Source organism: Providencia sp. PROV268 (assembly GCF_028477805.1).
Classification (GTDB): Bacteria; Pseudomonadota; Gammaproteobacteria; order Enterobacterales; family Enterobacteriaceae; genus Providencia; species Providencia stuartii.
In genome coordinates this window covers 1-57,671 of sequence record NZ_JAMPLW010000014.1, presented here as the reverse complement: position 1 = coordinate 57,671, position 57,671 = coordinate 1, and the positions used below count along the sequence as shown (strand labels likewise).

Annotated in this window: 46 protein-coding genes, 1 tRNA gene and 1 pseudogene (1 of these 48 running past the window's edge); 32 read left to right on the top strand and 16 right to left on the bottom strand. The window is 42.2% G+C overall.

Annotated elements, in window-relative coordinates; all coding sequences use genetic code 11:
- The 6 genes from PR699_RS11865 to kdsB form a co-directional block, all read left to right on the top strand.
- Nucleotides 1–2,140: the 3' portion of a DNA internalization-related competence protein ComEC/Rec2 gene (locus tag PR699_RS11865; protein ID WP_014657929.1), read on the top strand. The gene continues 194 nt to the left of window position 1, outside the view; 2,140 of the gene's 2,334 nt are visible here — the last part of the coding sequence; its start codon lies off the left edge, out of view; its stop codon occupies nucleotides 2,138–2,140.
- A 35-nt stretch (nucleotides 2,141–2,175) separates the two neighbouring features.
- Nucleotides 2,176–3,921, top strand: coding sequence for a lipid A ABC transporter ATP-binding protein/permease MsbA (msbA, locus tag PR699_RS11860; RefSeq protein ID WP_004918144.1), 1,746 nt, complete (start codon nucleotides 2,176–2,178; stop codon nucleotides 3,919–3,921).
- Nucleotides 3,918–4,916, top strand: coding sequence for a tetraacyldisaccharide 4'-kinase (lpxK, locus tag PR699_RS11855; RefSeq protein WP_014657930.1), 999 nt, complete (start codon nucleotides 3,918–3,920; stop codon nucleotides 4,914–4,916). Before msbA ends, lpxK begins: the two co-directional genes overlap by 4 nt.
- Before the next feature lie 390 nt (nucleotides 4,917–5,306).
- Nucleotides 5,307–5,522 carry a cold-shock protein gene (locus tag PR699_RS11850; protein ID WP_004918147.1) on the top strand — a complete coding sequence of 72 codons (216 nt, stop codon included), beginning with the start codon at nucleotides 5,307–5,309 and terminating at the stop codon, nucleotides 5,520–5,522.
- A 145-nt stretch (nucleotides 5,523–5,667) separates the two neighbouring features.
- A complete protein-coding gene (locus tag PR699_RS11845; protein WP_004918148.1) occupies nucleotides 5,668–5,847 on the top strand; it encodes a Trm112 family protein in 180 nt (59 codons plus the stop codon).
- A 5-nt stretch (nucleotides 5,848–5,852) separates the two neighbouring features.
- Nucleotides 5,853–6,596 (top strand): 3-deoxy-manno-octulosonate cytidylyltransferase, encoded by a 744-nt coding sequence (gene kdsB / locus PR699_RS11840; protein WP_014657931.1) that lies wholly within the window; start codon nucleotides 5,853–5,855, stop codon nucleotides 6,594–6,596.
- Between the two features lie 71 nt (nucleotides 6,597–6,667).
- Here kdsB and elyC read toward each other — a convergent pair whose 3' ends face one another.
- Nucleotides 6,668–7,495, bottom strand: coding sequence for an envelope biogenesis factor ElyC (elyC, locus tag PR699_RS11835; protein WP_014657932.1), 828 nt, complete (start codon nucleotides 7,493–7,495; stop codon nucleotides 6,668–6,670).
- A 404-nt stretch (nucleotides 7,496–7,899) separates the two neighbouring features.
- Between elyC and cmoM the strand changes: the two genes are divergently transcribed.
- The 8 genes from cmoM to PR699_RS11795 all read left to right on the top strand — a co-directional run bounded on the left by cmoM (nucleotide 7,900) and on the right by PR699_RS11795 (nucleotide 19,954).
- The gene (gene cmoM, locus PR699_RS11830) at nucleotides 7,900–8,688 is read left to right on the top strand and encodes a tRNA uridine 5-oxyacetic acid(34) methyltransferase CmoM (protein WP_004918152.1); all 789 of its coding nucleotides are present in this window, start codon (nucleotides 7,900–7,902) and stop codon (nucleotides 8,686–8,688) included.
- Nucleotides 8,685–10,010, top strand: coding sequence for a chromosome partition protein MukF (gene mukF / locus PR699_RS11825; protein ID WP_014657933.1), 1,326 nt, complete (start codon nucleotides 8,685–8,687; stop codon nucleotides 10,008–10,010). The genes cmoM and mukF overlap by 4 nt, the downstream gene beginning before the upstream one ends.
- The gene (mukE, locus tag PR699_RS11820; protein WP_004918154.1) at nucleotides 9,991–10,719 is read left to right on the top strand and encodes a chromosome partition protein MukE; all 729 of its coding nucleotides are present in this window, start codon (nucleotides 9,991–9,993) and stop codon (nucleotides 10,717–10,719) included. The genes mukF and mukE overlap by 20 nt, the downstream gene beginning before the upstream one ends.
- On the top strand, nucleotides 10,716–15,161 hold the full coding sequence (mukB, locus tag PR699_RS11815) for a chromosome partition protein MukB (RefSeq protein ID WP_004918156.1): 4,446 nt from the start codon (nucleotides 10,716–10,718) through the stop codon (nucleotides 15,159–15,161). The genes mukE and mukB overlap by 4 nt, the downstream gene beginning before the upstream one ends.
- 261 nt (nucleotides 15,162–15,422) lie before the next feature.
- Nucleotides 15,423–16,136, top strand: coding sequence for an acid phosphatase AphA (aphA, locus tag PR699_RS11810; protein ID WP_014657934.1), 714 nt, complete (start codon nucleotides 15,423–15,425; stop codon nucleotides 16,134–16,136).
- Between the two features lie 394 nt (nucleotides 16,137–16,530).
- Nucleotides 16,531–18,258 (top strand): L,D-transpeptidase, encoded by a 1,728-nt coding sequence (gene ldtD / locus PR699_RS11805; RefSeq protein ID WP_014657935.1) that lies wholly within the window; start codon nucleotides 16,531–16,533, stop codon nucleotides 18,256–18,258.
- A gap of 383 nt (nucleotides 18,259–18,641) precedes the next feature.
- A complete protein-coding gene (locus PR699_RS11800; protein ID WP_014657936.1) occupies nucleotides 18,642–19,190 on the top strand; it encodes a YcbK family protein in 549 nt (182 codons plus the stop codon).
- Between the two features lie 116 nt (nucleotides 19,191–19,306).
- A complete protein-coding gene (locus PR699_RS11795) occupies nucleotides 19,307–19,954 on the top strand; it encodes an MBL fold metallo-hydrolase (protein WP_004918165.1) in 648 nt (215 codons plus the stop codon).
- Between the two features lie 181 nt (nucleotides 19,955–20,135).
- On the opposite strand, the gene PR699_RS11790 is transcribed toward PR699_RS11795, so the two are convergent.
- The 4 genes from PR699_RS11790 to pncB form a co-directional block, all read right to left on the bottom strand.
- Nucleotides 20,136–21,326 (bottom strand): amino acid aminotransferase, encoded by a 1,191-nt coding sequence (locus PR699_RS11790; RefSeq protein WP_004918170.1) that lies wholly within the window; start codon nucleotides 21,324–21,326, stop codon nucleotides 20,136–20,138.
- A gap of 350 nt (nucleotides 21,327–21,676) precedes the next feature.
- Nucleotides 21,677–22,771: a porin gene (locus PR699_RS11785; RefSeq protein ID WP_148271244.1), complete on the bottom strand. Its 1,095-nt coding sequence runs from the start codon at nucleotides 22,769–22,771 to the stop codon at nucleotides 21,677–21,679.
- A 531-nt stretch (nucleotides 22,772–23,302) separates the two neighbouring features.
- Entirely contained in the window at nucleotides 23,303–24,703 is a 1,401-nt protein-coding gene (gene asnS, locus PR699_RS11780) for an asparagine--tRNA ligase (protein ID WP_004918174.1), read from the bottom strand.
- A 339-nt stretch (nucleotides 24,704–25,042) separates the two neighbouring features.
- On the bottom strand, nucleotides 25,043–26,257 hold the full coding sequence (pncB, locus tag PR699_RS11775; protein ID WP_014657938.1) for a nicotinate phosphoribosyltransferase: 1,215 nt from the start codon (nucleotides 26,255–26,257) through the stop codon (nucleotides 25,043–25,045).
- 510 nt (nucleotides 26,258–26,767) lie between these two features.
- On the opposite strand from pncB, the gene pepN reads away from it, so the two are divergent.
- From pepN to PR699_RS11760, 3 genes are all read left to right on the top strand, one after another.
- Nucleotides 26,768–29,386 carry an aminopeptidase N gene (gene pepN, locus PR699_RS11770; RefSeq protein ID WP_014657939.1) on the top strand — a complete coding sequence of 873 codons (2,619 nt, stop codon included), beginning with the start codon at nucleotides 26,768–26,770 and terminating at the stop codon, nucleotides 29,384–29,386.
- A 405-nt stretch (nucleotides 29,387–29,791) separates the two neighbouring features.
- The gene (gene pyrD / locus PR699_RS11765) at nucleotides 29,792–30,802 is read left to right on the top strand and encodes a quinone-dependent dihydroorotate dehydrogenase (RefSeq protein WP_014657940.1); all 1,011 of its coding nucleotides are present in this window, start codon (nucleotides 29,792–29,794) and stop codon (nucleotides 30,800–30,802) included.
- A gap of 297 nt (nucleotides 30,803–31,099) precedes the next feature.
- Nucleotides 31,100–31,645, top strand: coding sequence for a cell division protein ZapC (locus tag PR699_RS11760; RefSeq protein WP_004918182.1), 546 nt, complete (start codon nucleotides 31,100–31,102; stop codon nucleotides 31,643–31,645).
- Between the two features lie 99 nt (nucleotides 31,646–31,744).
- Here PR699_RS11760 and PR699_RS11755 read toward each other — a convergent pair whose 3' ends face one another.
- Nucleotides 31,745–32,860 (bottom strand): YcbX family protein, encoded by a 1,116-nt coding sequence (locus tag PR699_RS11755; RefSeq protein WP_014657942.1) that lies wholly within the window; start codon nucleotides 32,858–32,860, stop codon nucleotides 31,745–31,747.
- Nucleotides 32,861–32,959: 99 nt separating this feature from the next.
- Here PR699_RS11755 and rlmKL point away from each other — a divergent pair, with 99 nt between their 5' ends.
- From rlmKL to rmf, 6 genes are all read left to right on the top strand, one after another.
- Nucleotides 32,960–35,068, top strand: coding sequence for a bifunctional 23S rRNA (guanine(2069)-N(7))-methyltransferase RlmK/23S rRNA (guanine(2445)-N(2))-methyltransferase RlmL (gene rlmKL / locus PR699_RS11750; RefSeq protein ID WP_004918187.1), 2,109 nt, complete (start codon nucleotides 32,960–32,962; stop codon nucleotides 35,066–35,068).
- 12 nt (nucleotides 35,069–35,080) lie between these two features.
- On the top strand, nucleotides 35,081–36,988 hold the full coding sequence (locus PR699_RS11745) for an ABC transporter ATP-binding protein (protein WP_004918188.1): 1,908 nt from the start codon (nucleotides 35,081–35,083) through the stop codon (nucleotides 36,986–36,988).
- Between the two features lie 35 nt (nucleotides 36,989–37,023).
- Nucleotides 37,024–38,298 (top strand): membrane integrity-associated transporter subunit PqiA, encoded by a 1,275-nt coding sequence (pqiA, locus tag PR699_RS11740; protein WP_071599643.1) that lies wholly within the window; start codon nucleotides 37,024–37,026, stop codon nucleotides 38,296–38,298.
- Nucleotides 38,295–39,944 (top strand): intermembrane transport protein PqiB, encoded by a 1,650-nt coding sequence (gene pqiB / locus PR699_RS11735; protein ID WP_004918196.1) that lies wholly within the window; start codon nucleotides 38,295–38,297, stop codon nucleotides 39,942–39,944. Before pqiA ends, pqiB begins: the two co-directional genes overlap by 4 nt.
- Nucleotides 39,944–40,501: a membrane integrity-associated transporter subunit PqiC gene (pqiC, locus tag PR699_RS11730; RefSeq protein ID WP_004918199.1), complete on the top strand. Its 558-nt coding sequence runs from the start codon at nucleotides 39,944–39,946 to the stop codon at nucleotides 40,499–40,501. The genes pqiB and pqiC overlap by 1 nt, the downstream gene beginning before the upstream one ends.
- 433 nt (nucleotides 40,502–40,934) lie before the next feature.
- Nucleotides 40,935–41,105: a ribosome modulation factor gene (gene rmf / locus PR699_RS11725; RefSeq protein WP_014657943.1), complete on the top strand. Its 171-nt coding sequence runs from the start codon at nucleotides 40,935–40,937 to the stop codon at nucleotides 41,103–41,105.
- A gap of 125 nt (nucleotides 41,106–41,230) precedes the next feature.
- Here the strand turns inward: rmf and fabA are convergent, their stop codons facing one another.
- The 3 genes from fabA to PR699_RS11710 form a co-directional block, all read right to left on the bottom strand.
- Nucleotides 41,231–41,749, bottom strand: a complete 519-nt coding sequence (gene fabA / locus PR699_RS11720; RefSeq protein WP_004918201.1) for a bifunctional 3-hydroxydecanoyl-ACP dehydratase/trans-2-decenoyl-ACP isomerase — start codon at nucleotides 41,747–41,749, stop codon at nucleotides 41,231–41,233.
- 86 nt (nucleotides 41,750–41,835) lie between these two features.
- A complete protein-coding gene (locus tag PR699_RS11715) occupies nucleotides 41,836–43,572 on the bottom strand; it encodes a Lon protease family protein (RefSeq protein ID WP_014657944.1) in 1,737 nt (578 codons plus the stop codon).
- A gap of 306 nt (nucleotides 43,573–43,878) precedes the next feature.
- On the bottom strand, nucleotides 43,879–44,055 hold the full coding sequence (locus tag PR699_RS11710; protein WP_014657945.1) for a GhoT/OrtT family toxin: 177 nt from the start codon (nucleotides 44,053–44,055) through the stop codon (nucleotides 43,879–43,881).
- A 162-nt stretch (nucleotides 44,056–44,217) separates the two neighbouring features.
- Between PR699_RS11710 and matP the strand changes: the two genes are divergently transcribed.
- A complete protein-coding gene (gene matP / locus PR699_RS11705; protein WP_004918208.1) occupies nucleotides 44,218–44,682 on the top strand; it encodes a macrodomain Ter protein MatP in 465 nt (154 codons plus the stop codon).
- A 216-nt stretch (nucleotides 44,683–44,898) separates the two neighbouring features.
- Here the strand turns inward: matP and ompA are convergent, their stop codons facing one another.
- Nucleotides 44,899–45,972, bottom strand: a complete 1,074-nt coding sequence (gene ompA / locus PR699_RS11700; RefSeq protein ID WP_014657946.1) for a porin OmpA — start codon at nucleotides 45,970–45,972, stop codon at nucleotides 44,899–44,901.
- 355 nt (nucleotides 45,973–46,327) lie between these two features.
- Nucleotides 46,328–46,849, bottom strand: a complete 522-nt coding sequence (gene sulA, locus PR699_RS11695; protein ID WP_014657947.1) for an SOS-induced cell division inhibitor SulA — start codon at nucleotides 46,847–46,849, stop codon at nucleotides 46,328–46,330.
- Between the two features lie 232 nt (nucleotides 46,850–47,081).
- Between sulA and PR699_RS11690 the strand changes: the two genes are divergently transcribed.
- Nucleotides 47,082–47,684 carry a TfoX/Sxy family DNA transformation protein gene (locus tag PR699_RS11690; RefSeq protein ID WP_225829639.1) on the top strand — a complete coding sequence of 201 codons (603 nt, stop codon included), beginning with the start codon at nucleotides 47,082–47,084 and terminating at the stop codon, nucleotides 47,682–47,684.
- 83 nt (nucleotides 47,685–47,767) lie between these two features.
- On the opposite strand, the gene yccS is transcribed toward PR699_RS11690, so the two are convergent.
- Nucleotides 47,768–49,954 carry a YccS family putative transporter gene (gene yccS / locus PR699_RS11685; protein WP_014657948.1) on the bottom strand — a complete coding sequence of 729 codons (2,187 nt, stop codon included), beginning with the start codon at nucleotides 49,952–49,954 and terminating at the stop codon, nucleotides 47,768–47,770.
- 258 nt (nucleotides 49,955–50,212) lie between these two features.
- Between yccS and helD the strand changes: the two genes are divergently transcribed.
- Nucleotides 50,213–52,267 (top strand): DNA helicase IV, encoded by a 2,055-nt coding sequence (helD, locus tag PR699_RS11680; protein ID WP_014657949.1) that lies wholly within the window; start codon nucleotides 50,213–50,215, stop codon nucleotides 52,265–52,267.
- Nucleotides 52,268–52,306: 39 nt separating this feature from the next.
- On the opposite strand, the gene PR699_RS11675 is transcribed toward helD, so the two are convergent.
- Nucleotides 52,307–52,765, bottom strand: a complete 459-nt coding sequence (locus PR699_RS11675; protein WP_014657950.1) for a methylglyoxal synthase — start codon at nucleotides 52,763–52,765, stop codon at nucleotides 52,307–52,309.
- Nucleotides 52,766–53,026: 261 nt separating this feature from the next.
- On the opposite strand from PR699_RS11675, the gene PR699_RS11670 reads away from it, so the two are divergent.
- The gene (locus tag PR699_RS11670) at nucleotides 53,027–53,440 is read left to right on the top strand and encodes a CoA-binding protein (RefSeq protein ID WP_014657951.1); all 414 of its coding nucleotides are present in this window, start codon (nucleotides 53,027–53,029) and stop codon (nucleotides 53,438–53,440) included.
- 70 nt (nucleotides 53,441–53,510) lie between these two features.
- Here the strand turns inward: PR699_RS11670 and hspQ are convergent, their stop codons facing one another.
- Entirely contained in the window at nucleotides 53,511–53,831 is a 321-nt protein-coding gene (gene hspQ / locus PR699_RS11665) for a heat shock protein HspQ (protein WP_004918224.1), read from the bottom strand.
- A 219-nt stretch (nucleotides 53,832–54,050) separates the two neighbouring features.
- Here hspQ and PR699_RS11660 point away from each other — a divergent pair, with 219 nt between their 5' ends.
- A complete protein-coding gene (locus PR699_RS11660; protein WP_223854711.1) occupies nucleotides 54,051–54,332 on the top strand; it encodes an acylphosphatase in 282 nt (93 codons plus the stop codon).
- A 12-nt stretch (nucleotides 54,333–54,344) separates the two neighbouring features.
- Here PR699_RS11660 and PR699_RS11655 read toward each other — a convergent pair whose 3' ends face one another.
- The gene (locus tag PR699_RS11655) at nucleotides 54,345–54,674 is read right to left on the bottom strand and encodes a TusE/DsrC/DsvC family sulfur relay protein (RefSeq protein WP_004918228.1); all 330 of its coding nucleotides are present in this window, start codon (nucleotides 54,672–54,674) and stop codon (nucleotides 54,345–54,347) included.
- Nucleotides 54,675–54,856: 182 nt separating this feature from the next.
- On the opposite strand from PR699_RS11655, the gene PR699_RS11650 reads away from it, so the two are divergent.
- Together PR699_RS11650 and PR699_RS11645 are read left to right on the top strand one after the other, a co-directional pair.
- Nucleotides 54,857–54,941, top strand: a tRNA-Ser gene (locus PR699_RS11650).
- 197 nt (nucleotides 54,942–55,138) lie between these two features.
- Nucleotides 55,139–55,541: pseudogene (locus tag PR699_RS11645) on the top strand (tyrosine-type recombinase/integrase); the annotation flags it as partial.
- On the opposite strand, the gene PR699_RS11640 reads toward PR699_RS11645, so the two are convergent.
- Nucleotides 55,467–55,871 carry a hypothetical protein gene (locus tag PR699_RS11640; protein ID WP_014657971.1) on the bottom strand — a complete coding sequence of 135 codons (405 nt, stop codon included), beginning with the start codon at nucleotides 55,869–55,871 and terminating at the stop codon, nucleotides 55,467–55,469. The pseudogene PR699_RS11645 and the gene PR699_RS11640 sit on opposite strands and share 75 nt — an antisense overlap.
- A gap of 359 nt (nucleotides 55,872–56,230) precedes the next feature.
- Between PR699_RS11640 and PR699_RS11635 the strand changes: the two genes are divergently transcribed.
- The gene (locus tag PR699_RS11635; protein WP_154640039.1) at nucleotides 56,231–56,392 is read left to right on the top strand and encodes a hypothetical protein; all 162 of its coding nucleotides are present in this window, start codon (nucleotides 56,231–56,233) and stop codon (nucleotides 56,390–56,392) included.
- A gap of 714 nt (nucleotides 56,393–57,106) precedes the next feature.
- Nucleotides 57,107–57,655, top strand: coding sequence for a tyrosine-type DNA invertase (locus PR699_RS11630; protein WP_014657972.1), 549 nt, complete (start codon nucleotides 57,107–57,109; stop codon nucleotides 57,653–57,655).
- Nucleotides 57,656–57,671: the final 16 nt, after the last annotated feature.

The window sequence follows — 57,671 nt, the reverse complement described above, 5'->3', positions numbered from 1 at the left end:
TCTATTAATAGCTATCGCATTTTTGTGGGCATGTTGGCACGCTAATGATGTTATTGAGAAAATAAACCTACTGTCAAAAAAGTACCAATTATTAGACGTTACTATTATCAGCGTACCACTATTTAATAAAGAAAAAGAAAACATTAAAGTCAGAATTAATAAAGTTGCTGGGGTCACCGTGTTTCCGCCATTATATGCGGTATGGCAAGTGAAACATCGGTCAGGTGTTACTATTTGTGCGGGGCAAACTTGGCAACTTAATAGCCTATTAAAACCGTTACATGCATCCTTAAATGAAGGGGGCTTTGACCAACAACGTTATAGCCTATCACAACGTATTATTGGTAAATTAAAAAACACCCAAACAACAATGATCGACTCTCGCTGCTCTGTGCGGCAGAGGGTAATAGATTTTTATAAGGAAGAAATTCTTTCATTAAAAAATGCTGCGATTACTTATGCTTTAATGTTTGGTGAGCGCACATTATTAACGCCTGAGTTATCTGCACTATTACAAAGTACAGGTGTGAGCCACCTTATCGCCATATCCGGTTTGCATATCGGGCTATCTTATTTACTAGGCTATTGGCTTGCTCGGTGCTTACTGTATTTGCTTCCCAGCTACGTTATTAGCCCCAAAATACCTATTATATTTGGAGGCATTTTTGCTTTTCTGTATGGATGGGTCTCTGGTTTCGCTATTCCAGCAACACGTGCTTTAATTGCATTGGGGTTGTGGATCTATATCAAACAGCAAAAGAGCCTCTATTTTTCATGGCAATGGGCGGTATGGAGCATTGGTTTGATTGTGCTTGCAGACCCTTTAGCTATGCTATCTGACAGCTTTTGGTTATCCAGTTTTGCGGTATTGGCGATACTGTATTGGTTCAAGTTATTTTCTGTATCATCTTCTACACAGCATACAAAAATCCTTGGTTGGTTAATTCCTTTCGTGCATTTACAAACGGGTTTATTGATCTTATTAGCACCAATACAAATGGGATTATTTCAAGGGATCAATTTTATGAGCTTTTGGGCAAACCTCTGGTTGGTTCCTATTGTTTCTTGGTTGGTTGTACCGCTTATCTTACTCTCATTTCTGCTATATCTGTTTCCAAGTGCTGCAATCCATCATTTTATTTTGCAATTAATTGATAGCATTATTTCAATAGGAATAAAGCCATTAGCGTATCTCAGTGATTTTTGGATGGAGCTACAGTCCGTTTCATTGTGGGTTTCTTTATTCTGCTGGTTGATTGGTGTATTTATTTCATTTGGCTGGCATCGAACCTATATTGGGTTATTAGGCTGTTTTAGTGCATTGTGCATCGGCACTGAAAGTGCGGTTGATAAATCAGTAGAGCAAGGATGGAGCTTAACCACTCTGGATGTTGGTCATGGTTTAGCCGTTGTAATACAGCAAAAAGGCGTCTCCTATTTATATGATACAGGTAATCGTTGGCAAGGAGGAAGTAACGCCCAAAAACAGATCATTCCATACTTAAAACGAAAAGGGATTATCCCGATAGGCCTTATTCTAAGCCATAAGCACCTTGACCATATAGGCGGAGTGCCATTTCTAAAAAAACAATACCCTTGGTTAAATGTGCGAAGCAGTTTTGGAGGGGGGCAACATCTTCCTTGCTCTAAAGGTCAACGTTGGCAATGGGGAGAGCTGCACTTTGAAGTGCTTTGGCCTGAAAAGCTTGCTGAAAAGTCTCATAATGATGATTCTTGTGTGATCATGTTAACCGATGGCTACCATAAAATCTTACTAACAGGTGATATCGAAAAGCAGGGTGAGCAAGCAATTACCGCACTATATAAACATCGATTAAATGCGGACATTGTTTTTGCGCCACATCATGGCAGCAATACGTCATCAACGTCACTATTCATTAGAACAATTTCACCAACAACGGTATTAGTCTCTTCAGCAAGATACAGTCCTTGGAAAATACCGTCAGATAAAGTGTACTTACGGTACAAAAATAATAATATTAAATGGATTAATACAGCGGAGTCAGGTCAGGTAACCATCTGGTTTAAAAGAGAAAAGTTAAACATTTTGCGCTATCGAATCGAAATGTACCCTAGATGGTATCATCTCTGGTTTGGTGATCCGCCATTTCCCGAGTAGAATAGTGCGCTTACATTAAGTTTGGTAATAAAAACATGATTGATAAAGACCTTTCGACACGACAAACGTTTCGCCGGTTATGGCCTACTATTTCGCCGTTTAAAGCAGGCTTATTTGTTGCAGCTATCGCTCTAGTCATCAACGCAGCAGGGGATGCGTTTATGATTTCTTTATTAAAGCCTTTACTCGATGAAGGGTTTGAGAAAGCGGATAATGACGTTTTAAAATGGCTTCCTCTCGCTATGTTAGGTCTAATTATTGTTCGTGGTGCATCTAGCTTTGTTTCAACCTACTGTGTTTCGTGGGTTTCTGGGCAAGTTGTAATGAGTATGCGCCGTAAGCTATTTGGCCATATGATGGGAATGCCTGTCAGCTTTTTTGATCAGCAATCTACAGGAACCCTCTTATCACGTATCACTTATGACTCAGAGCAAGTGGCGGCATCATCGTCAGGTGCATTAATTACCATTATTCGTGAAGGTGCCTATATCATCGGTTTGTTTGCGATGATGTTCTACTATAGCTGGCAACTCTCCCTCATTTTGATTGTTATCGCGCCAATCGTCTCTATTACAATCCGCATCGTCTCTAAGCGTTTTCGTAAGATCAGTAAAAATATGCAAACGGGGATGGGGCATGTTACGGCTAGTGCTGAACAAATGTTAAAAGGGCACAAAGAAGTTTTAATTTTTGGCGGACAAAAAGTTGAAACTGAGCGCTTTAATAAAGTCAGCAATAATATGCGTAGCCAATCAATGAAAATGGTCACTGCTTCGGCAATTTCAGACCCGATTATTCAATTGATTGCTTCTTTTGCATTAGCGTTCGTTCTGTATGCGGCAAGTTTCCCTGAAATTCGTGAACAGTTATCACCGGGGACAATCGCCGTTGTTTTCTCTTCTATGTTTGCTTTAATGCGCCCATTGAAATCGCTCACTAACGTTAACTCTCAGTTCCAACGTGGGATGGCAGCATGCCAAACACTATTCTCTATTCTCGATACTGAACAAGAAAAAGACGAGGGAACCAAAGTATTATCTAATGTGAAAGGTGATATTGAATTTGAAAATGTCACGTTTACTTATGCAACTAAAGAACATCCTGCATTAGATGATATTTCATTTACTTTACCAGCAGGTAAATCGGTGGCCTTGGTTGGGCGTTCAGGCTCAGGGAAATCAACCATTGCCAATTTGATTACACGTTTCTATGACATCGATAAAGGCTCTATCCGTATTGATGGGCATGATATTAGGGAATATACCCTTGAGTCATTGCGTAACCAAGTGGCTCTGGTTTCACAGCATGTGTATTTGTTTAATGATACCATTGCAAACAATATTGCTTATGCAACGGATGGGCGTTTTAGCCGCGAGCAAATTGAGAAAGCCGCAGAAATGGCTTATGCGATGGACTTTATCGCGAAACTGGATAAAGGTTTAGATACGGTGATTGGGGAAAATGGTGTGATGCTCTCGGGGGGGCAACGCCAACGTATTGCCATTGCTCGCGCACTGTTGCGTGACGCCCCTATCTTGATCCTAGATGAAGCAACGTCTGCATTGGATACTGAATCAGAAAGAGCTATTCAAGCAGCACTGGACGAACTGCAAAAAAATAGAACGTCTCTTGTGATTGCTCACCGCTTATCAACCATTGAAAATGCGGATGAAATTTTAGTTGTTCAAGATGGTCGCATTATCGAACGTGGCAACCATAAAGCGTTATTAGCGCTAGAGGGGGCCTATGCTCAACTACATAAAATACAGTTTAGCCAATGATAGAAAAAATCTGGGCTGGTCAGTCATGGCTTTATATCTTACTACTGCCGTTCTCGCTGCTGTATGGGGCGATCGCGTTAGTTAGGCGTATAAGTTATCAAGCTGGGTTATTCCGTTCTTGGAAGGCACCAGTTCCAGTAATCGTTGTTGGCAATTTAACGGCAGGGGGGAATGGTAAAACGCCTGTCGTTATTTGGCTAGTAGAAGCATTAACTCGGGAAGGTTACCGCGTTGGTGTGGTTTCTCGGGGATATGGTGGAAAAGCAGATCACTATCCACTAGTGATTTCATCAACGACGACAACGGCTGAAGCCGGTGATGAACCTATTTTAATTCACTACCGAACCAAAGCGCCTGTCGCGGTGGCCCCCAAACGCAGTGAGGCGGTGAAAGCATTACTGGAAAACCATGAGTTGGACGTGATCATCACCGATGATGGTTTGCAACATTATGCGTTAGCGAGAGACTACGAAATCGTTGTGATTGATGGTCAACGCCGTTTTGGCAATGGCTGGTGGTTACCCGCTGGGCCAATGCGTGAAAGAGCGGGGCGTTTAACGAGTGTGAATGCCGTCATCGTTAATGGTGGGCAAGCAAACGCTAATGAAGTCGCTATGGCATTAGAAGGGGATATTGCCGTTAATTTACTCAGTGGTGAAAAGTGTGCAGTGAGTGAACTTAAAACGGTGGTTGCTATGGCTGGCATAGGTCATCCTCCTCGCTTTTTCGCCTCCTTAGAAAAAAAAGGGTTAGAATTGGTGCAAACGCATGCTTTTGCAGATCATCAGCCGTATCAACAACACTCTCTGTTAGCATTAACACCTAATAATGAACCCCTGCTAATGACCGAAAAAGACGCAGTAAAATGCCAATCCTTCGCCCAAGCCAATTGGTGGTATCTGCCTGTGGACGCTTCTTTCGATGCGTCAGGGGAAGCAAAGATCCTCAGTGAGATCAAAAACACGGTAGAGCGCTATAAAAAAACTTGTCTTTAAACATTTACTGTGATAATAATATCTCCAGCGTGATGTAGATCTCTTTATTATGTATATAAATGTAATTCATTAATAATGAGTATCTATATTTGATTTATTCACGGTCAACTGAGTTCGTCTCTATTTCCTCGCAGTTTCCACGTTTATTCATCAGTTTTGTCATCTCAATGTCAAAATAGGCTGTTAAGTTACAGTGGATGATTGGTATGCGAAAGACCGTTAATTTAATAGTGTGTACAGATTAATAACAACAGTACATCCGGTAGTAATCGTTTACTTGCTCTTAAAGCGTTTTAATAAATCGGCAATTTATCATGGGGTATAACGTGTAAAGAGTAATAGTACAACAATAAATAGAATTATTGTTCTCAGAACAAAAGGAGTTTTAATATGAATTTTCAATTACATATGGGTCGAGTTAAATGGTTTGATGCAAATAAGGGTTATGGATTCATTTCACCAATAAATGGCGGTGATGATATCTTTGTTACACGTAAATCAATTGCAAATAAAAAAATCAAATCATTATTTGAAGGTCAAAATGTCGAGTTTTCTGTTACTCGCAATTCAGATGGCATAACGGCTGCTGACGTTATTGCTTATTAATTAAATCATTAACAGTACCGTTTCTCCTGCACCTCTATCCTCTCAATTTCTCGCAGGAGAGCGTATTCAAAAAGATTAAAGTTAACGGTGATATCGGCTTGTGTTATCCTGACCCGAAGTGAGTTAAATCCATTTGGGAGAAAACATGGATCACCGTTTACTTGAAATCATTGCATGCCCTATCTGTCATGGCAAATTAAGTTACAACAAAGAAAACCTTGAACTGATTTGCAAATTCGATCACCTTGCCTATCCTATCCGTGATGGCATCCCTGTTTTGTTGGAAAGTGAAGCTCGCAAAGTTGCATTAGACGAAGGGCAGTAATCATTATGTTTACTGTTATTATTCCTGCTCGTTATGCTTCTACTCGACTGCCGGGGAAACCCCTTGCTGATATCCATGGCAAGCCGATGGTTGTCAGAGTCATGGAGCAAGCCATTAAGTCAGGGGCGTCACGTGTCGTTGTGGCGACCGATCACCCTGACGTTGCGAATGCAGTTATCCAAGCAGGTGGTGAAGCTTGTATGACTGATCCTAACCACCAATCAGGAACAGAGCGTTTAGCAGAGGTCATTGACACCTATGGCTTTGCGGACGACGAAATCATTGTGAATGTACAAGGTGATGAGCCTTTGATCCCACCTGAAATCATTAGTCAAGTTGCAAGGAACCTTCAAGGTAGCCAAGCGCAGATGGGAACATTGGCAGTGCCTATTCATGATGCTCAAGAAGCCTTTAATCCAAATGCGGTAAAAGTAGTGACAGATCATGAAGGTTATGCGCTTTACTTTTCTCGAGCGACCATTCCATGGGATAGAGATAAATTCGCCGTTAGCCAAAATGCTATCGGTGATCATTTCTTACGTCATATTGGGATCTACGCTTATCGCGCAGGGTTTATTCGTCGTTATATTAAATGGGAAGCCAGCCCATTAGAGAAAATCGAAATGCTAGAGCAGTTAAGAGTGCTTTGGTATGGCGAAAAAATACATGTGGCAGTGGCCGAAAAAGCACCGGGTGCTGGTGTGGATACTCCAGAAGATCTCGAGCTAGTAAGAAAGCAATTTAAATAAGCACCGATGAATATCGGTAGCCATATAAGGTGTGTACTCATTTCTGAGCCACACCTTTTTTATTGTTCTATTTATTCTGCTTCTATGGCCTCAGGCGTTAAAATGGGGGGTTCTAGTGCTTCGGTGTTATCTGGCTTTAAATAAAACCAAATAGAGCCGATTAATTCATACCAAGCCCGTTCGCTATGGCTAAAATAGAATGCGGAAGGGAAATATTTTTCCCACGGATTGAGTGCACTTTTGATGGCCAATTGGTTTGCAGGGGCAGGAATAGGCTGCATGCCGCGTGCTGTAAACATGGAAATGGCTCTTGGTAAGTGGTTCGCCGAGGTCACCAGCAAAAACGGCTCTTTCCCAATTATTTTTTCCACTTCAAATGCTTCTTCTTGCGTATCCTTTGGCTCTGTTAATGCAATCGTATCGCTAGCAGGTACACCAAGTGACTGAGCAACCATGGCCGCAACTTCTGCACTACTGATAGTGCTATTCGCTTTGCTTCCTGTAAAAATAAGCTTACTTCCTGGGTATTTTAGGTATAAACGGACACCTTCAGTGACGCGAGGCAGGCTATTGTTGAGCAAGTTAGAACTCGGGCTCCAATCTGGATTATAGGTAAACCCACCACCGAGCACGACAATATAGTGAACATTCTCGGGGGGATTTTCTGTGATCAGTTCATAGCGTTTATCGAAATTCCCTTCAACAGGGGCAAGTAAACTGTCGGAAATAGGCTGCAACCCTAAAAGGGCAATAACAATAAGGCTCATGGATACACAGGCCTTGCCACTCTTTTGCCAGCGTGTAAACCACAGCAATATAAGGCCGATAAACCCGATCAGCAGCAGTAGAGGGAGCGGCATAAGTAAGGCGCCCAAGTATTTTTTTAAAAGAAATAGCATAAGTGAACCTATTTTTTGGAGTTTATCGTCAATTAATTGTTCTGATTGCTGAATTCAGGACCGCACTATGCCAAAATAAGGCCGTTATCTGTTATAATCGTCATACTTCAAGTTGCTGTATTTTTGACTACACTCATTCGCACGAGTCACAGAGCTATCGATGCTCCTAGCGGTTCAAACCCTGCACATCGAGTTATTGAGCGTATATCATTTAGGTTTCAGCAGCCTTAAACATCAAGCAGATGTACAGCGTTATTTTAGCCGAATTAATATTGAATCATATTCTGGATTTGATCTTATTTCATTAACGGCGAAATAAGAACTGGCTGATTTTAACATTTGCTGGGAAGGTGGCGTTGTGTTAACAGGCATGAATGGCTAATTTAAAGAGTACCGGATAATACATGGTAGACCGCAACTTTGATGATATTGCTGATAAATTTGCAAAAAATATCTATGGCACGACAAAAGGTAAAATACGCGAAGCGGTTGTTTGGCAAGATCTAACCCAATTGATTTTATCTCAGTTTAATGGGCAAACATTGCGTATCTTAGATGCAGGCGGTGGCGAAGGTCACTTTTCGCGCAAACTGGCGGCAATGGGACATCAGGTCATACTTTGCGATTTATCCGAAGAAATGCTTGAACGCGCTAATGAACTTGCCGAAGAACAAGGGATTAGCGAAAATATGCGTTTTATTCATTGTGCCGTTCAAGATATTCGCCAACATATTGAAGGTACGGTTGATTTAGTGCTATTTCATGCGGTACTTGAATGGATTAGTGAACAGAAATATGCAATTGAACAGTTGGTAGATATAATTAGGCCAGAAGGCGTATTTTCTGTCATGTTCTATAATGCAAATGGTTTAGTAATGCGAAACGCGATTTTAGGTAATTTTCATCTTGCTACACCGCATATCCAACGTCGACGTAAACGTTCATTATCGCCACAAAATCCATTACTACCACAACAAGTCGATGAATGGTTGTCTGATTGTAAAATGGAGATTATTGGCAAAAGTGGCGTCAGAGTCTTTCATGACTACCTGCAAAGTCGGCAGTTACAGCAAAAAGATTTTCCGGCGCTTTTGGCTTTAGAACAACAATATTGTCGTCAGGAACCCTACATCAGCATGGGGCGTTATATTCATGTCATGGCACGAAAACCAATAATAAAGGACGATTTATGAGTGATTTTTCCCAGACCGTCCCTGAACTCGTGTCCTGGGCACGAAAAAATGATTTTTCGATTTCACTGCCTCCAGAGCGCTTAGCTTTCTTGCTGGCGGTTGCGGTATTAAACAGCGAACGCGTTAACGGTGAAATGAATGAAGGGGAGTTGATTGATGCATTCCGTGAAGTGTGTAAAGGTTTTGAACAGACCACGGAATCATTATCTGTCAGGGCGAACAACGCCATCAATGATATGGTTCGCCAGAAAATATTTAACCGTTTTACCAGTGATATTACAGAAGGTAACGCCATTTACCGTTTGACATCACTTGGCATTGGAATAAGCGACTACTACATTCGTCAGCGTGAGTTTTCTACATTAAGGTTGTCTATGCAGCTATCCATTGTGGCAGGTGAGCTACAAAGGGCAGCAGAGGCAGCCGAAGAAGGCGGCGATGAATTTTATTGGCACCGTTTTGTATTCGCCCCCCTGAAATATTCAGTGGCTGAAATATTCGACAGCATTGATTTATCTCAGCGCGTGATGGATGAGCAGCAAAATAGTATCAAAGAAGATATTGCGGCATTACTCAACCAAGATTGGCAGGCCGCTATCGCAAACTGTGAACAGTTGTTATCAGAGACATCCGGTACATTGCGAGAGCTTCAGGATACGTTAGAAGCCGCCGGAGATAAATTACAGGCGAATTTATTACGTATTCAAGAAGCGAATATGAATGCGCCAGTCTTTTCCGATATGGTGGATAGGCTAGTTTACGATTTGCAAAACAAATTAGACCGCATTGTTAGTTGGGGTCAACAATCTATCGATCTCTGGATTGGTTACGACCGCCATGTCCATAAATTTATCCGTACTGCAATTGATATGGATAAAAACCGTATTTTCTCGCAGCGTTTACGCCAATCCGTTCAACAATATCTTGATAGCCCATGGGCGCTGACTTACGCGAATGCGGACCGTCTATTTGATATGCGTGACGAAGAGTTGGCCTTGAACGATGAAGAGGTGATGGGGGAATTGCCTCCAGACCTTGAATTTGAAGAGTTTAGCGAGGTGAACGATCGGTTAGCCGAGCTTATGGAAGCGGAACTGGCATTCTATAAACGCGAAAAACAGCCACTGGATGTTGCCCGAGTCGTACAAGAGTACTTAACGCAGTATCCACAGAAACGTCACTTTGATGTGACACGCATTATTATTGATCAGGCTGTTAAATTAGGTATCGCAGAGGCTGATTTGGCGGGATTGCCGTCAGAGTGGCTAGCAATTAATGATTACGGAGCCAAGGTGCAGGCACATGTCATCGACAAATATTGAACAATTTATGCCAGTTAAACTGGCTCAGGCATTGGCCAACCCCATTTTCCCAGAGCTAGATAGTCAATTGCGTTCAGGGCGTCATATTAGTATTGATGACCTTGATAACCATGCCTTCTTGATGGACTTTCAAGAGGTGTTAGAGCAATTTTATGCACGCTACAATGTGGAACTGATTCGGGCACCGGAAGGCTTTTTCTATTTACGTCCCCGTTCAACAACTTTGATCCCACGCTCGGTATTATCTGAGCTGGATATGATGGTAGGGAAAATTCTTTGCTATCTCTACTTAAGTCCTGAACGATTGACTAACCAAGGCATTTTTACCGCCCAAGAGCTATTTGAAGAGCTACTATCGTTGGCGGATGAAAGCAAATTATTGAAATTTGTTAATCAACGCTCAACCGGTTCTGATTTGGATAAACAAAAGCTACAAGAAAAGCTGAGAACCTCCCTGAACCGCTTACGTCGTTTAGGCATGGTACATTTTATTCAAAACGACTCGAACAGATTTATTATTTCTGAATCAGTATTCCGTTTCGGTGCTGACGTTCGTAGTGGTGATAACGTTCAAGAAGCCCAATTACGTATGATCCGTGACGGTGAGGCCATCTCCCTCGAAGAAGGGTTATCCTTACAGGATAGTGAAGATGAAGAGACAGACGAAGACCAAGATGCGGCTGAGAGTGATGAGGATGAACAAGTATGATTGAACGCGGGAAGTTTCGCTCACTGACGCTGATTAACTGGAACGGTTTTTTTGCGCGTACTTTTGACCTTGATGAGCTGGTGACCACGCTGTCAGGGGGAAATGGTGCAGGTAAATCAACAACGATGGCGGCATTTATTACCGCAATGATCCCCGATCTCACCTTGCTGCACTTCCGTAATACCACCGAAGCAGGGGCAACAACAGGTTCACGCGACAAAGGCTTACACGGTAAGCTACGCCCAGGTGTCTGTTATGCTGTTTTGGATGTTTTGAACTCTAAACATCAGCGCGTCATTGTTGGGGTGAGGCTGCAACAGGTTGCGGGTCGTGATAAGAAAGTCGATATTAAACCTTTCATGATCCAAGGTGTGCCAATCGCGACAGTACCGACCGAAGTTTTGACCGAAATAGTGGATGGGCGCCAAGCAAAAGTTATCGCTCTCAACGAATTAAAAGAGCGTTTAGAACAGCAAGAAGGCCTCCACTTTAAGCAATTCAACTCAATCACGGATTACCATTCAGTCCTGTTTGAACTCGGTGTTTTACCGAAGCGTTTACGTTCAGCCAGTGACCGTAGCAAATATTATCGTCTGATTGAAGCGTCATTGTATGGCGGGATCTCTAGTGCCATCACTCGCTCGCTACGTGATTATTTATTGCCAGAAAACAGTGGAGTACGTAAGGCTTTCCAAGACATGGAAGCTGCGCTACGTGAAAACCGCCTGACACTAGAAGCCATCCGCGTAACCCAATCGGATCGTGATTTATTCAAACATCTGATCAGCCAAGCTACGGATTATGTGTCAGCCGATTATATGCGTCACTCCAATGAACGACGTATTCACCTTGATTCAGCAATGGCAGCGCGTAGTGAACTATTGGCGAGCCGTAAGCAGTTGAGGCAAGAGCAAGTTCGTAGCGTTGAAATTGCCCGCGAATTGAACGAACAAAATAATGCATCGTCTGATTTAGAAGCTGATTATCAGGCTGCAAATGACCATTTAAACCTTGTTCAGACGGCATTGCGTCAGCAAGAGAAAATCGATCGCTACCAAGCCGATATTGAAGAGCTGACTTTCCGTCTTGAAGAGCAGTCGGAAGTGGTTGCTGAGGCGACAGAGCGCCAAGAAGAGTTTGAAGCACGTGCTGAAGCGGCTGAAATTGAAGTTGATGAATTAAAAAGCCAGTTGGCTGATTATCAGCAGGCGCTTGATGTCCAGCAAACCCGAGCTATTCAATATCAGCAAGCATTGCAGGCACTGACTCGGGCGCGTGAATTGTGCCAATTACCTGACTTATCAATAGAAAATGCAGACGAGTGGTTAGAAACCTTTGAAGCTCGCGAGCAGCAGGCCACAGAAGCGTTACTGACATTAGAGCAAAAAATCAGTGTTGCGGATGCGGCACACAGTCAGTTTGAGCAAGCGTACCAACTTGTTAAAAGTATGGTAGGTGAAGTCAGTCGTAGCGAGGCTTACCAGCAAGCAAGGGCGCTATTACGCGATTGGTCTTCACAGCAACATTTGGCAGAGCGAGTGCAACCATTGCGCATGCAACTCGCTGAATTACAACAACGCTTAGACAGTCAGCAAAATGCAGAGCGCTTATTAAACGAATTTTGTAAGCGACATAACAAAAGCTATGAGCCAGATGAATTAGATGGCCTAATGGCCGAGTTGGAAGCGCAGCAAGAAGAATTAAGTGTTGGTGTCAACGAAAGCGGCGAACGTCGTATGCAGATGCGCCAAGAGCTTGAGCAAATTCGTCAACGCATTCAAGTATTAACGGCTAAAGCGCCTGCATGGTTAATGGCACAAGAAGCGTTGACTCAGCTTAACGAACAAGCCAAACAATCATTTGAATCAAGTGGTGCTGTTACAGAGTACATGCAGCAACTGCTTGAACAGGAAAGGGAAATCACCGTTGAGCGTGACGAGGTGGCGAGCCAACGTCGCGAATTAGAGAAACAAATTGAGCGCCTCAGTCAACCTAGTGGTGCGGAAGATAGCCGTTTACTTGCCCTTGCAGAACGTTTTGGTGGGGTGTTGTTATCGGAAATCTACGACGATATCACCATTGAAGATGCCCCTTATTTCTCGGCGCTGTATGGTCCTGCTCGAAATGGGATTGTTGTTCAAGACCTTTCGGTGGTGCGCAGCCAATTAGAAACGTTGCAAGATTGCCCAGAAGATGTTTACTTTATTGAAGGGGATCCCCAATCCTTCGATGACAGTGTTTTCGATGCAGAAGAGTTTGAAAATGCGGTATTAGTACGCTCGTCAGATAGGCAATGGCGTTTTTCTCGTTATCCGGAAGTGCCCTTATTTGGCCGAGCAGCCCGTGAAACACGCTTAGAAGCATTGACACTAGAGCGTGATAACTTAGCTGAACGCTACGCAACGCTCTCGTTTGACGTACAAAAAATTCAACGTGCACATCAAGCTTTTAGTCGTTTTATTGGTCAACATATTTCGGTAGCTTTTGAAGCCGACCCTGAAGCCGAAATCCGCACCTTAAACCAAAAACGTACTGAGATAGAGCGTAATTTGGCTCAGTTTGAAGAGCAAACTCAGCAACAGCGCCAACAGTTTGCGATGGGTAAAGAGTCTCTATCTGCATTAAACCGACTATTACCTTTAGTTGGGTTATTGATGGATGAAACGCTAGCGGATCGTGCTGACGAAATTCGAGATGAGCTTTCAGAAGCAGAAGAAGCTGCCCATTTCTTAAATAAACATGGTCAGGCGTTAGCAAAACTAGAGCCTATCGTTACCGCGTTATTGAGTGACCCTGAGCAACATGATCAGCTACGTCAAGACTATGAGAACGCGAAACATAGTCAGCAAATCGCGAAACAACAGGCCTTTGCCTTGGTGGAAGTGGTGCAGCGTCGCGCCCACTTTAGCTACAGTGATTCGACGGGGATGGTGAATGAGAATGCCGACCTTAACGAAAAACTCCGCCAACGCTTAGAGCAAGCTGAAAATGAAAGAAGCCGCGCTCGTGAGCAGTTACGTCAGCAGCAATCACAATCAGCACAATTCAATCAAGTTTTAGCGTCGCTTCGCAGCTCGTTTGATACCAAACAAGAGATGTTAAAAGAGCTAGAAGCAGAAATGCAGGATATTGGTGTTAAAGCGGATCCTGATGCGCAAGAGCGTGCACGTATTCGTCGTGATGAGCTACATCAATCTGTCATGGCGAATCGTAGCCGAATTAACCAGCTAGAAAAACAGCAGACCTTATGTGAAGCGGAAATGGAAAACTTGCAAAAACGTATTCGCAAGTTAGAGAAAGATTATTATCTATTGCGCGAACAAGTGGTATCGGCTAAGGCTGGCTGGTGTGCTGTCATGCGCTTGGTGAAAGACAATGGTGTTGAGCGGCGTTTACACCGTCGAGAATTGGCTTATACTGACGGTGATAGTTTACGCTCAATGTCGGATAAGGCTTTGGGGGCGTTACGTTTAGCGGTAGCAGATAATGAACATTTACGTGATGTACTGCGTTTATCTGAAGATCCGAAACGCCCAGAGCGTAAGATCCAATTCTTTATTGCTGTTTATCAGCATCTTCGCGAGCGTATTCGTCAAGATATCATTCGTACTGATGACCCCATCGATGCAATTGAGCAAATGGAAATTGAGTTGGCTCGATTAACAGAAGAGCTAACGGCTCGTGAGCAAAAACTGGCGATCAGTTCGAAGAGTGTGGCTAACATTATTCGTAAGACCATTCAGCGTGAACAGAACCGTATTCGCATGTTGAACCAAGGCTTGCAGGCCGTTGCGTTTGGTCAGGTGAAAGGGGTACGCTTGAATGTCAATATTCGAGAAAGCCATTCTCTGTTATTGACGGTGCTCTCAGAAGAGAGCGAATTGCATCAAGACCTGTTCACCAGCCAGCGTTTAACCTTCTCTGAGGCGATGGCTAAGCTCTATCAACGCTTGAACCCACAAATCGATATGGGGCAACGCTTACCGCAAACTATCGGTGAGGAGTTACTTGATTATCGTAATTACCTTGAACTTGAAGTTGAAGTTAACCGCGGATCCGATGGGTGGTTGAAGGCGGAAAGTGGTGCATTATCGACAGGTGAAGCGATTGGTACAGGGATGTCGATATTGGTTATGGTGGTGCAAAGCTGGGAAGAGGAGTCACGTCGCTTACGTGCAAAAGATATCATTCCTTGCCGCTTGCTGTTCCTTGATGAGGCCGCTCGACTGGATGCAAAATCTATCGCTACCTTGTTTGAGCTGTGTGAGCGGTTAGAAATGCAGCTGATTATTGCAGCACCTGAGAATATCAGTCCTGAAAAAGGAACGACCTATAAATTGGTTCGTAAAGTGTTTGATAATCGAGAGCACGTACACGTTGTTGGATTAAAAGGGTTTGGTCAAGATAACCCAAGTTCACAAGCACAATTGCCTCAAGGGTAATTAACCTATTTAAGTCACTAAAAACGGCGTTAGAAATAATGCCGTTTTTTTTTAATAAAAATCCGCATAAGTTAAATTTACTGAATAGTGGTTAATTGGATCGGAATAAGAAAGTCACTATGAGACATTAATCTCATTTTTATGAGAGAAAAGACATTATTATCTGAATTCTTGTGATGCATTCCAAATAAATTATATTTCGTATAATTATGGCTTGCTTTCATGATGCCTGCATCGTCAATAAATCAGTAAGGATCCAACATGAAAAAAACGACATTGACCCTAAGTGCCATCGCGTTAGTATTCAGCTTTACGGCAACGTCACAGGCAAAAGTATTAATGCCAGACGTTGTTAGCCCAGGGGTAACTGTGGCAGAGTTAGCTGAACAGAAACCAATTCATTGGGTTTCTGTTGAGCAAATTAAAAATAGCCTTGAAGGCCAAGCTCCTATGGCTGTTGGTTTTGATATTGATGATACCGTACTTTTTTCCAGTCCTGGTTTTTATCGCGGTAAACTAGAATATTCTCCAAAGGATTTTAGTTATCTCAAAAATAGGGAATTTTGGGAAAAGATGAATAATGAATGGGATAAATTCAGCATGCCTAAAAAAGTCGGCATCGAGTTAGTCCAAATGCATCTAAAACGTGGTGATACTGTTTACTTTATTACTGGCCGCACGAAGACAAAAACAGAAACCGTTAGCCAATATGTACAAGAAGGGCTTGGTATCCCGGCAGATAAAATGAACCCAGTCATTTTTGCGGGGGATGAACCGGGACAAAATAATAAAGTCAGTTGGATGCGTGACCATAAATTAAAAATTTATTATGGTGATGCTGATGCCGATATTGCCGCAGCTCGTGAATTAAATATCCGTGGTATTCGTATTTTACGTGCCGCAAACTCCTCCTACCAACCATTACCTAAAGCAGGGCAATTTGGTGAAGAAGTTGTGATTAACTCTGAATATTAATTAGGTTAATCGACATAACATGAATAATATAAAGGCGCCTGGCGCCTTTTTTAGTATCTCACAAAGATTAACTCATAAGAGGTAAATGTATCATTCGCCATGAAATAGTCAAAAGAGGTGTAAAGAGGAAACTATCACACTTAAGTCATATTTAATTTAACAATCTAGTTATTATTTCATTTTTATGATTTGTTTTTAGGTATTTTAGCAGTAAATACGTCTATTTTTCATTGGTTGTATTTATTCTGTTTTAATGGCTAAGCGTAAAATCGTTTCGCGTTATTTAAAGACAAAATTAGCCAATTCCTATAACATTCTTTTCGAAATTAAATACAATTAATATTCAATATAATAAAAAATGATTGTTATCCATGTGGTTACTTAAGGTGGATTTATGGCAAAGAAAAGAGTGAAAGCTCTGCAACTTTCGGTAATTTGTGGGCTGTTGTCGATACAACTTCCTGTATTTTCAGCGCAAGACAATGGGCTAATTTTGACAGAAGAAGCGCCATTGCAGCAAGAGGTGGTGGCAGCCCCTGTGGCGACTATCACACCAACTGAAAGTTTAGCGCAAATTACGGGTGCATTACCTGCCGATATAAAACCTGTTTTTTCTTCACAACTCGCGAAGATTTATGCAGATCGGCAGATGAAACTGTTATGGCAAGATGAAACGGCTATCGAACAGTTTCAGCAACAACTGGCGGAGCTGGCACTTTCAGGGGTACAACCTCAATTTAATGAGTGGTTAGCCGCCCTTGAACATGTTCAGTTGAGCGAATTAGGCCGTGATGTGATTTTGTCTGATGCCATGTTGGGTTATCTACAATATCTTTCTGGTGTTTCAGCTAATGGACAATTTTGGCTATACCGGAAACAGCCTTACAAAATAGTGGCACCTACGGCAGAGCAAATGAAGCCATGGTTGGATGCCGCCGCCGAAAACCGCCTTAATGAATGGGTCAAATTACAAGCGCCTCAACATTCCCTGTATCAGCCTATGCGCGAAGAAATGTTGAGGCAACTAAAAATGGATGACGATGGGTTGGCTTTAGTGGATACCAAAACCCTAAAACCGGGTCAATCGAGTGATGATGTTATCGCTTTACGTGAGATCTTGTATCGCCAAGGGCTACTTGATGAAACGGCGATTAATACAGAGTTAGATGCCGCAGCGCCAGATGCAGAAATCGCCAAAGCGACCGCACAAGCGCGTTTGTACAGTGATGAGCTAGTTGAAGCTGTCAAAAAATTTCAACAGCGCTACGGCTTGGAAGCTGACGGTATGGTGGGGAAAGGCACCAAAGTTTGGCTGAATATGAAACCTCAGCAAAAAGCAGGGCTAATGGCGTTGAATATTCAACGCTTACGTATTATTCCTGAAAATAATGGCACTGGGATCTTGGTGAATATCCCTGCATTTTCATTAAATTTCTTCCTAAATGATGAAGTGATTTTAGATTCGAAAGTGATTGTTGGCCGGCCTGATCGTAAAACGCCAATAATGAGCAGTGCATTAAATAATGTGGTGATCAATCCACCTTGGAGCGTGCCTACCAGCATGGCTCGTAAAGACATTGCACCAAGAGGGAAGCAGGATCCTAGCTATTTTAGCCGCAAAGGTTACACGGTCTATTCCGGATGGGGGGAAGACTCCTTTGAGATTGATCCCTACTCCATCAATTGGGATGTGATCACTCCAGCGAATTTCCCTTATCGGATCCGCCAAGCACCGGGGCCAACCAACTCATTAGGCCGCTATAAATTTAATATGCCAAGTTCGGATGCAATCTACCTGCATGATACACCGAACCACAGCTTATTTAATCGGAGTGCACGTGCTATCAGTTCAGGGTGCGTACGGGTAAATAAAGCTAGCGAATTAGCCAGTATCTTGTTAGGTGATGTAGGGTGGGAGCAAAAGCGTATTGATGGTGCAGTAAAAGCAGGAAGTACGCGTTATGTGAATATTCCGGATAGGATCCCCGTTTATCTTTATTATCAAACGGCGTGGGTAGACAAAGAGCAACAGCCTCAGTACCGCGCTGATATTTACCAATATGATAATAGTATCAATAATGCTGAAAAATATTTACCCGCAATAAAAAACATCTTACATTAAATGTGATATCAGGGAGGTTTCCTCCCTGATATTTCTATTATCACTAATAATTAGTTGATAGTGGGTTACACTTAAGTATCAAAACCTATATTTTCAATGATTACTCAATAACAAGAAGATATTCTGTTTATTATGAGTGACCAAGTTCACTCTTTTGGCGTAAATATGCCAAATTTGCGCTTATTTACTTATTTCTTTACATTTTTATACATTAAAGTTAAATATCATTTGTTAGACTGAACAATAGTATAAATTTTGTTCCTATACTCTCTCATTCGAGATGCAGCTAGGCGCGCAATGAAGTGATTCGAAAGAAGTTAGCCGCTAAGTTGTAGCTCGAACGGCTGGGTATGTTTAACCCATTGAAATTTGAGTTACCATCTATGGATATTATCGACCAAAATCGCCGCAAGTGGTTAGGTGCTGGTGCAGCCGCTTTTGGGCTGAGTTTATTGCCTAGCCATGTTTTTGCTGCTATGACGACGCCTAAACCAAAAATTTTGCGTTTTCAAAACCTCAATACTGGGGAATTTTTAAAAACAGAGTTTTTTGATGGACGCCATTATAACAAATCTGAGTTAGCTCGATTAAATCACTTATTCCGTGATTACCGTTGCGATAAAGTCAAAACCATTGATCCTAAGTTATTCGACCAAATTTATATGTTACAGGTTATGTTAGGGTCGAATAAGCCTATTCAATTGATTTCAGGTTACCGTTCACTTGAAACAAATAATGCCTTGCGCCGTAGCAGCTCGGGGGTGGCGAAAAAGAGTTACCATACTCGTGGACAAGCAATGGACTTCCATATCGAAGGGATACAATTGAGCCATATCCGTAAAGCGGCACTGAAAATGAGAGCTGGCGGCGTTGGTTATTATCCAAAAAGTAATTTCATCCATATTGATACAGGTCCGGCAAGAACATGGTAATCTGTACCTATGCTCAGCGTACTTCAAGTCACAGCACTCGCAGGGATTACTTTGCCTTGCGCTGTTTCTTGAAGTATTTAGGGTATAAATAAAACAGATTACGGAGCGATTGCTTAATGAACTATATGATTATCCCAGTCACCCCTTTTCAGCAAAATTGTCAGGTGATTTGGGATGAAAATACGATGGAAGCAGTGATAGTCGATCCCGGTGGTGAAGCTGAAAAACTCATTGCCGCTATCGAAGAGCGTGGTTTAAAACTCACTAAAATTCTGCTCACGCATGGGCATGCTGATCATATCGGTGCAACGGCTATCATTTCTAAGCACTTCTCAGCCCCTATTTATGGCCCACAAAAAGAAGATGCTTTTTGGATTGAAGCGCTAGCAGAGCAACATGCGATGTTTAATATTGAAGGTGGTCCTAGCTTCACCCCTGACTATTGGTTAGAAGAGGGGCAGACTGTTCATTGTGGAACGATGGCCTTTGATGTATTGCATTGCCCCGGTCATACCCCTGGCCACATTATTTTTGTTAACCATGCAGATAAACTTATCTCAATGGGGGATGTGCTGTTTAAAGGGGGGGTAGGGCGCAGTGATTTCCCTCGTGGAGACCATCAGGCGTTGATTGCTTCAATCAAAAACAAGGTTCTGCCTTTAGGGGATGACTATCAGTTTATCCCAGGCCACGGGCCAATGTCAGATCTTGGTCATGAGCGCAAAACCAATCCATTTTTGCAGGATGATCTTCCTGTTTGGTGATGACGACTTAATCACCATCTAAGCTTGCTTTCACCCTATGAAGCCATGCCCCAACCTGTTGGGACATGGCTATTTCTGTGATTTTATCGAGCTAGTTTTCTGTTATTTAAAAAGAAAAAACGCCTCTCATAATTTATTGAGAGGCGTTCTATTATTGTAAAAACTTTATCGTGTTAAGCCATTACAGCACTTTTACGATGGCTTCACACAGTGGCACCATGTTTTCCAGCGTTAAACCTGCGACGTTGATACGCCCAGAGCTAACTGCATAGATACCAAATTCGCTACGTAAGCGCTCTACCTGCTCTTTATTGAGGCCACTGAAGGAGAACATACCATTTTGGTTGATAATGAAGCTGAAGTCCTGTTTAGCGCCTTTTTCTTCCAGTGTATTCACCAGCAACTGACGCATACGTTTAATACGCTCACGCATTGAGGTCAGCTCTTGGATCCACTCTGCTTTTAGTGCGTCATCAGAAAGAATGGTCGTAACCACGGCTGCACCGTGTGCTGGTGGGTTTGAGTAGTTAGCACGGATAACCGCTTTTGCTTGGCTAAACGCACGCTCTGCATTATCGCTATCTTTAGCAATAATGGTGCAGGCACCGACACGCTCATTATATAAGCCGAAGTTCTTAGAGTAAGAGCTGGCGACGATCATTTCTGGGTTTTGTTGGGTAAAGATACGCAGCCCTTCAGCATCTTCATCTAACCCTTTAGCAAAGCCTTGATAAGCGAAGTCAAATACTGGCAGTAAACCTTTCTCCGCGCATAGGGCAGAGAGTTTAGCCCATTGCTCAGCTGTTGGGTCGATACCTGTTGGGTTATGGCAGCAGCCATGCAGAACGATAACATCACCGGCTACCGCAGAAGATAAGCTGTTGAGCATACCATCAAAGTCCATACCATGACTTGCGGCATCATAGTAGTTGTAAGTCAACACTTCTAAGCCAGCGGCTTCAAAAATATTTTTGTGGTTTGGCCATGTTGGATTGCTTATCCAAACACGTTTAGCATTGGTTTGACTAGCGATAAAGTCAGCGGCAATACGTAGGGCACCCGTACCTCCAGGCGCTTGTGCAGTACGAGCGCGTTTAGAGGTGACAATTTCATGCTCTTTACCAAATAACAGCTCTTGGGTGACACGACCAAATTCTGGCATCCCACTGATGGCAAGATAGTTTTTGGTATTTTCGTTTTCAAGCAGGAATTTCTCTGCTTTTTTTACAGTGTCTAAAACAGGGGTTTTACCAGACTCGTCTTTGTAGACGCCAATACCGAGGTTAATTTTGTTTTCACGAGGATCAGCACGGAAACTATCAGCAAGGCCTAAAATAGGGTCAGCAGGGGCAGCAGTAATTTTTTCAAACATGTTGTCGATTCCAAAGCTCAGTTGTTAAGCCGAAAATGTTGAGTGCTCAGGTTAACGCGCAGAAAACAATTTGCCAACCGTTTTACTAAAAATTGGCAAGATCTTGTGATGCAGGTATAAATTGCATGGGATATGACCATTAATCGCACAAAATACAGCGGTTTTCACTTACTTCCCCACAGATTAACTTAAGAATTGATTTTTATGCGAGATTTAATGGCTTAGCGGTAACTAAAAGGTGGAAATACAATAGGTTGTGCAAGCTCGCTATACAGACGAAAAAAGCAACGCCGAAGCGTTGCTTTTCAAAACAGATTTCACTGTTGTCTGAATTATTGTTTAAACAATAATTAGAACTGGTAAACCAGACCCAGACCAACTACGTTATCAGTGTTGATACCGTTTTCACGAGTGAAGTCGTTGTCTTTCAGCAGGTTGATTTTGTAATCAACAACCGCAGACATGTTTTTGTTGAAGTAGTAGTAAGAACCTACAGAAACATATTTAACGAGGTCTTTGTTACCCCAAGCACCTAGGTCTTTACCTTTAGATTGGTTATAACCAATAGATGGTTTCAGACCGAAGTCGAACAGGTATTGAGCAACTAATTCAACGTTTTCAGTTTTGTTAGCGATATTGTCGGCTGAACCATAACGAGTAGTGTTCAGTGTTTGACCGTACATAGCGGCTAAGTAAACGTTGTTAGCGTCGAATTTACCACCAACGTTCCATGCTTGCGCTTTTTGGCCACCAGCAGTTGTTTCATGTTGCTGCTTAGGAGTACGAGAAGAGTTAGAGTAACCACCACCCAGTGATACGCCCCAACCTAAATCATACGCTGCTGAGAAACCGTAGCCGTCACCGTTGTCTTTAGCAGCTTTACCTGCTGATGACTTGTTGTTGTCACCGTTTTTACCTTGGTATTGCAGAGCGAAGCTCAGGCCATCAACATAACCGAACGCGTTGTTGTTACGGTAAGTTAACAGGTTACGGTTACGGCTAGTCATGAAGTTGTCAGACTGAGCCATAGTGTCCGCGCCCCACAGTGGGAACACGTCAGTCCATGCGTTCGTGTCGTATACTACACCGTAGTTACGGCCGTAGTCGATTGAACCGAAGTCAGCGAATTTCAAACCAGCATATGCTAAACGGTTTTTGTTTTCGTTGTTGTCTTCAGCTTTGTTAGTCTTAGTTTCCCACTCAAAACGACCAAAACCAGTCAGTTGGTCAGTGATTTGAGTATCACCTTTAACACCTAAACGAACGCGTGAGTCGTCGCCATCTTCACTTTTCTTACCTTTATCAGCGTCAGCAAAATAGTGACGAACGTCAACTTTACCGTAAACGTCTAGTTTGTTGCCGTCTTTGTTGTATACTTCAGCTGCGTTTGCTGCGCCTGCAGCCAACAGAGCTGGGATAACCATTGCAAGAATATTGCGTTTCATCATTATTATTACCCTCATTGGTGTTATTCGGACACCTGCCACTGCCAAAAATAATTCTCAAAAAAATTTGGAACTATTTATGAGAGATTAGTGTCGTCTATGTCGGCGTCCAGTGTTCCATTGGTAAATAAATTTATCTACCCTCAAAGTGCTACAAAAATAAAGATTCTGAAACAAATGGTAACAAGGTGTTTCAAAATGTAAAAAATAGAGTGAAAAATAACCACAGGTATGACCAGTTTAAAAATAATTACAAAATTTAGGGAACTTTTTTAAAGGTCAAATTGAACTTTTTTTGAACAGCTTAGATAAATATAAGTGATAGATTTGCTTATAGAGAAAACAAAAAACGATGAAAAAAGCGGAATTTTCCGATCTAAGCTAAATCAATTTAAAAAGGGTGCAGAAATTGTGCTCAGTTGGTAACGCTGTGATGTATTTCGCAAATCGACTAAAAAGAATGACGGTGATAAAAAATATCGAGCCATGATAGGCTCGATATTGGAAGCTTATTTGGAAAAGCTGTAGTGATTAGAATGCCGCATTGCGTGGTGTACGTGGGAATGGGATCACTTCACGGACGTTACCGACACCTGTTACATAAGCCACTAAGCGCTCGAACCCGAGGCCAAAGCCTGAGTGAGGCACGGTACCGTAACGACGTAGGTCACGATACCACCAGTAATCTTCTTTGTTCATTCCAAGCTCTTCAAGACGCGCGTCTAACATATCAAGGCGCTCTTCACGTTGTGAACCACCGATGATTTCACCAATACCGGGGGCGAGTACATCCATTGCTGCCACTGTCTTGCCATCTTCGTTAAGGCGCATATAGAAAGCTTTAATGTCCTTAGGATAGTTTTTAACAACCACAGGTGCTTTGAAATGTTGCTCAGCCAAATAGCGCTCATGCTCAGAAGACATATCAACCCCCCAGTAAACGGGGTTTTCAAATTTCTTACCGCAGGTTTCAAGGATCTTGATTGCGTCAGTGTAATCAACTTGAGCGAAATCTGAATTAACGAAGCTTTCAAGGCGGTTGATAACCTCTTTGTCGACACGTTGAGCGAAGAACTCAAGGTCATCGCGGCGCTCATCCAGCGCAGCTTTAAAGACAAACTTCAACATTTGCTCAGCAAGACCCGCAACATCGTCTAGGCTAGCAAAGGCCACTTCTGGCTCTACCATCCAGAACTCCGCTAAGTGGCGGCTGGTGTTTGAGTTCTCTGCACGGAATGTTGGGCCAAAGGTATAGACTTTGCTTAATGCGGTGGCATAAGCTTCGCCGTTTAATTGACCGGATACGGTTAAGAAGGATTCACGACCAAAGAAGTCTTCACTGAAATCCACTTCGCCTTTGTCGTTACGTGGCAGGTTGTTGTAATCCAGTGTAGAAACACGGAACATTTCACCTGCACCCTCGGTATCTGAAGCTGTAATAATTGGGGTAGAAACCCAAAAATAGCCTTGCTCATCAAAGAAACGATGCAGCGCTTGGGCGAGGGTATGGCGAACACGAGCTACCGCACCAATTAAGTTGGTACGAGGACGCAAGTGTGCGACTTCACGTAAGTACTCAACGCTATGACGTTTTGCAGCCATAGGGTAAGTATCCGGATCTTCAACCCAACCAACAACGTTAACGGCTGTTGCTTCTAATTCGAAAGATTGGCCTTGACCCGGTGACTCTTTCACGATCCCCGTGACTTCAACAGAACAGCCTGTCGTCAAATGCAGGACTTCGTCGTTATAATTAGGTAAATTATTATTGATGACAGCCTGTAATGGGTTAAAGCAGGAACCGTCATAAACGGCGAGGAAAGAAAAACCAGCATTTGAATCTCTCCTTGTACGTACCCAGCCTTGAACGGTGACTTCAGAGCCAACCGCCACACGGCCTTGCAGTACATCGACTACAGGCGCTACGATCATAAAAATTACTCTCTTTTATATAAACGAAATTAACGATGACATTTTCACTGGGCTAAATAAGCCATTTTTCATCTTATAGACCAATGAAAGTATTTGTTTTCCCGAAATTCTCTATTTCAAGGTTAAAGTTCTATGTTACTTGCCGTGAGGCAGGAAACAAGTAAAAAATCGATACTTTTGTACCAAAAAGTGCAATAGCCTCTAGCTATAACCTAGTTGGGGTTAGAATAGCAAGCAAATATATTATTAAGCGACAAGTTATCGTGTTATTGCGTACGCTGAAAGGGGAATTGGTGTGATACCTATTCCCATTAAGGTATCACACAGTGCATCGCCAAATTAGCAAGCCTTTTCCATTTTAGGAAGATCAAACGCTTTGCGAAGCTGATTAACGAACTCATCGTCTTCACAAATGGTTTTACCCGGACTATCGGATAATTTCGCGACGGGTTTGCCGTTGCATTCAACCAATTTGATCACAATATTCAGAGGTACGACACCGGGAATATTGCAAGTGAGCCTTGTGCCAATCCCAAACACAAGGTTAATGCGTTTATGGAAATAGCGATACAGCTCTAATGATTTTTGTAAGTCGAGACTATCTGAGAACACGAGCGTCTTAGTCATTGGGTCAATGCCTAATTTCTCATAGTGCGCAATGGCCTTCTCTCCCCATTCAATAGGATCCCCTGAATCGTGGCGTAATCCTTGGTAGCGCTTCGCAAAGTTATCATCGAAATCACGCAAAAATGCATCCATCGTGATACAGTCCGTTAATGCAATGCCAAGTTGGTCGGGGTATTCGTCAAGCCAACTTTGGAGTGCAGCACGTTGGCTATTGGCTAACTCAGGGCTAATTTGTTGGTGCGCTTGGAACCATTCATGGGCTTGGGTGCCGACGGGGGCTAGCCCTAATTTATGTGCCAGTTTGTAATTACTTGTGCCCACAAGGTAAGGGAACTCCTCTTTAAGCAAGGAGACGATAGCAGATTGGACATCATAGGAAAAACGGCGACGCGTGCCGAAATCCATGAGTTTAAAGCGGCTAAGGTCGATATGGTTTTCGGCCGCTTGATCATAAAATACCGTCAGTAATTTTTTCAACTGAGTAACGGCATCTTCTTGGGTCACCTGTGGATGCCTATCGCGTTGAACTATTTCACTGATCAAGGCGAGGAGGGGAACTTCCCACATAATCACTTCGCACCATGGGCCACTAATACGAATCGCGAGCTGCCCATCATCCGCAGTGGTGATATTGACCTGTTCAGGTTTAAAGCGAAACGTTTTTAGCCATGCAAGATAATCGTCTTTGAAAAAAGGAAGCTCTTTTAAATAGTTGGCCTCATCATCGGTGAGTGAAAGGCGAGCCATCAATTGGACTTGCTGGCGGATTTCATCGGCATAGGCACCTAGAATTTCACGACTACGACAGCGGAACTCGGCGACAACCGGTACTTGGCTGTAATGGTGAAATACGGCCTGCTGCATATGAAGCTTATAAGCATCAGTGTCAAGCAGTGATGTAATAATAGGGGTAGCGTCTAAATTCATGGCGCGCAGGCGTCCTCGCGGAGCTATCTACTTATTAGCTAAATCGTTAAAGTTGGAAAAGTATACTCACTTTGACAGAAGATAGAAGCCTTATTGCATCACTCTTGTGTCTGTGAGCATTTCCAATATTTATTTATACTCATCACATTTCGAGTTGTCGCCTTATCGGTGACGGTTATGGCCTATTTGCCATGGCTCTCGAATGATTTAGAGTATACGTCATTGACCAGAATGGCACATTAGCGATTAGAGTTGATTAACAAGCGTTAATATACTCATTGCCAGTCATTGAGCATGAAACGATACTAACACGTAATTTTCTATTTAACAGCGTTATAGCATCAACGAACAAACCAATTGTTAACATTTATCGATACTGATAGTCATAAATCGTTAACATAGTATGATGAGAGTGTTTCTCATATAGCATTTATGTTGCAGCAGCGTATAGTAATATAAAGAAGAATTGGTAAACGACTATATCGAATTAACGAATAAAAAAGGTTTCATATGACCCAATTGCGACAAGCGAAATATCGTCAGGACTACCAAGCACCTGATTATACTATCTCTGAAATTGATCTTGATTTTATCCTCGATCCCGCAAAAACCGTCGTGACGGCAATTAGCCAAGTCAAACGCCTTAACCCAGCCTCATCTACACTGGAACTGCATGGTGAAGACCTTAAATTGGTCTCTATTGAAGTGGATGGTCAGCCTTGGACTGATTATAAAGAGCAAGATGGTAAGCTGATATTGGCATCATTGCCTGAGGCTTTCACATTACGCATAGTGAATGAAATCAGCCCTGAAAAAAACACAGCATTAGAAGGCTTATATGTTTCAGGGGATGCATTATGCACTCAATGTGAAGCAGAAGGTTTCCGCCATATTACTTATTATCAGGATAGGCCGGATGTGTTAGCGCGTTATACGACGACAATTACCGCCGATAAACAGCGCTATCCTTACTTGCTATCGAATGGTAACCGTATTGCCGAAGGGACACTCGATGATGGGCGCCATTGGGTGAAATGGCAAGATCCGTTCCCTAAACCAAGCTACCTATTTGCGTTAGTTGCGGGGGATTTTGATGTTCTTCGCGACACTTTCGTGACGCGCACAGGCCGCGAGGTCGCATTAGAGTTGTTTGTTGATAAAGGCAACCTTGATCGTGCACCATGGGCAATGCAATCCCTAAAAAATGCCATGAAATGGGATGAAGATCGCTTTGGTCTTGAATATGACCTTGATATCTACATGATAGTGGCGGTTGATTTCTTTAATATGGGCGCGATGGAGAATAAAGGGCTGAATGTCTTTAACTCAAAATATGTGCTCGCTAAAAATGAAACCGCAACCGATAAAGACTACTTAAATATAGAATCTGTTATCGGTCATGAATATTTCCATAACTGGACAGGTAACCGTATCACTTGTCGCGATTGGTTCCAACTGAGCCTAAAAGAAGGTTTGACCGTTTTCCGTGATCAGGAGTTCAGTTCAGATCTTGGCTCTCGCTCTGTCAATCGCATTAATAATGTCAAAGTGATGCGTGCGGCTCAGTTTGCTGAAGATGCAAGCCCAATGGCTCATCCAATTCGCCCTGAAAAAGTGATCGAGATGAATAACTTCTATACGCTAACGGTCTATGAAAAAGGGGCTGAAGTTATTCGTATGATCCATACTCTGCTAGGGGAAGAAATGTTCCAAGCGGGTATGCAACTGTATATTCATCGTCATGATGGCAGCGCCGCAACCTGTGACGACTTTGTGCAAGCGATGGAAGATGCTTCGAATGTGGATCTTTCGTTATTCCGTCGTTGGTACAGTCAATCAGGGACACCTGTATTAACGGTTCGTGATGAGTACTTCCCTGAAAAGCAACAGTATGTGCTGCATGTGAGCCAAATGACACCTCCGACCGCGGATCAGTCAGAAAAGCAGCCGTTACACATTCCTCTTGATATTGAGTTGTATGGTGAAGATGGGGCCGTTATTCCTCTGCAATATCTTGGCAGTAGCGTAAACGCTGTATTGAATGTTACGCAAGCATCACAAACGTTCACTTTTGATAATGTGCCAAGCCGCCCTGTGCCATCATTACTACGTGAATTTTCTGCGCCAGTTAAATTGGACTATCCATACAGTGATGAGCAACTCGCTTTTCTGATGCAGTATGCAAGTAATGAGTTCTCACGTTGGGATGCAGCTCAGCAACTGATCGGTAACTATGTGAAGATCAACGTTGCGAACTATCAGGCGGGCAACGCGCTCGTTCTCCCTGAGCATGTGATTGATGCATTCCGAGCAGTGTTACTTAATGACACCATCGATCCAGCACTCGCGGCACTGATTTTGACTCTGCCTTCTGAAAATGAGATGGCAGAATTTTTCCAAACTATCGACCCTGATGCCATCCATTATGTTGCTAACTTTATCGCTCATCAACTGGCGACAGCAATGGCTGATGAATTCCTCGCGGTTTATCAATCGATTAAAATTGATGGCTACCGTGTTGACCACAGCGATATTGCGAAACGTTCATTACGTAACGTGTGCTTACAGTATATTGCAGCAGGCGATGATCAAGCACTCGCAGACAAATTAGTGTCAGAACAATTCAAATCGGCCGATAATATGACCGACTCTTTAGCCGCATTAACGGCGGCGAGTGAGTCTCAGTTACCGTGCCTAGAGTCATTAATGACGGCCTTTGATGAGCGTTGGCACCACGATGGCCTAGTGATGGATAAATGGTTTACATTGCAAGGTACTAGCCCTGCACCGGATGTCTTGCAGAAAGTACGTAGCTTGCTGAATCACCGTTCATTTAGTATGAGCAACCCAAATCGTGTGCGTTCTTTGGTTGGGGCGTTTACCTCCGGTAACCCGTCAGCTTTCCATGCGAAAGATGGTAGCGGCTATCAATTCCTGTATGAGATCCTCGTGGATTTAAATACACGTAACCCACAGGTCGCATCGCGATTGATTGAACCGTTGATCCGTTTGAAACGTTTTGACGATAAACGCCAAGGCCTGATGCGCAATACGTTAGAGCAACTCAAAGCGTTGGATAACCTTTCAGGTGATCTGTTCGAAAAAGTGACGAAAGCGCTCGAAAGCTAAGTTCTTTACTGATATTAGCTGTGTTGTTAGCCCTTGAACGTCGTTTCAAGGGCTTTTTCTTTTAAATCAGGCAATCATATTAGGTTGTATGCGGTGCTATTCCATTGACAGCAACGGTTCAATTGCCGATTAAGGCAACTTTGGTTTGCAAGTAGCGAATAAATGAATTTTTTATAGAAAAAAAGGCGTAAAATAGGGTAATCTATGTCGCGTTTTATCGGATGAAAATGTATCCCTGTTAAAAATGGCCTCAGCAAATTTCATTTGTTGAGTGTTTTGACGCGCGGAACATTGTGTCTTTTAATCGCTTTATACACAAAATAGTTTGAGGTGTCGGCAGCAAGTGTTATCGCTGTGCTTACAACTTAAAATATGGTGGGTATAGACAGAAATAGGTTATTGGATATGTTATATCACCTTGCCCGCAAGGCTCTATTCCAGTTCGACCCAGAAAAAGCCCATGAACTGACGTTTCGGCAGCTTCAATGTTTAAATAATTCCCCGCTTAAATTCCTTCTCCGCCAATCTGTTGCTACTAAACCTGTTCAATGTATGGGACTGTCTTTTAAAAATCCACTTGGCCTAGCTGCGGGTTTAGATAAAGACGGTGAATGTATTGATGCTTTTGGAGCAATGGGCTTTGGTTTTGTTGAGATTGGAACGGTGACGCCACGACCGCAATCAGGTAATGATAAGCCTAGATTGTTTAGATTAGTGGAAGCGGAAGCACTGATTAATCGTATGGGGTTCAACAATAAAGGCGTTGATAACCTTGTTGAAAATGTCAAAAAATCAACTTACGGTGGGGTTATTGGCATTAATATCGGTAAAAATAAAGACACCCCAGTGGAACAAGGCAAGGATGACTATTTAATTTGCATGGATAAAGTTTATGCACATGCCGGTTATATTGCTATTAATATTTCATCACCAAATACGCCAGGTTTACGCACTTTGCAATATGGCGAAGCGTTGGATGATTTATTAAGTGGAATAAAAGCCAAGCAACTGGAGTTACAATCGAAATATCAAAAATATGTTCCTGTTGCGGTTAAAGTTGCACCGGATCTGACCGAAGCAGAAATAATCCAAGTTACCGATAGCTTAGTTCGACATAATATTGATGGTGTGATTGCAACCAATACCACGTTAGATCGTTCTTTAGTTCAAGGTTTAAATCATTGTAATGAAGCTGGCGGTTTAAGTGGACGCCCAGTGCAACTAAAAAGCACAGAGGTTATTCGGATCATTTCTCGTGAATTAAAAGGGCAGTTACCTATTATTGGAGTGGGTGGTATAGACTCATTAACTGCTGCGAGAGAAAAAATGGACGCGGGGGCATCATTAATCCAAATTTATTCTGGTTTTATATATAATGGGCCAAAATTAATAAAAGATATTGTGAACCATATATAGTTAACTGTAAATTTACCTAAAGGGGGCTTTATTTATGCTCCCTTTTAATCTATATTGAGTTGGCTGTCTATTTTTAAATCATTTTGTTTTGCATTTTTAAGATCGAATTATTTTGAGCTAGTATCTTAAAAATATATTTATACTCTAACTCATTTGAGTTGCTTTTAGGCAGTAAGCGAATTATTCGTTTAAAAAATCCTTAGAGCAAAATAATGCAACAGCTAGGGTAATTGAGCACGACTCAATTGGCAACTTAAAGTATGGTGAGTATACCGGTAAATCGCTAAGGGATCGTTTATGATAATAAAACCCGATGATCATTGGCGTTGGTATTTTGATCATGACCATGATAGGGTGATGCTAGATCTCGCCAACGGCATGATATTTCGCTCATGTTTTCCCGCAAAAATGCTGACAGCATTCGCACGTGATGAAATGCCTTTTAGCATTGAAGATGCTGCGGAGTTTTATATATTTGATGAGCAGGCTAAAAAATTAAATCTATCTCATGAAGAACGGGCTGAATTAGTACTGAACAGTTTAGTGGCATTTCGCTTTTTAAAACCGCAAATGCCGAAAAGTTGGTATTTTTCTCCTTTTCACGATATTCAAGTACCTGCGCAAGGTCAGCTTATTCAAGTGTGTTTAGAAAATAGCCATCATATAGCGACATTTATTATTGCTGAGGCTGGTACGTCGGCAAGTTTGTGTTTATTAGCGGAGGCACAATTAGAATTGCCTGATCGTAAATTACGCTTTTGTGATCCAATTAAGATCATGAATGATCGCATGAGGCAATATAAACGCAAGTCTAATCGCTTACTGTATGAGAATGTCATTTAATTGATCGTCCATGATCTATTAATATGGATATTCTTTAATATTCGCCAATAACACCATCAATAAAATAATCGTTATTATTGAGATGATGGTGTTAGAAAATTAGCTTAAAGCTAATTTAATGGCACTTTTGGGAATGCAACTACAGGCTAAGATATAACCATCCGCTTTAATTGCACTTTGTTTTAATGGTGTGACTTCCCCTTCAATCAACTTTATTTTGCATTGACCACAAATACCAGCACGGCAGGAATAAGGTAAAGTGATCCCTTTTGATTCCAATTGTTCAAGGATCACTTCTTGGTTATTTCCTTCATAATCATGATTTTCAAAAGTGACTGTGACCGTACTTAATGGCGTAGAAGGACTTTTCGCTTTATTATCCGTTTCTCGCTCTTTTGGGATATACTGATTAGGTTGTTTCTTTTCAAGAACTGTCACGGTATCACCCACTCGTATAATCCCAGTATTATGGATAACGACATTTTGCCCGAAATCCACATCACCACTTTCCGTGGTACGGAAGGTTTGTAGGGTTGCTAATGGTTCGCTGTGTGGATGTTTAATGCCTTTTTCAGGGCTAACAGTCGTCAGAATACAGCGGCTACATGGTCTGTCTAAGCTAAAAACGACATCGCCAATCTGAATCGTTTTCCATGTATCTTCTTCGAAAGGTTGGGCACCGGTGATAATCAAATTACCGCGAAATTGCTCGAGCTTAATGCTGGCGGGGCAACGCCTTTGTAGCTCTTGTACCGAAGCTTCATTAATTAATAAGAAGGGGTAGCCATCGGCAAACGACATAGGCACATCGGGCATGGTTTTGACGTGACGTGACAAGTGAGGACTTAACCAGCGTAGTTGAACAGGCTCATCAAAATAACGACTTAGCCAAGTATTGACTGATTCAGGCGCAATGAGTGCATGAAAATGATTGCCCCAGACTTCAGTTGGACTCTGATTCTCATCAAAGTCCTGATACAATACCGTCACACTTTCACCATCGGGTGCTTTGAGATAAAGCCCATGATTTAACATTGCTGGTGTAAATAGTAACATCTGAGGGTATTTTCTTGCCGTGATAAATTTACCTTCCAGCGTTGTTACCATAAAATTGCGATCAAATATTAGCCCACTGGTATCGGCGTATGCATGAGACAGGCGTATCCCTCTCATTGATTTGACTGGGTGCGTATAAAGGCGTGAAAGCGTAATCATTATTTAATCCTTATAATTGTTGCTGAGCAACTTTATGACAAGTCCATAAGATTAGCTATAATGCGCAACAATTTTTCATCCAAATTGGTAAAAAATACTATGAATTCTCTGTTTGCCAGCACAGCTCGTGGCCTAGAAGAACTATTGAAATCGGAATTGGAAGCTCTGGGCGCTAGTCAGTGCCGAGTTGCACAAGGGGGCGTCTATTTTCAGGCTGATGAACGGGTGATGTATCAGAGTCTACTCTGGAGTAGGCTGGCATCCCGTATCTTATTACCATTGAATGAATTTGATGTTTATAGCGACTTAGATTTATACCTTGGTGTACAAGCTATCGATTGGACTGAGGTATTCTCAGTTGAGGACACATTTTCAGTTCACTTTAGTGGTACAAACGAAGAGATCCGCAATAGCCAATATGGTGCTTTAAAAGTTAAAGATGCCATTGTCGATTGCTTCGTACGTAAATTAGATCAGCGGCCTGATGTTGCACGCCAGCAGCCTGATATTCGTATCAATGTTTACTTGAATAAAGAGAAAGCTAGCGTAGCGCTTGATTTAAGTGGTGATGCACTTCATATCCGTGGTTATCGTGATTTGGCAGGGCAAGCGCCATTAAAAGAGACGTTAGCCGCTGCGATTATCAATCGCTCAGGCTGGCAGCAGGGCACCCCCCTTGTCGATCCTATGTGTGGCTCCGGCACACTATTGATTGAAGCGGCTATGATTGCAGCAGACAGAGCACCTGGCTTGTACCGTGAACACTGGGGGTTCTATGCTTGGTCAAAATATAACCCTGCATTATGGCGAGAGCTGATCACGGAAGCGCAAGTGCGTTTTCGTCAAGGCCTAAAAGAGACAACATCGCGTTTTTATGGTTTTGATATCGATAAACGAGTGCTTGATATGGCGCGCTCTAATGCACGTAGGGCGGGCGTTCAAACATTAGTGAGTTTCAATCATGGCGATGCTGCTATGCTTGAAAACCCTGTTGAAACAGGAATTAAGGGAACCATTTTAAGTAACCCGCCTTATGGCGAACGTCTTGAAAGTGAGCCTGCATTGATTGCTTTACATAGCCAATTAGGCCGTATTGTGAAGGCGCGTTTCCCTGGTTGGCGTTTATCTATTTTTAGTGCCTCTCCTGAGCTGTTAAGTTGCTTACAGCTACGCTCTGAACGTGAATTTAAGGCTAAAAATGGCCCATTGGATTGCGTACAGAAAAATTATTTATTGGCAGAAACACCATCGGAAACGGTCGGTGAAATCTCTCCTGATTTTGCTAATCGCTTACGTAAGAACCATAAAAAACTCAGCAAGTGGGCTAAACAGCAAGGGATTGATTGCTACCGCATCTATGATGCAGATTTGCCAGAATATAATGTGGCTATCGATGTTTATCGTGACAAAGTGGTCGTACAGGAGTATGCACCACCGAAAACGGTGGATGAACGCAAAGCGCGCCAACGTTTATTTGATGTGATCACGGCGACGATGAATGTATTGCAGCTGTCATCTAACCAGTTGGTATTAAAAACACGCCAACGTCAGAAAGGTAAACAGCAATATGAAAAGCTAGCACAAAAAGAGGATTTCTTTTTAGTGCAAGAATACAACGCTAAGATGCTGGTGAACTTAACCGACTATCTTGATACAGGGCTGTTTTTAGACCACCGCATTGCTCGACGCATGTTAGGACAAATGAGTCGTGGTGCAGATTTTCTTAATCTCTTCTGCTACACCGGCTCCGCAACAGTTCATGCAGGGCTTGGAGGCGCGAAAAGTACCACGTCAGTTGATATGTCGCGTACCTATCTTGAGTGGGCAGAGAAAAACTTACAGGCTAACGGCTTAACGGGTCGCCAACATCGCTTGATCCAAGCTGACTGCTTAAACTGGTTGGCGAATAGCCCAGAACAATTTGATTTGATCTTTATTGATCCGCCAACATTCTCAAACTCAAAGCGAATGGATGGTACTTTTGATGTACAGCGCGACCATGTTCAGTTGATCACTCACCTAAAACGCATGTTACGTCGTGGTGGTACTATCATGTTCTCTAACAATAAGCGTGGCTTTAAAATGGATATCGAAGCTCTGAATGCGTTAGGACTACAAGCAGAAGAAATTACCGCCAAAACGCGTTCAGAAGATTTTGCTCGTAATCGTCAGATTCATAACTGCTGGCTGATCCGCCATGCAGCATAAAGGATAACATCAATGGCTTTAATTAATTTATCGGGTGCATACCTTTCGTTTAGTGATGCCCCTTTATTGGATAACACGGAACTTCATATCGAAGAAAATGAGCGTGTCTGTTTAGTTGGACGCAACGGTGCGGGTAAATCGACACTCATGCGCGTCCTAACTAAAGAGCAGCCTCTTGATGATGGGCAACTGCTTTACCAACAAGATCTCGTGGTTGCTCGTTTACAGCAAGACCCACCCCGTAATATTGAAGGGACGATTTTTGACTTTGTTGCCGAAGGCGTAGCAGAGCAGGCAGAATACCTCAAAGAGTATCACCATGTTTCTAAATTGGTGGAAACCGATCCGAGTGAAAAGAATTTAAATAAATTAGCTGAATTACAAGAAGTACTAGATAGCCGTAACTTATGGCTATTGGATGCCCGTATCAGTGATGTCTTGAAAAAATTGGATTTGCCAGCGGATACTCAACTGTCATCACTGTCTGGGGGCTGGCTACGTAAAGCGGCTCTTGGTCGTGCATTAGTGAGTAATCCACAAGTCCTCTTTCTTGATGAGCCGACTAACCACTTGGATATCGAAACTATTTTATGGTTAGAAAACTTTTTGAAAGATTTCCAAGGTAGTATCGTATTTATTTCCCATGACCGCTCATTTATTCGCAATATGGCAACACGTATTGTTGATCTGGATAGAGGCAAGTTGTCGTCATGGCCGGGCAATTATGATGATTACTTGGTGGCAAAAGAAGAAGCGTTGCGTGTGGAAGAGATGCAAAATGCAGAATTTGACCGCAAGCTGGCCCAAGAAGAAGCGTGGATCAGACAAGGTATTAAAGCGAGACGTACCCGTAATGAAGGGCGTGTTCGTGCACTCAAGGCCTTGCGCGTAGAACGCTCTCAGCGCCGTGAAGTGCTGGGAAGTGCGAAAATGCAGGTTGAGGAAGCGTCTCGCTCAGGGAAAATTGTCTTTGAACTGGAAAATGTGAATTACCAAATCAATGATAAAGTACTGGTTAAAGACTTTAGTGCGCAAGTGTTACGTGGAGACAAAATCGCTTTAGTTGGGCCAAACGGCTGCGGTAAAACAACCCTGCTCAAATTGATGTTGGGTGATCTCAAAGCAGATAGTGGCAGAGTGCACTGTGGAACTAAATTAGAAGTCGCTTATTTTGATCAGCACCGCGCCGCACTCGATCCTGATAAGACGGTCATGGATAACCTTGCAGAAGGGAAGCAAGAGGTGATGGTCAATGGTAAACCACGCCACGTACTCGGTTATCTACAAGACTTTATGTTCCCGCCCAAACGCGCCATGACTCCGGTACGAGCATTATCTGGTGGTGAGCGTAATCGTTTGTTACTTGCACGCTTATTTTTAAAGCCAAGCAACTTATTGATCCTCGATGAACCGACCAATGACCTTGATGTCGAAACACTAGAACTGCTTGAAGAGTTGGTCGATAGCTATCAAGGCACTGTTTTATTGGTTAGTCATGATCGTGAATTTGTTGATAATAGCGTAACAGAGTGTTGGATTTTTGAAGGTAACGGGGTGATTAACCGTTACGCTGGCGGCTATTTTGATGCTCAACAGCAAAAAGCACAAACCGTGAGCTTGAAAAATTCACAACAAAGTAAAATAGCGGAGCAAGATAAATCGCCTAAGGTAAAAGAACCTACAAAGCGAAATAATAAGATAAGCTACCATTTACTACGTGAATTAGAACAATTACCATCGAAGCTCGAACAGCTAGAAGGTGAAATTGAAGCACTTCAAGCGGCGATTGGTGATGCTGATTTCTTCAACCAGCCTCACGATATAACCGAAAAAACATTAAATACATTAGCTGAAAAGGAACAAGCGCTAGAGCAGGCGTTCGACCGCTGGCAAGAGCTTGAGCTACTGAAAAATGGCTAGTTTATCGTTCAGGAAATAAGAAGGGGCGAATCACCTTGTGCTCTCATGAGTCTCATGAACATGTGCTGTGCACACAATGCGACATGCTGGTTGCGGTACCTGAATTAGAACAGGGGACTAAAGCAACCTGCCCACGCTGTCATACAGTGTTGGTGTCAAAGTGGCGCTATCCATACAAGCAGCCGGCAGCGTATGCGTTTAGCGCATTAATTATGCTGCTCGTCGCTTGTATGTTTCCATTTGTCAAAATGAGTGCGGCTGGGATTGAAAATGAAATTTCTATATTTCAAATTATCGAGATTATTTCGACAACGCGTTACAGCAGCTTAGCCCTCTTTTTTCTGTTATTTTCATTAGTCATCCCTGCCTTTTGTATGGTGACAATCATACTATTGGGATTACAAGTGTATGTTCCAAAAAGAATCAAAGTGTGGATCAGCCGTATCCTATTTCAAATGAAATCTTGGTGTATGGCGGAAATTTTCCTCGCAGGGGTTCTGGTTAGCTTTGTAAAACTGATTGCTTATGGTGACATTGGTGTTGGGTTAAGCTTTTTGCCGTATTGTCTATTTTGCCTCTTGCAAGTTAGGGCATTTCAATGCCTTGACCGGCATTGGATGTGGAACAAAATTGAAGCAGCCCCTAAGTTAGCCCATAAATTAGAAGTAGGGCGAACTGGGATCAGCCAAAACGTAAGGCTGTGCCTAGTGTGCACGGCTATCTTACCGGCGGAACAATCCCAATGTCCGCGCTGTTACGCTCGTGGTAGCGTACGTAAGCATCAAAGTATACAGTGGACAGTTGCGCTGCTATTGACCTCGTTTTTCCTATATATTCCAGCGAATGTCTTACCGGTGATGACGACCAATATGTTGGGTAGCGATATGGACTCAACGATTATGGACGGCGTGATATTATTGTGGGGGGATGGCTCTTATCCTGTCGCATTAATTATTTTTATCGCCAGTATTATGGTGCCCTCGTTAAAAATGATAGGTATCGCGTGGTTATGTCTTGACTCTCAAGGTTATGGCAACCGAGACCCACATCGAATGCACTTTATTTATGAATTGGTGGAGTATGTGGGGCGTTGGTCAATGATCGATGTGTTTGTCATTACTATTTTGGCCGCATTGGTACAAATGGGGCAATTAATGAGTATCGTCCCTGCACAGGGCGTTATTTTCTTTGGTGTCGTTGTGATTTTAACGATGTTTGCTGCGATGACTTTCGACCCTCGATTAACATGGGATCGTTGTGAAAAGAAAAGTGCGGTAAAAGTTGTTGAACAAGAAGGAGCCATCGGGTGAGTGAACAAGAAACACCACAGGCCAATGCCAAAATCAGTAAATTGAAAAGTTGGTCACCTGTTTGGGTGATCCCTATCGTTACTGTTCTCATTGGTGCTTGGATACTATTTTATCACTTCAGCCATCAAGGCCCTGAAGTGACATTAATTACTTACAATGCAGAAGGCATTGAAGCGGGTAAAACCAAAATCAAGAGCCGTAGTGTGGATATTGGTATTGTTGAAAGCGTGACGCTGGATGACAACTTCAGTCGAGTTGTTATCAAAGCACGCTTAAATAGCGATATGAAAGATCTCCTACGTGCGGATTCTGCATTTTGGATCGTAAAACCGACAATTGGCCGTGAAGGTGTGACAGGATTAGGCACATTACTTTCGGGAGTTTTCATCGAATTACAACCGGGTAACTCTAAAAAGGAGCATAACGAGTTTACACTGCTTGATTCGCCGCCTTTAGCCTCACCGGATGCGAAAGGGATCCGCGTTATCTTGGTGAGTGACCGCGCTGGGCAACTCAATCCAGGCGACCCTGTACTGTTTAGAGGTTACCGTGTTGGCTCAGTTGAAACCAGTAATTTCGACATGAGTAAGCGTGATATGCGCTATCAACTGTTCATCAACGCACCTTATGATAAGTTAATTAGTACGAATGTGCGCTTTTGGAAGGACAGTGGTATTGCATTTGATATGTCATCGCAAGGGATCCATGTTGAGCTTGGCTCTATTGCCACCTTGCTGACAGGAGGCGTAAGCTTTGATGTACCTGCTGGCTGGGCGCCGGGAGAAGGTGTAAAAGAAAATACAGAATTTAAACTCTTTGATAACCAAAGTAGTATTCAAAACTCTCTGTATACTGAATACCAAGATTTCGTTCTGTTCTTCTCTGACTCAGTACGTGGACTACAGCCTGGTGCACCGGTGGAGTTCCGTGGTATTCGCCTAGGAACGGTCGCTCAAGTGCCATTCTATACTAAAGGCCTCGACCAAAAACTGGATAACGATTTCCGTATTCCTGTATTAATTCATATTGAGCCTGAGCGTTTTGCAAAAGATGTTGGTGCTGATTTTAACTTGAAAAATGAGTTGAAATTAGCGATGAAGGATGGGCTTCGTGCATCGTTAAAATCTGGGAACTTGCTAACAGGGGCACTGTTTGTTGATCTCGACTTTGTGCCTAATGTGCCTGAATATAAAGGGCCAACTGTGGTGGCTGGTTATAAAGTCATCCCAACGACGAGCGGTGGCTTAGCGCAAATTCAGCAAAAAGTGATTTCTGTGCTGGATAAAATCAATGCGATGCCGATTGAGCCTATGCTGAATCAAACGACTCAAACGTTGGCTGAAGGGCAAAAAACGATCAAAGAAGCGCAAGTTATGCTCGCTGAGCTAAATAAAGTGATGGGAAGTAAAGAGTTCCAGAAACTCCCTCAAGACTTGCAAAAAACGTTGAATGAAATGAACCGTGCGATGCAAGGGTTCCAGCCGGGGTCACCTGCATATAATAAGATGGTCGATAATATGCAACGTTTAGATCAGGTGCTTAGGGAAGTCCAGCCACTGTTACGTACTTTGAATAATAAGAGTAATGCCTTGGTATTCGAAGCTGAGCCGTCTAAGGATCCTGTACCGAAAGGAGTGAAAAAATAATGAGATATCTGATATCGATATTTGTTTTAATGCTGGCGGCTTGTAGCAGCACCCCTGAAAAAGTGTATTACCAATTGCCGGTGAAATCGCCGGCAACACAAAGTGCGGTTGTGATGGGGCAACAAAATCAAATTTGGTTACAGCGCATCATGCTGGCGGATGTTCTGACATCAAATGGTATTACTTACCAAACGTCAGATGTCAGTTACAATAATGCTAGCTCCCATTTATGGGCTAGCCCATTAGAACAACAGTTAGGACAATCCATGGTGAGTGAATTGTCTTCTGCGTTGCCGGGGCGTTTAGTCTCATTACAACCTTTGCAGAATTCGCCGGACACATTGGATATTACGCTAACAAGTTTTAATGGCCGCTACGATGGCAAGGTATTAGTTCAAGGGTTCTGGACTTTGTCGCGTGGCAAAGAGATCATCCGTCGTAACTTCGATATACAGCTTGAACAAAAAGAAGATGGCTATCCAGAATTAGTCCGTACGCTGGCTGATGGATGGCAGCAAGTTGCGAGTGAGATTGCTAAAGAGGCCAATAAATCTTAAGTAATATTCACTATTTTCATCAATAAAGTGCATCTTACGCCGTCATTGGCTAAGGTGCATTTTTTTATAAAATTGGTTGCATATCATTCAATTATAAAATATTTCAATATAAATACATATAATAAAATTGATATTAATTTATTTAAAATCAACGAGTTGTCATAATTTGAAAATATAAATCACATTTATAGCATTTATGACATTTATATGAAATTCTTTACTTGATTTTCTAATCTGTCGGCTGTATTTCTATAGTGTACCTAAATGAGATGATCCCCTACATAGTTTGAATTGTCTGTGAGTGGCAAGGCAAGCTATCCCTAAGTATCAAGAAAGGGTCGGTGAGCGGAATCCCACTAGTGACTTAACTTAACGCTATGAAGGGCTTAGGTGCTGTTTTCTTTTCCATTTTAGACAATGAGGGAAGTAAGGCATGAAAAGACAGAAGCGAGACCGTTTAGAAAGAGCTTTATCAAGAGGTTATCAAGCAGGTATAGCAGGTCGTTCCAAAGAATTGTGCCCCTATCAATCTGTAGATGCACGATCGCACTGGTTAGGAGGCTGGCGTAAAGCCATGGAGGACAGGGCGATTCTCTCTGCATAATCAGGCAGAACAAAGCCTAACTTATTCGTTAGAGAACCTAAATAAACGGTTTTTTAATTCACTTCAAACAAATTTTAAACCTCCGCCATTGCGGAGGTTTTAGTTTTTAGCGCTTAGGTGCGGGATCAGAAAGCACTAGTGTCTTTAAATAGACCCACTTTTAGGTCATTAGCCACGTAAATGACTTTACCATCAACCAGTACTTCACCATCGGCAAGACCCATAATCAATTTACGGTTAATAACACGTTTAAAATTGATACGGTAAGTCACTTTTTTAGCCGTTGGAAGTACTTGGCCCGTGAATTTTACTTCACCAACACCAAGAGCACGACCTTTGCCTTCCCCGCCGAGCCACCCGAGGTAGAAACCAACGAGTTGCCACATGGCATCTAGGCCTAAACAGCCAGGCATAACAGGGTCATTAACAAAATGGCAGCCGAAGAACCATAAGTCTGGATTGATATCCAATTCAGCTTCGACATAGCCTTTATTGAATGTACCACCATCTTCAGTCATGGTGATGATACGATCCATCATCAACATATTACCTGAAGGTAATGGAGGCCCATTTTCGCCAAATAATTCGCCTCTTCCAGAAGCTTCTAAATCACTTTTTGTATAGGAACTGCGTTTATCAACCATGTTCTTCTGATAGCCTTAATTAAGTTTAAGAATACAGGATAGCTTACACTTGTACGCTGAACAACTCCGATCTGATATTTTTTTATTCAACCAAGCCATTTTAGGAACCATGGAAGTTTTGGTTTTTCGGGTGAATTTGCTTGATTGATGCGTTCTTGAATTAAAGCTAACAGGTGTACGTTATCACCTTCAGCTTGCTGCTCAAAATAGGGCTGCTTAGTGAGTAATGTGATCGCTTGAGCAACATGCTCCACAGGCCAAATATGGAATTGCCCCTCTTGTACGGCATTGACAACAGCCTCTTTGACACAGAGATGGCGCACATTAGCCATTGGGATAATTACCCCTTGTTGCCCTGTTAAACCACGCTGAGCACAAATATCATAGAAGCCTTCGATTTTTTCGTTTACACCACCTATAGGCTGCACATAACCAAACTGGTCGACAGCACCGGTGACGGCGATTTGCTGATCGATAGGCTGGAGCGCTAATGCACTAATTAACGCACAAAGTTCGGCAAGAGAGGCGCTATCGCCATCAACTTCACCATAGGATTGCTCAAAAACAATCGAGGCTGAGAATGGCTGAGGCTGCTCCAATTTTAGCTCATAATTTAAATAAGCTTGCATGATCATCATGCCTTTAGCATGAATGTTGCCGCCAAGCTCGGCTTTCCGTTCAACATCGACAAATTCCCCATCACCTAAATGGGCGACACAGGTAATGCGCGAAGGCTCTCCCAGCGCTTCTGGGTGCCCAGGATAATGCAAGACGGACAATCCATTGATTTGTCCTATCACTTCGCCTTCGGTTTTGATAAAAACCTGTTCTTGCAGAATATCGTCTTGTGAACGTTCTGTCAGGAAACTATGGCGCCATAGGCGGTTTTCCACAGCCTGATTAAAGGCATTGGCGTCCATTAAGTTGCCTGACTGATAGTGAGAGGCATCCGTCAATCGGCGGGCTAGCCACTGTGTATCAAGAGGTAGATTAAATTTATCTTCACAAAACCGTGTTGCCTGAGTGATAAACGTAGGCCAACCATCAGGTGCGATTTCGGGGAGATGGTTAGCATTAATAATTGATTTTATATAGCGCATCCACAAGGCGAGTTGTTCTTCATTATCAAAGAACATTATGGGTTCATATTCCCCATAAATAGCATGTTCAAAGAGATCTGCGTGAGTGTACTCAAACTCTTCAAGCTCAAGCCGGTCACCAACAATGATTAACTTGATATCGAGTGGCTGAGGTTCAATTTCAATCGGTAATGGTTGATTATCGGAGAAAGGCAACCATTCGAATTGGCGGCGAGCTATCATATTTTGTAGCCGCTGCCACATCAGGGGTTGAGAGACCAATGATGATGCCGATAATATCAATACTCCACCATTAACGTGATGCAATAAACCCGGCACTGGATGTAATGATGGTGTGATATACCCAAACAGTTGTTCCGGCTCAATCCAATGGCGACAGGCAATATTTGCTCGGCTTGAGAAGCGCCCCTCAATTTCAGGACACCATTTGAAAGCAAGTTTATTTTCAGTGGGTTGATAATCACCATTAATGGGCGAAAATGGGGTCAGTAAAGGGCGGATCGCCTCAGCAAATGTTGCTAGATAATGCTCACTGTCGTCGGACTTGATAAACATAAATCGAGTCCGTGAATTCTCTTTGATAAAGCGCTCAATGCTATCAAATAGCCTTGGCTGGATTTCTGACAAAGAAGCAGGAGTCAGGGTATCTGAAGAAACAAAGTTTGCCTGGTAAGGCGTTAGGTCAGGTATTAGGCCTTGCCATGTTAGTTCTTGACTGATCACTATAATTTTTCTGCTATTAATATGATTATAAGTAAAATGCCTGTCGGTGAGCAGGGCGCGTATGCCTGAATTTGGTTTGGATATTTTATACTCTTTTTATTGTAGGCTGCCCCGTTATTGACGACATACATATGTACGACTCACAGACTTTAGTACATTAGCGGCGGCTCATTTTTTGAGCAATTCGCTGTACTGCAAACTATTTAGAGTATATGTTGTTTTCAGGCCAATTTATTACCCATAGGGCAAGTTTGCTATATTAGCGTTTGAGCGCCAATCTTGCAGCAATAATTGTCGTATAATCAGTTAGAATAAAGAAAATAATAGCACAACAGGCAAAGACATTGGCCATGTTAAGCCAATTAAGAGCGCACTGAGCAATCTCATAAAGATATTAGGGTCTTTAGTCAGGAGTAGTGTTATAAGCGCTGAGCACACCCCGCCTATCCCATATACGAGAAGTATGCATTCAAATGTGGACATGCTTGTTCATTAAATTGTTAATAGATGAGCGATGATTGTACACTATTTTGTGCCTAGTTGTTATCTTCTTTGTCAATAATAGGTCGACGGTGGTGCTTAAATTGCGTATCTTCATCTAAAATTGCTAATATAGGTCAGGTTCGATCTTCGTCAGGAAAAAATATGAAATATCAGCAGCTTGAAAATTTAGAATGTGGCTGGAAATGGGAATATCTGGTGAAGAAGTCCCGAAGTGGTGAGCCAATTACTCGGTATATCGAAAGAAGTGCCGAAAGTGAGGCTATCGCGCTATTGCTCAAAATGGAAAACCAGCCCACAGAGGTTTTAAAATGGATCGCTTTGCATATGAATCCACAATTGGATAACCGTATGAAGCAAAGCATTCGAGCAAGACGTAAACGTCATTTCAATGCTGAGCATCCCCATACCAGAAAAAAATCTATCGACCTTAACTTTTCTGTTTGGCAGCGTTTATCTAACCTTGCAGTGAAACGCAATAAAACATTATCAGAGACGATCATTCAGTTGATCGAAGATGCTGAGCATAAAGATAAGTATGAGAGCCAAATGAGTTCGTTAAAGCAAGACCTACAGGCGATTCTAGGGAATTCAAGTACCAAGAAATAGGGGAGACGATTATCTCAAGTTGCCCGTTGATCAACCACGATCGTTTTATTCCCAACGAAATGCTTTGTAACCCGCCATTATTTTTTCGACCACGATTGATTTAATCGTAACAATGACAGATTGTGTTTAGTGAGCTGATGATTTTTAGCATAAAAAAAACCCCATCGAAATGGGGTTTTTTGTATTCAGTTCGAAATTCGAACGAGGGGCTAAGAATTAAGCACCTGGTTGAGTGACAACTTCAGTTGTACCTTGAATTTCGATTTCAACGCGACGGTCTGGAGCCAGACACTCGATCAGAGCTGCACGGCCTTTAACGTTGTCACATTTGTTACCAGTTACTGGATCTTCTTTACCACGACCTTCAGCAGCGATTGCGCTTGCTGGAACGCCTTTAGCAACTAAGTAATCAACAACTGACTGAGCACGTTTTTGTGACAGTGGCAGGTTGTAGTTTTGTGAACCGATACGGTCTGTGAAACCAACTACCAGTACGCGACCTTGAGTTGGGTCGATGCTGCTCAGTTCGTTATACAGTTCGTTCAGTGCTTGCTGACCTTCTGGTTTCAGAGTTGCTTTGTTGAAGTTGAACAGAACGTCTGAACGCAGAGTGAAACGCTTGTTCTCAACAACTGGCGCTGGCTCAACAACTGGAGCTGGCTCAACAACTGGTGCTGCTTCTTGGTTGAAGCGGTATGCCAGACCAACGCTCAGCATGCCGTTGTCAGGACGTACGCCCAGGTTGTCGTTATCACCGATGTTGCTAACCCATTGGTAATCTAAACGAGTTGCCCAGTTTGGAGTGATTGCATATTCAACACCCAGTGCGTATACAGGAGAAACACCAGTATCGTTTTCTTTGTAACGCTCTTCACCTGTTTGGTGTGCTTTAACATCAGTACGCCATACCATACCACCTAAACGAGTGTAAACGTCTAAGTCGTCCATTACTGGATAGCTCAGTTTGGTAGTCAGAGAAACACCCATTGATTTCAGGTCGCCGTTGTTACCAGCACCTTTGTATTTCATTTTACCAAACCAGTCATAACCAAGCTCGAAGCCCATGTACTGGTTGTATTGGTAACCTGCGTATGCACCAGCACCGAAAGTATCACGGTCAGTACTTTTACCTACAGTGTTTTCACGATCAACTGGAGTGAAGCTGGTATCTTCATAGTGAGACCAACCCAGTTTAGCACCGGTATACCAAGTGTTGTCTTTTGGAGCTGCCTGCGCAACAGTTGCGAAAGCTGCTACTGCCACTGCTACTGCGATAGCTGTCTTTTTCATTTTTTACGCCTCGTTATCATCCAATATAGGCATGGCTTCAAAGAGCCTTATTATTCGCCATTGGTTTAAAATACTTGCTAGGTTTCGCTGACATTATCTACAAAAATTTATAAAAAGTAAAAAATAATGCCATAACCTTAACAAGCTAAAGTCTACAACGAACTAAAAAAGATACAAGTAGAGCAAGCAAAAATCATGGTAAAAAAACATTTTTTAGCGGATAAATCAGAGAGATAAACGTAATCCTATTTTGAGTTGATTATTATCTATCACATTGATCTCAATTATTTTTTCGGTATTTTCTGAGTCTGAGATATCCGAATGTCAAATTTACTAAGAATATTCTTAATCTTGGCTAGTGATAATAGTTAGAGTGAATTTTTAGGTTATTTTGCTGTCCAGAATGGATACTTGCGATATTATGTGTTTTTTGAGGGCGCATAATAAAGCCGATAGAATGTCCTTCTTGTGCTGCTGTTTGTAAGCGAGCAAAGTCCTGTTTATTTAATTCCGGTAGCCAACCTAAAACAACACTATAATTACCACTTCTTAATGCCTTTTCCATCGCATCTATCGTCGTTATCGACGCCATATTGCTGAGTTGCATAATTTTGTTAATAGGCAAGCCTGATTGCATTAACCAGTGACGACTTAACTTTTTATTGGGGCTTAGCCAAAGCAGCCAACGAGATTGCGCCCCGAACTGACGCAACATCGGCAGTAGAATGTAATCCATAATAGGATGTTTTTCATCGTAAACCAGCTCACTCACCATGCCTTGTTGCATCGAGCCATCAATAGGCGGTGTTGAAGGCATTGCTTGTGTGCTGTGGTTAACAGAATGTTCAGTTGCCTTGTTCCAAGAATAAATAGCCATAGTTCACCTCGCAATCAAACTGTATGCATATACAGTAACTGTATATTTATCCAATATCAAGACTATTTTTTCAAAGCGCTTCGCAACTTTGTTGTTTTTATCTGCAATATTCTTGGAGTTTTTAGCGGATCCTCTCAGAATGTACTTCTGCTAATTGTTTGTAAAATTAAGGTATTTATAGTTTCACACACAAGGATGGAAGTAGATGAATGCTCATAAGGAGTTTGGGTGTATGTCTTTAACGGAAAAAAATGATTCTCGATTAGATCAGCTGTTAAAAGGTTTTGGTGAATTTAAAAAGAAAAACTATTTTGGCGGCTATTGTTTGATTGTTGATAACGTTATTGTTGGCTTAGCGCTTGATGGGCTCTTATATTTACGTGGCTGCCTTTTTGCAAGGAGCTACTTTGAATCAATTGAACTTGAACGGTTAGTTTTCAGTAAAAAAGGGATCCCACTAGAGCTGCGCTATTATCAGTTACCTCAGCAGATTTGGGAGAATGAAGCGCTTTTATTGCACTGCATTGATTTAGCCTATCGTTCAGCTATTGAAGAGCGGCAGCAAAAGCAGTCTGCCGTCACTCGGATAAAAGATTTACCTAATATGAATATGTCGGTTGAAAGGGCATTAGGGAAAATAGGTATTCATAAAGCCGACGATTTACGTGAAATAGGCGCGAAAGCGTGTTTTTTGAAGTTAAAACAGCTTGGTCGTTTTTCCCCTAGTATCAAATTATTAATTGGGTTGGCTGGTGCAATCGAAGGTTATCACAGTGCTGTGCTGCCGACACAAATTAAACAAGAGTTGATTAATTGGTACAACAGCGTTGGTTGAACCGTATTAGGCTAAAGGTCGCACAAGCGGGTGTAACGATTAACGCTGTATTTTGACACCCGCTCATCAGTTTGATTTATCCGCTATATGGCTGAATGATGGCCATTTGCAAGAGGCGAAGTAACGGGAATATTAATTTGTTTGATCATGGATTTTATTTCAGGGATCAGTTCAAGCAGCAGCCTTGTTTGTTCCATAATAAGAACCGTCTTTTCATCATCGCTGGTCGATATGCTATCTATGCGATGAGTGATACTCTCTCGTAGACGTTCTGATTTCTCATCCATTAAGGTATCTAGGCTCATGACTTGTAATGATGTTTCTACATAACAGATAGCATCACTCAAAATAATCAGGTTTTCCTCATTTTGCATTTGCTCTCGGTGCGCACCCAATGCTGAAATATAACTCAGTAAGGTGTGGTTGAGGCAGAGGAGCCTAAAGGCTTGCTCTTGAGTGACTTTATACGATTTAGGATCGGATGCCATATTGGAAACGATAGAAGCAAACTCAGCATCATTATTGTGGGCATCGCGGCGTGCAACACGGTATTCCAGACTGTTATCTTTACCTTGGTAATATTGCTGTAAAATCGCATCTAAATAGCGGCAGTTACTGTTCATGGTTTTTTGCACAACCTGCGGTAACTGGCGGAATTTCCAATCAGGCCATATAAAGCTAACAGCAAGGAAGGCTATAAAACAACCAACTAGCGTATCAATGACCCGAGGGAGAGCAACTTCAAATCCTTCCCCTAGCAGGTTGAAACAAAATAGAACGAGCAGAGTAATAAATAGTGTCGCTTGCGCATATTGGCTACTGCGGAAAACAAAAAACAGTAACCCAGAGATAACAATTAAGGTGAGCTGCCCTTCCATAGAAGGAACAAATTTTAATAGTGGCAAGCCAACGAGGATCCCAATCAGTGTGCCAATAATACGGAGTGCGAGCCGCCGTTTTGTTGCGCTATAGTTAGGCTGACAAACGAACAAGCTAGTCAATAAAATCCAATATCCTCTTTCTAAATCAAATAATTGGATGATGAGATAGCCTGTACATAATAAGAGAGACATCCTAACTGCATGGCGGAACAGGGCGGATTGCGGTGTTAAATGGTGCTTGAAGCGCGCGATGATATCACTGATGCCTGAAGGTGACTCATCTGAAAGTTGTTCAAATTGTTTATTATTCTGTTGGCGTGAACCTTGTTCGAGGCCAAGCCCTCTCAGTTGGACATCAATCCCTTTTAGATTTTTGAGTAGATTATACAGCGCCTTAATTTCATGAATTGCAGGTGACTGTTGTTTTAGCAGTTGCAGTGAGTTTTCAAGGTAAGCAAAAGTACCTTCAAAGCGCGGGTTATGTTGGTACTGCTTACGCCACAAAACAGATTGTGCTACCTGTTGGCAAGCCCGCGCTTGCATGCTAAGTAGTCGTTGGAAACGAAAGAGAATATCGCTATGGCGTAGCGTACGACTCAGTTGCTGATATTGTATGTGTGATGAGCTAGCCCGTTCATGGATATCTTGTGCAACGAAATAATATTGTAGGGTATTACGTGTTCCTTTCTGGCCTCTATCGCCTTTGAGCCGACTGAGCAGCGCAATTTTAGCCTGATTCATCGTACTGACTAAGGTGCTATTGACTAAGGCTAAATCATAGACTGACTGTTGGTAGTCATCTTCAAGATCAGGGTCGAATAAGTTGGCCTTTGCATCGAGGTAGGCGGCTAGCTGTTGATAACATTGAGTGATCGCATCTTGTAAAGGCCGAACAGGGAAAAGAATGTGGCCGATCAACGTAAGAAGGTTATACCAAATAGCCCCAATAAGTAATAGGGCGGGTTGTTGGTACCAAGTATCAAATATTGGCACCCCAAGCATGGTATAGATGGCTATCAATAACGCACCAAATGCAATAGTGGCGTAGCGTTGACCTAGCGCCCCTAAGAGAATAAACCCACAGGTCGAGAGTGCCAACCCAAAAAAGAACAGAACGGGATGCGGGAACAGTAACTCAATCGAAACTGAGGCAATAAAAAAACAAAGTAGGGTGATAGCTAGGTTTTTTAATCGGCCAGTCAACCTATCATCTAGGTCGGTCAAGGCGGCCGCTACCATACCTAATGTCAGAGGGATTGTGACTTTAGGCTCTTGCCCCAATAACCAAGGGATCAGTGTCGTCCCTGTCAGGGCGATTAAGATTCGGATATAATATAGAGCATGACTGTTATATAAAACACGACGATAACTGGTAAGCAGCGTTAACACAAAGTACCTCAGAGGCGAACATTTCGTAGTCTATACTCGTTATATTTTAAGTTGCCTAGCTGTTACGTGTTGAAGTGCTCAAGGTTTATAGGCTCCTTGGGCGTCTTTTCGACGAATAAACAAGCAGTTTAACCTGCCGCCTAGATACAACTCGAATATTTAGAGTCTATATAGGATAGCGTGTTTGTAAGTAATAAAAAACTGTCTGGAATCAAGCAGCCATTATTTTCATGATTGAACTACTCAGGTGCAGGATGTATGGAACTGAAATCAACACAGATTGGGCAGCGCCTGGCTCAGCATCCCTATAATCGGGTTCGCTTATTAAATGCTGGCATTGAGGTGAGTGGTGAAAAACATCAATATCTTATCCCTTTTAACCAATTAATTGATATTCATTGCAAAAGGGGAATTGTTTGGGGGGAGTTAGAGTTTGAACTAGCTGATGAGCAAGTTGTTCGTTTGCATGGAACCGAATGGAAGCAAACGCAACGCTTTTATCACTATTTAAATGATAAATGGCAACAATGGAGCATTGAAATGAGTGAGGTCAGTGCTCAAGTGCTTGTCGCCCTCGCAAAAGGAATACAGCAGCAAACTCAGCAGGATAATTGGTTTAGCTTGCGTGAATTAAACACCTTTCGTAAAAAGATCAGCGAGCAATTTTCCTCCCTTCCTCTGCCGTTAGCGCGAGTCAGTCAATTTGAAAACTGTGCTGCCCCTTATCACTACTGTTTGCAATGGCTCAATGATGGAGAACGTTGTCGGCAACAGGTTAACCAACAATGGAGTGAATCAATCCTGTCACGCTATAGTGATTTTTTCCAACATGTTGAAACCTCCCCGTTAAACTCAAGCCAAGCACTCTCCGTCATTAATGGAGAAGATAACGTTTTAGTACTTGCTGGGGCGGGGAGTGGGAAAACGTCAGTATTAGTCGCGAGAGCCGGCTGGCTTCTTTTAAGAAAGCTCGCTAAGGCTGAGCAAATCTTATTATTAGCGTTTGGTCGTAAAGCGGCGCAAGAAATGAATGAACGTATCCAAGAGCGTTTGCAGCAGGAGGATATTGAAGCCAAAACATTTCATGCGCTAGCGCTCTATATCATTCGTGAAGGAAGCAATAAATCACCTGCTATCAGTGAATTCGAAACTGACTCTCAAAAACGCGGTGAATTGTTATTGAATGAATGGCGTACACAGTGCAGTACGAAAAAAGCGCAAGCGAAAGGCTGGCGGGAGTGGCTAACTGAGGAGCTACAGTGGGATGTGCCGGAAGGTGAATTCTGGAAAGATGAAAAAATCAGTAAAAAGATAGTAAGTCGCTTAGAGCGCTGGTTAAGTTTAATGCGTATGCATGGCGGTAGCCAGAAAGAGATGATCGAATCTGCCGACGAGCAGTTTAGAGATCTGTTTCAAAAACGCCTTCGTCTCATGTCACCTTTATTAAAGGCTTGGAAAAGTGCTCTAAAAGATGAAGGGGCTATCGATTTCTCTGGGTTGATCCATCAAGCTGTTAATTTATTAGAGAAAGGGCGTTTTATTAGCCCTTGGAAACACATATTGGTCGATGAATTTCAAGATATTTCGCCGTTAAGAGCAAAACTGCTACAGGCATTGCGTCAACAGAATAAACAAACGTCACTTTTTGCTGTTGGTGATGATTGGCAGGCTATATATCGTTTTAGCGGGGCAGAGCTTGATCTGACAACCTCTTTTGAACACAATTTTGGCGAAGGAGCGCTGTGCGCATTAGACACCACTTATCGGTTTAATCAGCGCATTGGTGAAATTGCGAATCGCTTTATATTGCAAAATCCGACGCAGCTCAATAAACCACTTAATAGCCTCGTTAAAGGCAATAAAAAGTCAGTCGTTTTGCTTTATGAAAATGCACTGGAGCGTTTATTCGATAAGATGAGTGGTTATGTCACGGAAAATGAAACTATTTTATGTTTAGCACGTTATCACTATCTGCGACCAGAAATCTTAAGTAAAGCGCAAACACGCTGGCCAAAGCTTAAGATTGAGTTTATGACCATTCATGCCTCTAAAGGGAAGCAAGCCGATCATGTCATTATTTGTGGGCTGAACAGTGGGAAGGATGGATTCCCAGCGGCGGTACGCGAATCTATTATGGAACAAGTGTTACTCCCTAAACATGAGGAGTTTGAGCACGCAGAAGAGAGGCGGCTGTTATATGTGGCAATGACGCGTGCAAAACAGCAAGTATGGCTACTGTATAACCCCGATGAACCATCAGAGTTCGTTAGTGAATTAAAACAGTTAGGTGTGCCTAGACAGAAAAAACCTTAAATAGCAAAGAGCCGGATAAACTATCCGGCTCTTGAAGGCTTATTTTGTGCGTTCTTGTAAGTACTGCTGGTAATCAGGGATCACTATATCAATTGCACCATTAAAATAGGGTGACGTAATAATAAAGTCTGCTGTTGCTGGATTAGTGGCTACAGGGATATTCCAAACAGCCGCTAAACGTAATAAGGCTTTCACGTCTGGATCATGAGGAACAGCATTCAGAGGGTCCCAGAAAAAGATCAAAACATCGATTTTTTGTTCGGAGATCATCGCTCCTATTTGTTGGTCACCGCCCATAGGGCCGCTAAGCATACCAGTAACATGAAGCCCTGTATGGTGACTAATCAGTTTCGCTGTGGTACCCGTTCCAAACAGTTGGTGGGATTTAAGTTGTTCGCTATTCTTTGTTGCCCAAGCTAATAATGAAGATTTACAGTGGTCATGGGCAACGAGTGCTATATTTTTAGTGTTTTTTATTGTACGAGTAGTTGATTCCATGATGTTCCCTTAAAGGTGGCGTGGTATCACGCTAAGCATATTAATAATGACGTGTTTGTCGCGATCTGCTGGTTTTTATCGCAATAATGAGAGAAAGACTATCTCATAACTTTCTGGGGTAATTGAAAACATAATCCATGTTTTCTCTCATCTTGCCAGCAACATCAACGTGGTACTCATAGTAGAAAAATTGAGTTAGCACACACTACAACATATATCATATTGTAGATTAATAGTTTACTGATTTAGGGAGTTATTTTGATGACTAACCAAGAAATTGCTGAAATATTACGTAGTGTCAATACGATCGCCTTAGTTGGCGCAAGTGATAAAAAAGATCGTCCAAGTTATGAAGTGATGGAGTACTTATTAGAGCAAGGATATACCGTAATCCCTGTCAGCCCTAAATTAGCAGGGCAAATGCTATTAGGGCAAAAAGTCTACGCAAAATTAGCGGATATTCCTCAACCAATAGATATGGTGGATGTATTTCGTAATGCTGAAGCCGCGGTGGAGATCGCACAGGAAGCCGTTGCGATTAAAGCCAAAGTACTGTGGCTACAAAAGGGGGTTATTAGTGAAGATGCGAAAAACATCGCACTTGCTGCGGGCATGAAATTTGTTATGGATAGATGCCCAAAACAAGAAATCCCTTTATTAGGTTTAGAAAAGTAAGCATGACAATACAGTAAAGCAGCGTTGGGCTGCTTTACTGTTGGATACAAGTTAATAATTTTATAAACAACTAGTTACGTAGGCGCGGTGCCTGTAATTGTGAGCGAATAGACTCTGCCAATTCGTCCATGGAAGGTTGCTCTGGATGGTCATCAGCGGTTTCATAAGTAATTTGCGCTTCAGCCAAATAAGTATGAATAGCTTCGCCGTTGTCATCTTCCATAACAACATGGTACCAAGGCAGATCACGTAATGTGCTGTTTGAAGCAATATCATCATCGTGTGGTTGTTCGAGCGAATATTCGGCATCGACGTCGACCACAACGCCTAGGTAGCCGAGTAGTTTATGTCTAACTTGTTGCCCGATCCCATATTTACTGGTGATCATCATAGCCACCTCCTAAAAGCCTTGCTTATGCTATAACTTTATATTGGGGCAGTGTTCCGCGTTTTCAAGCCAATGTATGGACAATTACTCATAACGCAATACACTGTCTTATATGCAACATTGAAAAGCAGTGCCTCAATTCCAGATTATATGTTCGATGAATAAAAGACAACTGTAATAAATCGTATTTTAGTAAATAATGCACTGATAATGGGGGCCAAAATGACAACATCAACCGGACGTTTGTTTTATATCTATGGTCGCGTACAAGGAGTTGGTTTTCGTTACCAAACGTATCATTGGGCGAATCAAAATGGCATAAAAGGGTATGTCTATAATCGCGAAGATGGCAGTGTCGCACTGGGTATCTATGGTTCAGACCAAGATATCCGTTTTGTCGAAGAATGGCTCAATGCAGGTGGCCCTCCGGGAGCAAAGATTGATCACTATTTTAGTGAAAATTGGCACACTGAAAAAATAGCGGATTTTTCGGTCCGCTATTAATTGGCTAGCCATTTAAATACATTTCACGGGCTTTGGCAGGCCGGCAAGTTTTGTTGCTTGCTTTGCTGGGCCTTTAGGGAATAGTCGATATAAGTAGCGGCTATTTCCTTTATCTTCCCCAAATTGCTGTGAAACGGCTTTCACGAGCATACGGATGGCAGGAGATGTATTAAATTCCAAGTAGAATGCGCGAACAAAGCGAATGATTTCAAGATGCTCTTCTGTCAAAGTGATATTTTCTTGCTCTGCGAGAAGAGGAATAAGATCTTCGCTCCATTGTTGGCTATCGATAAGGTAGCCCTGAGGGTCAGTCTCAATTTCTTGGCCGTTAAAAAGCAACATACAGATTTCAACCTAAACAAAAATAGAGTGCAAATTTAGCAAAAAATAGGCGATAACCCAAGCGACCTGTTGGAAATGTTGATAATTTAGCCCATTAACACATTAAGTGCCTATTTTTATAGCAATTGATAAAATAGGGGGTTTACATCGAAAGCGCAGATGTTTATAGTGCACGTCATTGCGGAGGGGTGGCCGAGCGGCTGAAGGCAGCGGTCTTGAAAACCGCCGATGGGAAACCATCCGAGAGTTCGAATCTCTCCTCCGCCATCTTCACTTCTAGCAACGTCTTCTAAAGTCTTCCAATCCCAAGTAAATCAAGTATTCCAGCGAAATCTCACTCTACCGAAGTCTACTAACGTCTTTCTAAATCTCTACAATTTGTTGTATAGTTTTTGTATAGAATTTACCTCTACAATATTAGTGATTTATGAAGCTAACAGATATGCTAATCAAGTGTGCTTACACGCCGACCTCATATTGTGCCGCTATCAGAGCAGGTGATTGATTTGCTGAAACAGACACATCCCATCAGTGGCAGTTATCAATATATATTCCCTAGTCGCACTGATTATAGAAAGCACATACCAGATATGGCACTGAATACGATGATTAGGCGCATGGGCTATAGTGGGCGAGCCACAGGCCACGGCTTCAGGCACACAATGAGCACCATCCTACATGAACAAGGTTATAACACTGCATGGATTGAGACACAGCTAGCACACGTTAATAAACTCTATTCGTGGAACGTATAATCATGCTCAGTATATTGATGGGCGTAGAGTGCTAGGGCTACTTTGCCAACATCGCCTTCATCCAAGAGTCAATCTGAGATGGCGGTATATGAATACCTGCTTGGGGATCTGACAGGACTCCATCAGTTAGCTTTACAAGGCAGTATGCGGATATTACAGCTGCTATCAATTCAAGCGGTCGGTTACCAACTGAGAATAAAATACAGAAATCAGCTGTAGGTATATTAATTTCTTTTTTATGATCATCATCCATAAACCATGAGCCGTATTCAAAGCCGGTAATCTCGTTATCTAATTGATAAGGAAGAAAACCAGAAAAGGTGAGTAAGTCAAAATCAGTATCCATAATCAGTGATTTATTAACCTTGGCTATTTCCGCCTGCCACTCGAAAGGTGATGGGAGTGATTTAGAAGAGAGGTAAACGTTAAAATCTTGAGACATAGATATTACCCTAGCTAGCATGTTTTTCATTTTAGCCTACTAAATACTATTAATTGAGAAAAGGCTTTTAATAGGAAAATAATTTCTAATAACCATAAGCAAACACGGTGTGGTTATTTTGATATCAAAAAGACTCATAGTAATAACGTACCAAAATGGTACTGTGATAAACCACGGTAGTACTATTGATTGGGCTATATAAAACCTAATGCTTGCCATTGACCAAAATTAGATTGGATTGATTAATATCTTTGTTATCACTAGTGTTTTATGAGTATGCAGTAGGTACATCTTCGGTTTCAAATTAAAGCAAGTTATACAGCATTTACTATGATGGTATGAAGGTGAGTAAATCAAAAATGAGAAAAGCGAAATCAACCAGAATCACCACATCAGGAACGGTAATAAAATCCCCTGAGAAAGTTAAAACAGCTACAGGTAAAGTTATGGCCACAATGACTATTCAGGCTGAGAGTGACAAGCGTAGTCCAGATTTTCATAACCATGTTGGTTGGCTTTAATAAAGGCATATTTAAGTCGGATTGACTTGCAAAGTACAACGCGGCTTTTTTAATGTATCCTGCTTTTTAGTGACTCTTTGTAACTCTTTTTTAAGTCGCAGAATGTCATCACTTTCAATAGATATAATTTGATATTGCGAAGAGTCTGGCTATATTTTTTAATCCATGCGTAAAGACTATGCGTTGTTGTGCTCAGTCGGTTAGCCGCGCGGGCTACACTATGTCCTTTTTTCGTGATTTGCTTCAATTTTCAATTTTCAATTTTCAATTTTCAATTTTCAATTTTTCTGGATATTGTTTGCTGCTCATAAACACCTCTCTTTTCGCTATTTTGTCTAACTAAAAGGTGTCTATCAAGTCGGTGGCTATTCAAACAGAATGCGGTAAATAAGGTAGTTATATAGGCACTGTTGCAAAGTTTTACTGAGATTAATTTCTCTACTATAGATTGTCATTCAGATGATCAAAAATCCAATATATTGTGGCTATAACGATTCATTTTTTATAAAAATCAAACTTTGCAATAGTGCCAAAATAATTAACTAAATATAAAATTTAGTTAATCTCTCCTTTATTACCCTAAATATGGGTTTTAAGTTGTTTTTTATTTTTGTATATGGGCTGAAAAAATTATATTTATCTAAAAAAATTAATATGTCAGGTCGATTGATTTAGATATAATTGCCAATTTTTTGACTAAATGGGGAAACGTTCATGTCCACTCGTAAGTATTTAACCCAACAGGAAATATCTCGACTTTTAGCTGCTTGTCATTTGTCGCGACATCCCGAACGTAATTCTTGCTTAATTTATATGTGCTTTATACATGGTCTAAGGGCAAGCGAAGCCCTATCGCTAAAATTATCTGATCTTAACTTAGAAAGTAATGAGCTTTATGTACATCGTTTAAAGAATGGTTTTTCAGTTAATCACCCACTGATTGATGAAGAGATCCCTCTCATTAAAGCTTGGCTAAAAATTAGAAATACATGGAAAGGGAAAGAAAGTCAGTGGTTATTTTTATCTGAAAGAGGGACTGCCATGACTCGTCAGCGCTTTTATCAACTTTTTTCACGACTTGGTGAGCTAGCTGAACTAACTCTAGGTATTCATCCCCACATGTTACGACATGCATGTGGTTATGCATTAGCGGATAGAGGCGCCGATACGCGTTTAATTCAGGATTATTTGGGGCACACGAATATACAACATACCGTAAGATACACAGCAAGTAACCCAGCAAGATTTCGGGGAGTATGGTGAGATAAAGGCGTTAAAA

What these genes read in the sequence shown, in the direction of transcription:
- msbA (WP_004918144.1), top strand. Translation starts at nt 2,176, where the DNA reads ATGATTGATAAAGACCTTTCGACACGACAAACGTTTCGCCGGTTATGG.
- lpxK (WP_014657930.1), top strand. Translation starts at nt 3,918, where the DNA reads ATGATAGAAAAAATCTGGGCTGGTCAGTCATGGCTTTATATCTTACTA.
- PR699_RS11850 (WP_004918147.1), top strand. Translation starts at nt 5,307, where the DNA reads ATGAATTTTCAATTACATATGGGTCGAGTTAAATGGTTTGATGCAAAT.
- PR699_RS11845 (WP_004918148.1), top strand. Translation starts at nt 5,668, where the DNA reads ATGGATCACCGTTTACTTGAAATCATTGCATGCCCTATCTGTCATGGC.
- kdsB (WP_014657931.1), top strand. Translation starts at nt 5,853, where the DNA reads ATGTTTACTGTTATTATTCCTGCTCGTTATGCTTCTACTCGACTGCCG.
- elyC (WP_014657932.1), bottom strand. Translation starts at nt 7,495, where the DNA reads ATGCTATTTCTTTTAAAAAAATACTTGGGCGCCTTACTTATGCCGCTC.
- cmoM (WP_004918152.1), top strand. Translation starts at nt 7,900, where the DNA reads ATGGTAGACCGCAACTTTGATGATATTGCTGATAAATTTGCAAAAAAT.
- mukF (WP_014657933.1), top strand. Translation starts at nt 8,685, where the DNA reads ATGAGTGATTTTTCCCAGACCGTCCCTGAACTCGTGTCCTGGGCACGA.
- mukE (WP_004918154.1), top strand. Translation starts at nt 9,991, where the DNA reads ATGTCATCGACAAATATTGAACAATTTATGCCAGTTAAACTGGCTCAG.
- mukB (WP_004918156.1), top strand. Translation starts at nt 10,716, where the DNA reads ATGATTGAACGCGGGAAGTTTCGCTCACTGACGCTGATTAACTGGAAC.
- aphA (WP_014657934.1), top strand. Translation starts at nt 15,423, where the DNA reads ATGAAAAAAACGACATTGACCCTAAGTGCCATCGCGTTAGTATTCAGC.
- ldtD (WP_014657935.1), top strand. Translation starts at nt 16,531, where the DNA reads ATGGCAAAGAAAAGAGTGAAAGCTCTGCAACTTTCGGTAATTTGTGGG.
- PR699_RS11800 (WP_014657936.1), top strand. Translation starts at nt 18,642, where the DNA reads ATGGATATTATCGACCAAAATCGCCGCAAGTGGTTAGGTGCTGGTGCA.
- PR699_RS11795 (WP_004918165.1), top strand. Translation starts at nt 19,307, where the DNA reads ATGAACTATATGATTATCCCAGTCACCCCTTTTCAGCAAAATTGTCAG.
- PR699_RS11790 (WP_004918170.1), bottom strand. Translation starts at nt 21,326, where the DNA reads ATGTTTGAAAAAATTACTGCTGCCCCTGCTGACCCTATTTTAGGCCTT.
- PR699_RS11785 (WP_148271244.1), bottom strand. Translation starts at nt 22,771, where the DNA reads ATGAAACGCAATATTCTTGCAATGGTTATCCCAGCTCTGTTGGCTGCA.
- asnS (WP_004918174.1), bottom strand. Translation starts at nt 24,703, where the DNA reads ATGATCGTAGCGCCTGTAGTCGATGTACTGCAAGGCCGTGTGGCGGTT.
- pncB (WP_014657938.1), bottom strand. Translation starts at nt 26,257, where the DNA reads ATGAATTTAGACGCTACCCCTATTATTACATCACTGCTTGACACTGAT.
- pepN (WP_014657939.1), top strand. Translation starts at nt 26,768, where the DNA reads ATGACCCAATTGCGACAAGCGAAATATCGTCAGGACTACCAAGCACCT.
- pyrD (WP_014657940.1), top strand. Translation starts at nt 29,792, where the DNA reads ATGTTATATCACCTTGCCCGCAAGGCTCTATTCCAGTTCGACCCAGAA.
- PR699_RS11760 (WP_004918182.1), top strand. Translation starts at nt 31,100, where the DNA reads ATGATAATAAAACCCGATGATCATTGGCGTTGGTATTTTGATCATGAC.
- PR699_RS11755 (WP_014657942.1), bottom strand. Translation starts at nt 32,860, where the DNA reads ATGATTACGCTTTCACGCCTTTATACGCACCCAGTCAAATCAATGAGA.
- rlmKL (WP_004918187.1), top strand. Translation starts at nt 32,960, where the DNA reads ATGAATTCTCTGTTTGCCAGCACAGCTCGTGGCCTAGAAGAACTATTG.
- PR699_RS11745 (WP_004918188.1), top strand. Translation starts at nt 35,081, where the DNA reads ATGGCTTTAATTAATTTATCGGGTGCATACCTTTCGTTTAGTGATGCC.
- pqiC (WP_004918199.1), top strand. Translation starts at nt 39,944, where the DNA reads ATGAGATATCTGATATCGATATTTGTTTTAATGCTGGCGGCTTGTAGC.
- rmf (WP_014657943.1), top strand. Translation starts at nt 40,935, where the DNA reads ATGAAAAGACAGAAGCGAGACCGTTTAGAAAGAGCTTTATCAAGAGGT.
- fabA (WP_004918201.1), bottom strand. Translation starts at nt 41,749, where the DNA reads ATGGTTGATAAACGCAGTTCCTATACAAAAAGTGATTTAGAAGCTTCT.
- PR699_RS11710 (WP_014657945.1), bottom strand. Translation starts at nt 44,055, where the DNA reads ATGTCCACATTTGAATGCATACTTCTCGTATATGGGATAGGCGGGGTG.
- matP (WP_004918208.1), top strand. Translation starts at nt 44,218, where the DNA reads ATGAAATATCAGCAGCTTGAAAATTTAGAATGTGGCTGGAAATGGGAA.
- ompA (WP_014657946.1), bottom strand. Translation starts at nt 45,972, where the DNA reads ATGAAAAAGACAGCTATCGCAGTAGCAGTGGCAGTAGCAGCTTTCGCA.
- sulA (WP_014657947.1), bottom strand. Translation starts at nt 46,849, where the DNA reads ATGGCTATTTATTCTTGGAACAAGGCAACTGAACATTCTGTTAACCAC.
- PR699_RS11690 (WP_225829639.1), top strand. Translation starts at nt 47,082, where the DNA reads ATGTCTTTAACGGAAAAAAATGATTCTCGATTAGATCAGCTGTTAAAA.
- helD (WP_014657949.1), top strand. Translation starts at nt 50,213, where the DNA reads ATGGAACTGAAATCAACACAGATTGGGCAGCGCCTGGCTCAGCATCCC.
- PR699_RS11675 (WP_014657950.1), bottom strand. Translation starts at nt 52,765, where the DNA reads ATGGAATCAACTACTCGTACAATAAAAAACACTAAAAATATAGCACTC.
- PR699_RS11670 (WP_014657951.1), top strand. Translation starts at nt 53,027, where the DNA reads ATGACTAACCAAGAAATTGCTGAAATATTACGTAGTGTCAATACGATC.
- hspQ (WP_004918224.1), bottom strand. Translation starts at nt 53,831, where the DNA reads ATGATGATCACCAGTAAATATGGGATCGGGCAACAAGTTAGACATAAA.
- PR699_RS11660 (WP_223854711.1), top strand. Translation starts at nt 54,051, where the DNA reads ATGACAACATCAACCGGACGTTTGTTTTATATCTATGGTCGCGTACAA.
- PR699_RS11655 (WP_004918228.1), bottom strand. Translation starts at nt 54,674, where the DNA reads ATGTTGCTTTTTAACGGCCAAGAAATTGAGACTGACCCTCAGGGCTAC.
- PR699_RS11640 (WP_014657971.1), bottom strand. Translation starts at nt 55,871, where the DNA reads ATGTCTCAAGATTTTAACGTTTACCTCTCTTCTAAATCACTCCCATCA.
- PR699_RS11635 (WP_154640039.1), top strand. Translation starts at nt 56,231, where the DNA reads ATGAGAAAAGCGAAATCAACCAGAATCACCACATCAGGAACGGTAATA.
- PR699_RS11630 (WP_014657972.1), top strand. Translation starts at nt 57,107, where the DNA reads ATGTCCACTCGTAAGTATTTAACCCAACAGGAAATATCTCGACTTTTA.